This is a genomic window from uncultured Kordia sp. (assembly GCF_947489565.1).
GTDB lineage: Bacteria > Bacteroidota > Bacteroidia > Flavobacteriales > Flavobacteriaceae > Kordia.
Map to the genome: position 1 here is coordinate 115,344 of NZ_CANLEA010000015.1, position 57,671 is coordinate 173,014.

A 57,671-nucleotide genomic window follows, 5' to 3' on the forward strand; every position below is an offset into this window, starting at 1 on the left:
GATAGTGGTTTAAACTGTAATAATGTTTCTGATGATGGTCTTTTTATCACAACTTGGGAAACTACTACTGCAAACGAATCTATTACAATTCCTACTGCTGGACCAGGATATGGGTATTATATAGATTGGGGAGATGGGCAAATAGACAATTCAGTTACAGGAAATATTTCGCATACATATGCTAGCGCTGGTACACATAGAGTAAGAATAGGTGGTTTATTCCCTAGAATCTATTTTAACGAGACAGGAGATCGATTAAAAATTAAAACCATTGAACAATGGGGAACTATTGCTTGGCGAGATATGTTCAATGCGTTTGATGGATGCGAAAACCTGACGTACAATGCAACGGATGCCCCTAACTTATCAAACGTAACTGATTTATCAAGAATGTTTAATAAATGTAAAAATTTCAATGCAACAAATTTGAACAACTGGGATTTGAGCTCTATTAGGTCTGTTACATTTATGTTTAACGAAGCTGAAAAATTTAATGGAGATATCTCCAATTGGGATGTAAGTAATGTCATAGATTTTAGAAATATGTTTTCTTCGGCTCGTGATTTTAATAGAGATATTTCAGGATGGACAATTAACACGAATGAACCTGTAAACATGGGAGGAATGTTTGCTGGAGCAAGCGACTTTAATCAACCCATAGGAAATTGGAATATAAGCCAAGTGACAGATATAGGTTTTATATTTCAAGATGCGCTAAATTTTAATCAAAGTTTAGCCAATTGGGATATTTCAAACGTAACCGATATGGATGGCATGCTTAATAATTCAGATCTATCACTAGAAAATTATGATGCTACATTGATCGGTTGGGCAACTCTAGAAAACGGGGAAACTCAAATTCCTACGGGCATTACTTTTAGCGCGTTTGGACTCTCTTTTTGTCAAGCATACAATGAAAGAAGTATGTTAGAAAATGCACCATACAATTGGATCATTACAGATGCAGGACCTGAATGTTCTGATGTAGCTTTTATCACCACTTGGCAAACCACTAGCGCGAATGAAAGTATCGAAATTCCTACCGATGGCAATGGATATAACTATGTAGTCAACTGGGGAGATGGAACTTTTGATACCAATATTACAGGAAATGCCACGCATACATACGCAACTGCAGGAACGCATACGGTTGAAATTTTTGGAGATTTTCCTAGAATTTATTTTAATAATAGTGGAGATAAAGACAAAATCAAGTCCATAGATCAATGGGGAACAATTCAATGGGTAAGTATGGCTGCTTCATTTCGAGGGGCTAGTAACTTAAGACTTCTTGCTACAGATGTACCAGATTTATCTGGAGTTACAAGCACTGGATCTATGTTTGCTGGTTGTACCTCTTTAGAGAGTCCAGATTTATCTCATTGGGATATGTCTGCTATAAGAATTATGAATCTTATGTTTTTTGGTGCGACTAATTTTAATGGTGATGTTACAGGCTGGGATGTAGGGAATTGTACTGGATTTGCATGGTTTTTTAGAGAAGCTAACGCATTTAATCAAGATATAAGCAACTGGAACATAGGGGAAAATGTAGGTTCGAATGACATATTCATGGATGGTATGTTTGAATCTGCTAGTAATTTTAATCGAAACTTAGCAAGTTGGAATATTTCCAATGTTGTAGATATGACTAATATGCTTGATAATTCTGGATTATCTGTAGATAATTATGATGCTACGTTAATAGGTTGGGCTACTTTAGATGCGGGTGAAACTCAAATTCCTTCTAATATCAATGTAGGAGAAGTTGGTTTACAGTATTGTGCTTCTGTAGTGGAACGTACGAGTTTAAAAAATAGTAATAATTGGTCATTTTTAGATGCAACTTTAGCTTGTCCCGAGGAAGACAAATTTATTATGGTATGGAAGACCACATCTAATAATGAGAGCATTAGATTTCAGTTTACGGGGGCTACGGGTAATAATAATAGTTATACTGTAGATTGGGGTGACGGCACTGTAGATAACGATGTTTCTGGAAATAGACAACATACCTATGCGCAAGCAGGAACTTACGAGGTGAAACTATCGGGAGAATTTAGATTTAGATACAATAACTTGTCTGCCGCTACCTCAACAAGATTAAAACTTTATGAAATTAAACAATGGGGAGCCAATCAATGGACGAGTACTGCCCAAGCCTTTTACGGATGTGAAAATTTGAAAATCACAGCGACTGATGTGCCAGACTTAAGTTTGGTAAGTAATATGGAAGATATGTTTAGAAACTGTAATGCACTAAAAGATTTAGGAGGCAAAATGGGATCTTGGGATGTAAGTAACGTAGATAATTTTTCTTCAATGTTCCAAGGAGCAAATAACTTCGACACACACTTAGGAAATTGGAATCTTAGCAATGCTATGGACATGAGTAATATGCTAAATGGTTCAGGACTTTCCAGCGGTTCGTATGATTTAACGTTAGTGGGTTGGCGAAACAATCCAAATACACCTTCAAACATCAATTTAGGCGCTTCTGGACTCACCTATTGCAATGCTGTAAGCGAACATGATTATTTAGACAATGATTTAAACTGGTCATTGAATGATGCGGGTCTTAATTGCCCTACGGACGAGCCTTTTATCACCAAATGGGAAACAACCACAGCTAACGAAACGATTACAATTCCTATAGAAACGAACATTTTAAACCCAATAATTTATAATTACTATGTAGATTGGGGAGATGGTTCGCCAATAACATTTGAAACAGGAGAAGCAACCCATGCATATGTCACCGCAGGAATCTATGATGTAAAAATTACGGGGGAATTTCCTCAAATACGCTTTGAAAATTCTACTACCAGCAATAGAAACAAAATACTATCTATTGAACAATGGGGAACGATTCAGTGGAGAAACTTCTCAAGAGCTTTTAGAGGTTGTTCCAATATTGTGATAAATGCTACCGATATTCCAGATTTAAGCAGTGTAACAAGTCTGCTTTATATGTTTGAAGGAACAAGTTCTTTGGTTGATAATGGAGGACGTATCAATGACTGGGACACAAGTACTATAACCCAAACAGGTTATATGTTTCAAAATTCTTCGTTTAATGAAGATATAAACAATTGGGATGTAAGCAATGTTACATTTATGGGCTTTATGTTTAGAAATAATACAAACTTTAACCAACCATTAAACGATTGGGAACTATCAGAGAATGTAAGTCTTTTTGAAATGTTCAAGAATGCTACTGCGTTTAATCAAGATCTTGCAAGTTGGGATATTAGTGGCGTAAATAGTATGGGAGGCATGCTAGACAATACAGCCATGTCTATGGAAAATTATGACAATACTTTAATTGGCTGGGCAACTTTAGATGCTGGCGAAACACAAATACCAGCAGATATAAATTTAGGAGCTGTAGGTCTTACCTATTGTAATAGTGAAACCGAAAGAGGACTTCTAACAGGAACTACCTATAATTGGATAATCACGGATGCTGGAAAAGACTGTGATGCTATTTCATTTATTACGACTTGGGAAACCACAACTGCCAATGAAACCATTACGATTCCTACGTTTTCGGGAGATCCGTATGATTACACTGTAGAATGGGGCGATAATACAGCTGATACCAGTGAAACAGGAGATGCGACGCATACCTATACAACTCCGGGAATTCACACAATAAAAATTAGAGGAACGTTTCCAAGAATATTTTTTGATGATGCAGCCGCAGATAAAAACAAAATCTTAACAATTGAACAATGGGGACCAAATCAATGGACAACCATGAGTCGTGCCTTTATGGGATGTACAAATTTAGTCCTAAATGCAGATGACAGTCCAGATTTAAGCAGAGGCGGAACTTCTACAATACGATTACAACAAATGTTTACCAACGCCAGTAATTTGGTTGATTTAAAAGATCAAATTGGAAATTGGGATGTAAGCAACGTGGTGAATATGTGGGCGACTTTTGGCAACTGTACTTTATTTAATGAAGACATTAGTGGTTGGAATGTTTCTGGAGCTACTAGTTTGCTTCAAATGTTTGTAAATAATCCAAACTTCAACCAAGATTTGAGCGGATGGAATACTAGTAACGTTCAAAATTTTTCTGCGATGTTTGCAGGAGCAGCTGTTTTTAATCAGAATATTAGTGGTTGGAATACCAGCAATGCAACAAATATGAATGCTATGTTTATAGATGCAGCTTCCTTTAATCAGGACATTAGTGGTTGGGATGTTTCCTCTGTACAACGAATGGACAAAATGTTTCAAAACGCTACAGCATTCAATCAAAATATCAGCGGTTGGAATGTTTCCTCAGTACAGCGAATGGACAGAATGTTTCAAAATGCCACAGCTTTCAATCAAGATTTGAGTAATTGGGACATCAGCAGTTTAGGAAGTAGTGTGACGTTTACAGAAAGTGCAGAATTTATGTTTTTTGATGCTACGGCATTCAGTACTGAAAATTATGATGCATTGCTTTTAGGTTGGTCTACGGATAGTAGTGGCAATGCTACGGATGGAGATGACGATATTCCTTCAGACATAGTATTCGAAGGTCCTCCAACAACCTATTGTCCGGGAGCAGCAGGAATAGAAATTTTAACCGATATGCCTTATAATTGGACAATCAACGGTGGAACAGAAGACTGTGAAAGCGTTTCTTTTATCACTACATGGCAAGTAGGTGCTAATGAAACCATAGTAATTCCTACGTTTCCTGGAGCTACCTACGATTATAGAGTAGATTGGGGAGATGGAACGGTAGATACCAATCAAACTGGCGATGCTACACATACCTATACTAATGCAGATGTGTATACGGTAAGTATTAGTGGAACATTTCCAAGAATTTATTTTAATAATGACCTTTTAGTAGACAATGTAACGCCTCGTCCAAACGGATCAAAAGATAAGCTGTTAACTATTGAACAATGGGGACCAAACCAATGGACAATTATGCACAGAGCTTTTCAAGGTTGTAGCAATCTCGTATTAAATGCAGATGATACGCCTGATTTTAGCGGAGTGACAACTATGGGCATTCATCAAATGTTTCAAGGCGCTACCAATTTTGAAGATTTAAAAAATCAAATAGGAAATTGGAATGTAAGCAATGTTGTCAATATGTATGCAACCTTTGGAGGATGTGAAGTATTTAATGAAGATATTAGTGGTTGGAATGTTGCTAACGTGAGTAATTTTCTTCAAACATTCGTTGGCGCACTTCGATTTAATCAAAATATTAGTGGTTGGAATACCAGCAGTGCAATTACCATGTCTACCATGTTTGCCAATACGGAGGATTTTAACCAAGATATTAGTGGTTGGAATGTGTCTTCTGTAGAGCAAATGCAATACATGTTTGCCAATACAACTGCCTTCAATCAAGATATAAGCACTTGGGATGTGTCTGCTGTACAACGAATGAACAACATGTTTCAAAACGCAGCAGCATTTAATCAAGACTTGAGTAATTGGGATATTAGTAGTTTAGGAACTAGTGTAACGTTTACGGAAACCGCTGAAAATATGTTTCAAAACGCAACGGCATTCACTTCAGAAAACTATGACGCATTGCTGATTGGTTGGGCAACAGATAGTAGTGGGAATGCAACTGATGGAGACGACGATATTCCGTCAGATATCATCTTTGCCGCAGCACCAGAATATTGTTTAGGTCTGAGTGCAAGGAACATACTTACCAGTACTGCGTACAATTGGGCAATTACGGATGGCGGACAAAATTGTGATTTTACAAATGCTTTTATCACTACTTGGGAAACCACCACAGCGAATGAAAATATTACGATTCCAACTACAGGATCAGGATATAATTATGTTGTAGATTGGGGAGATGGAATTATAGAATCTGGATTTACAGGAAGTGCAACACATGTTTATACAACAGCAGGAATCTACACGGTAAGCGTGATAGGAGACTTTCCAAGAATCTATTTTAATGGAACAGGTGATAAAGACAAAATAAAATCTATTGAACAATGGGGAGCACAAGAATGGACTTCTATGAAAGAGGCTTTTCGTGGTTGTGAGTTTATGGCAATCAATGCAACAGATAGTCCTAACTTGAGCCAAGCTACAGATTTGTCTAGAATGTTTGTGATTTGTAAACAAATCGAAACCGCAGATCTTTCCAATTGGGATACGTCTACCATTACAAATATGTCGGCGATGTTTAACCTTTCTCGTTTTAACGGAAATATTTCAACTTGGGATGTAGGGAATGTAACCAATTTTAAAGGAATGTTTAAAAGTGCAACACGTTTTAATCAGGATATTTCACAATGGAATATTGGTGAATTTGTAACTGGTTTTATTGATATGTCTGAGATGTTTCAATCTGCTCTTAATTTCAATCAATCCTTAAACACTTGGGATGTTAGTAAGGCAGATCGAATGCATTTTATGTTTGATAGAGCATTAAGATATAATCAACCCATGAACAATTGGGATGTATCTAATGTCATCTTTATGAATGAAATGTTTGATGGCGCGCGTAATTTTAATCAAGATTTATCTTCGTGGGATATTAGTACTGTAGATACCTTTGTAAATTTCTTAACAGGCTCAGCAATGTCTCAACAAAATTATGACAATACTTTAATTGGTTGGGCTACTATTGATGCTGGAGAAACGGGCCTACAAACAAATGTACGATTCGATGCGGATGCTACCTATTGTTTAGCATTTGATGCCAGAGAAACACTAACATCAGCGCCATACAATTGGGATATTACGGATGGTGGACAATCCTGCGGAATCTTTCTTGCGGCAAAAGTGTATTTACAAGGAGCCGCTTTAAACCCAAACATGGGAGAAGAAAATCTCATGAGAGATGATTTACGTATAGCAAGTCTAATACCAACGACTTCACCATATGGAGACGGATTAACCTGTGATACAAGTGTTTTCAATACGACTGGAGCAAATGCTATTGTAGACTGGATTTGGATAGAATTAAGAGATAAAAATGATAATACATCCGTTTTACACAGTCAATCAGCATTGTTACAAAGAGATGGAGATATTGTAGCTACTGATGGAGTTTCGGTACTGTCTTTCAATGCTGGTACAGATAACTATTTTATAGCTGTAAAACACCGAAATCACTTAGGAATCATGACATCAACAGCGCTATTAATCAATACAACTTCTGCTGATTTTAGCAATGCAAGCAGTCAAATTACCTTTGGAAACAATGCGCAAACGACTTCTGGAATGCCAAGTGGAGTAGTGGCGATGTGGTCTGGAAATACGAATAATGATGCGGTTGTACAATACTCAGGAACCACACCAGATACACCTTCTGTTTTATCGGAAATACTAAACGATCCCGGAAACTTTTTGAATTTCCCAACGTATGCCGTAAGCGGATACAATGTAAATGATATCAATATGAATGGAAGTACACAATATTCAGGGACAAGTCCGGATACGCCGCTCATCTTACAAAATGTATTGGCACATCCTGGAAACTTCTTGAACTTTAGTACGTATCAAATCACGGAACAGTTGCCAGAAAACTAACAATCAAATAAAAAGTAATTTTTAAAACCTGTTTATATTTAATGTGAGTTTGATAAATCTATATTTATCCAATTGATTTTAAGAGAATTACACAAAATGTCAAATCGAGCATTATTGTAAATACCGAGCGTAGCTCACGAGATTAAATTGAAATGTATGTTTTTCTAGTGTTCTCGACTGCGCTCGAACTAACAAGCTGTTTAATATTAATGATTCTTACTTTGAACTCACATTAAATATAAACAGGTTTTATAGTTATTTAGAAAACACTATTTCTTTATTTGTATGTTTGCAATCTATGAAATACTCCTGCTTTCTTTTGGTATTACTTTTTACCACTTTTTCTTTTTCACAAGAAATAGATACTACACTGGTACAACTAGAAGAAAAGTTAGCAAATTCAACTTCAGAGACAGAAAAGATAAAAGCAATGCTTGTGCTGGGCGAATATGAATTGGATCATAATTTTAGCAGAGCAGAATATATCATTACAGAAGCTTTTGATCTATCACAAAAAAATAAAAACGCTGTTACAGATCATTACAAAGCTTTAATTCAAATTCAATTAGGAGTCTTAAAACGAAGAAAAAGTGAACATGCAGCAGCCATCAAACATTACCTAACTGCGTTGGACTTTTTTGAAAGAGAAAAAGATACGGCAAACATGGCCGATGTGTATCATAATATAGGAACCGTTCATAAATTTCAAAAAGATTTTACGGCTTCGTTTTCTAATTATGACAAATCTTTACAACTCAATAGATCCATCAATAATAAAGAAGGAATTGCATTAGCATTACTCATGAAAGGAAGCAATTATAGAGCGCTAAAAAAGCTAGATTCTGCCGAAATTTATTATAAAAAATGCAAAGATATATTTGTAGCTATCAATGATAGCAAAGGTCTACAACAAGTCAATAATTTCTTGGTGTTACTCTATCTAAGAATGAATAAGGTAGAAGAAGCTTTGCAACTGAATCAAAGTAATATTGCGATAGCTAAAAAGAACAATGAAAAGTTAAACTTGGTGACCAATTATATAAAGGCATCAGACATTTACTATAAAGAGAAAGAATATCGAATTGCAGGAAAATATATAGATTCAGCTTTAAAACTGTCTAAAAAAGAAGGATTCAAGGACAGAATTGCATTTGCGTATGGCAAGAAAAGCAGGTTATGGTATAAACTAGAAAACTATAAATCGGCTTATTTTTCACACCGAAAATACAAAAGCTATTCAGATTCATTATTTAATATAGATAATACGAAGAAGATTCAGGAATTAGAATTAAAGTTTAAATTTCAACAAGAAAAACGAGAAGTACAGTTATTGGCCGATAACGAATCTGCGAAGAAAAAAATATATCTTATTCTATTTATCATCACACTTATATTGAGTGCTATTATTGCTTTTTTAGTCAAAAGAGATTTTAAATACAAAAAACGGCTGCTTGAATTAGAGAATAAAACTTTATTGCGAGAAAAAGAACAAATCACAAAAGCCTTCAATCAATTACAAAATAGTACAAATGCTGAAGAACGTATCAAAGCAAAGCAAGAAATACTAAAACTAAAAATTCTTACCGACGACGATTGGTTACATTTCAGAGATAAATTTGAATTGCTACATCCTAACTTTTTCAATCTTTTAAAAGACAGTAATTTCCAATTCACAAAGTCAGAAATCCGATTCTTAATACTGAAAAAATTAGACTTAGAAACCAAAGAAATTGCAAATATGACAGGAGTTTCTAACGATAGTGTATTAAAGACACAATACAGACTTCGCAAGAAACTTGACATTGCTAAAACCATTGAAATCATCAGTTTTCTTGAGCATTCTACTCAAAACTAAAGACTTACAAAAAACTGTCCAGTTTTTGTCTAGTTGCCAATATTAAAGATACGCGCTGTTTTTCGTAGTGTTGTAGACATGAAAAAAATATACTGTATTCTTTTTATAATTACATTGATCTTAGGTGTTATCATTGTGCTCTTTCTAAAGTATAAAAAACGACTACTTGAATTAGAAAACAAAGTCTTATTACAAGAAAAAGAACAAATAAAAACGGCGCTACATGAGCTCAAAAATGGTCCTAGTGATGAAGAACGCATCAAAGCAAAACAAGAAATTATAAAGCTCAAAATTTTAATTGATGATGATTGGATTCGGTTTAGAGATAAATTTGAATTGCTCTATCCTAATTTTTTAAATACGTTGACGGCTTCAGAGTATCATTTTACAAAATCTGAAAAACGATTCCTAATGCTTAAAAAATTAAATCTTGAAACCAAAGAAATTGCGAACATGGTTGGTGTTTCCAATGATAGCGTTTTAAAAACGCAATACAGACTTCGAAAAAAACTGGCTATTGATAAAACTACCGATATTATTAACTTTTTAGAGTAAACAATCATTTTTACACATAAATACTGAAAAATGATGTTCTATAATCAATTAGATTAGGTAATTTTAAACCATGAAAAATGTCTTATTTGTTTTTATGCTGTGTATTTCTTTTACAGCTACTTCTCAAGAAATAGATACTACACTTGTACGATTACAAGAAAAACTGCATAACGCTCCATCAGATTCTATAAAGGTAGAAACATTACTAGACTTAGGAAAATATCAATTTGGACGTGATAATTATAGTGCCGAAGATTACTTGCTAAAAGCCATTGATTTTATAGAAAACGAAGCGTATTCCTCCAATCATCAGTTGGCTGTAGCGTATAGAGTTTTAGGTGCTGTAGAACGAAGAAAGGGAAATTATAAGAACACATTTACCAATTACTATAAAGCATTACGATTATCGTCAGAGCCAGAGCATGTGGCAACTGTTCATCACAATTTGGGTACAGCAAAACTTTTTCAATATGAATTTCCAGCAGCTATAGTTGAGTTTCGCAAAGCAATTTCTATTTGGGAAGGCGTACATAATTATGCAGATGCAGCTGGAAGTTATCATGAAATAGGCGGCGTATATCGTTCTATGCAACAAATGGATTCCGCCAGATTTTATTATGATAAAGCTTTAAAACTATTTGCCATAGGATACAAAGACGATACCCTAAAATATATAAATAGATATTATGGAATCCAGAAAAGTCTTGGATTGGTATTATTGAAAGAAAAAAAATATGACAGTGCGCTTTCTAAATTCAAAGAAGCAAGAAACCATTTTTCGAAACCCAATCATGATAAGAGTCGATTAATTATAATTAACAATAGTATCTCAGAAACATATTACCGTAAAGGCAACTATAAAGAAGCAATTCGTTATGCAAACGAAGCCCTTTCTATAAGTATGTCAGAAGGTTTAAAACATCGTATTGCTGCGGCTTTAAGAAGACGAAGCAGATTACACAAAAAAATGGGCAATCTCAATGCTGCCCTAGACGATTATGTATTGTATAAAAAATATTCGGACTCACTGATAAATGCAGAAACGATAAAGAAGATTCAAGCACAGGAATTAAAGTATGTATTTGAAAAAGAAAAATTGGCCGATAGTATAACATTTGCACAAGAAAAAAGAAAAATTGAATTGGTTGCAGACAATGAATCTTCCAAGAAAAAAATATATTTTGCGCTTTTAATCATCACACTGATTCTCAGTTCTATAATTGCATTTTTAGTAAAAAGAGATTTCAAATACAAAAAACGTGTCCTAGAATTAGAGAATAAAGCATTAGTACGAGAAAAAGAACAAATTACGAATGCTTTTAATAAACTTAAAAATAGTACCAATGCCGAAGAACGCATCAAAGCAAAGCAAGAGATCTTAAAACTAAAAATTCTGACCGATGATGATTGGGTACATTTTAGAGACAAATTTGAATTACTTTTTCCTGATTTTCTAACGGATATAAAAGACGCTAATTTTCAATTCACAAAGTCTGAAATTCGTTTTTTAATTCTAAAAAAACTAGGCTTAGAAACCAAAGAAATTGCAAATATGACGGGAGTTTCCAATGATAGTGTATTAAAAACACAATACAGACTTCGAAAAAAACTGTCACTTGATAAAAATATTGACATAATTCACTTTTTAGAGCAATCCGCTGAAAACTAAATATTTATTAAAAACTGTCCAGTTTTTGTCTAGCAACATGTAACTGTAATCACTTGTTTTACCCGTAGGTTTATACTGTTTTAATCTAAACTTACTATGAAACAAAAATACCTACTACTATTTACCTTATTCATCTCGTTGCATTTTCAAGCCCAAGAATGTAATTCATTAATGAAACCTGTTTCGATGCAGGAAAGAACAAACGAAGCCACATTGATTGTGGAAGGAAAAGTGATCAGCAGCGAAAGCTATTGGGATACGCCGCATCAAAATATATATACCATTCATGAAATTTCGGTATATAAAAATGCCAAAGGAACAACCGCAAGGACAATTTTTATTGAAACACAAGGCGGACAAGTTGACAATCAACTTCAAGAAGTTTCTAGTACAGCAAACTTAAAAAATGGATATGAAGGTGTGTTTTTTCTAAAAAACTCCAATCATACATTTAACATTCAGCAGACTACGTATACAATGGTTGCTGCTGCGCAAGGATATATAAAATATGATCGTGCAACCAATAAAGCATTCGGTGTATTTGATAGGTATCAGTCTATTACAAACGATTTATATCCTACACTAGAACAAGCTACCAAAAAACGAATGGCAATCATTCAAGAAAGACCAACAACTCCAATCATGAATGTATTGATGGTAGCGCCAACAATATCAAGTTTTGCGCCTACAACGATAACCGCAGGAACAAAATCTACGCTTACTATAAACGGAACAGATTTCGGAACTGCTGCAGGACAGGTATTATTTTCAAGAGCCAATGACGGAGGCGCTACGCATGTTGCCGCGCTGGATTCTCAGATAATTATGTGGAGTGATGAATCAATCGTAGTTGAGGTTCCTCATACTGCTGGAACTGGAACGATTCAGGTCATGAATGCTGATGGAACAACAACAAGTACAGACACACTTACAATACCGTACAGTCATACCAATGCGATTTCAACTTCAAACGTGGCATATCCAACTACGATAGAAACGACTAATGGAAGTTTTGCTTTTACATATCATGATGATTTTAATACAAGTGCCGCAAAACCATACTTTGAAGAAGCTTTTGACTTATGGAATTGTGAAAGCGGAATCAATTTTGAATTTGGAGCCACGACAGCAGTGGACGTCGTAGCAGATGATGGAATTAATATTGTACGTTTTGATAATGGTAGTGAATTGCCAACAGGCGTTCTTGGGCAAGTCGTGACAAGATCCACAAATATATGCACAGGTACAGGAAATGCGTTTGCCAGAGAAATGGACATTACTTGGAATGACGATATTTATTTTTACTATGGAGATGGAATCCCAAATCCGTCGCAATACGATTTTAAATCGGTGGCTTTACACGAATTAGGACACACACACCAACTAGCCCATGTAATCAACACAGATAATATTATGCATTATAATTTAGGACCTGGCGTGTCTAAATTTGTATTATTTGCAGATGATATTGATGCGGCTAACTATACAATGAGTGTCTTTTCGGCGCCACAACAATGCAGTCGTATGACAGATAATAACAAATGTATTTATGTGCCAGATGATAATTTTGAAGCTTATTTAGAAAGCAATGGCATGGGAAATGGAATTGCGAATGATGATACTGTGACCAAAACGAACATTGCTGGAGTCATCACGTTGGATGTGTCCAACTTAAACATTTCAGACTTAACAGGGATTCAAAGTTTTACAAGTCTACAATCGTTAAACTGTAGTAATAATCTATTCACGAGTGTTGACCTCAGTAAAAACAGTCTCTTAGAAACACTACACATTGAAGATGGCGTACTCAATGACTTAGATATTTCTCAAAACAACGCGTTGATCAATCTGTATTGTCAAAATAATAATTTATCAGATTTAAACCTTATTCATAACGGAGCGCTCGTAAATTTAGATTGTTCTGAAAATAACTTAACGCTGCTAAATGTTACTCAAAATACAAATCTACTTGAACTAAATTGTAGTAATAACGGCATAAGTTCTATAAATCTTACTCAAAATACAGTCTTAGAACATCTAAACTTTTCTCAAAACAATTTGCCAAACTTAGATGTAACCCAATGTCCAAATTTAGCATATTTAATTGCCGATAATAATGATCTCACAAGTGTAAACATCACTGTAAACACAGCTTTAAAAGAACTTTCTATTCCGGACAATCAAATAACAACATTAGATTTAGTTCCGAATACAATATTAGAAAAAGTAAATGCTAACAATAATAATTTAGACTTTCTAAATATTGCAAATGGGAATAATGCAATTATTGAGTTTACGGCTACTGGAAATCCAGCTTTGACCTGTATCAATGTAGACGATGAAACGGAAAGTTATATGTCTACTTGGCTAAAAGACACGGAGGCAGCTTTTAGTGCACATTGCTATGAAACATACATTCCCGATGCTAATTTTGAAAACTATCTGGAAAACAATGGCATGGGAAATGGAATTGCTAATGATATGTACGTGACCACTGCGAACATAGATATAATCATAGATTTAGATGTGAAAAACTTAAGCATTTCCGATTTAACAGGTATTGAAGGATTTAAAGCATTAAGAATTTTAAATGTAAAAACAAATACACTTTCCGCTATCAATCTTTCAAACAATCTCAACTTAACATCTGTGGACGTTTCCAGTAATAACTTGGTAAGTTTAGATCTGACAGCAAATACAAATCTAACAAATATTGATGCGGAATTTAATGACTTAACCAGCATAGACATCACTGGTTTAACAGCGTTGTTGACCTTAGATTATGAAGGAAATAACATTACAAATATTGATGTGACAACAAATATCGCATTGACAGAAATACGAGGAGATGACAACACAATTGGCACCATTGATCTTTCCAATAATCCAGCATTAAAAACACTGCGGTTAGAAAATGCAGGTTTAAACAGTATCGATCTCAGCAATAATCTTGTAATTAGAACGATTAGAATTGGAAATAATAACCTTACGAGTATTGATGTCTCTGGAAACCCAGAAATCTATTCATTTCATGTGAGCAACAATCAACTAACGTTTTTAGATATCAAAAACGGAAACAACACCAACATTCCTCCAATCTTTTTTAACGCAACTGGGAATCCAAATTTGGAATGTATCAATGTCGATAATGTTGCTTTTTCACAAGGAAATTGGCCTTTTAAAGACAATGCATCTTCTTATGGAGAAAACTGTTATGAGACTACGCATGTGCCAGATGCTAATTTTGAAGACTATTTAGAAAGTAATAATATGGGAAATGGAATTCCTAATGATGGTTTGGTGCTCACTTCAAAAATAGAAACAGTAACAACGCTCAATATTCCGTATCAAAATATTGCCGATCTCACAGGAATAGAAGACTTTACAGCATTGCAATCATTGTATTGTTACAACAACAACCTTACAAGTTTAGATGTATCCCAAAATCTTTTATTAGAAGAATTAGACTGTGTAGAAAATCAAATAACGAGTTTGGATTTGAGTCAAAATACAGCCTTAGAATATGTGTTTTGCCAAACCAATGCCTTGACAAGTTTAAATGCTGCAAATGGCGCGAATCTGAATATTGTAAATTTTGAGATTTACGAAAATCCAAATCTAACCTGCGTAGTCGTGGATGATGCTAGCTATTCTACAGGTTTTTGGACGAATAAAGATGATCACACTGTTTATAATGATGTCAGTTGTGCTATTGAAATTTCACCAAAAGTATTTTTACAAGGAGCCGCTTTAAATCCAAATACAGGAGAAGAAACGTTGATGCGTGATGATTTAAGAGTAGCAGGAATGTTGCCAACCACAAGTCCGTATAGTGATAACGCAACCTGTGATGCTACTATTTTTAATACTACAGGAGCTGATGCAATTGTCGATTGGGTTTTTGTAGAACTCAGAGATACAACCATCAATACAGCAATCAAAGCACGTCAATCTGCATTGCTGCAACGTGATGGTGATGTCGTAGCTGTAGACGGAATTTCGAATCTGAATTTCAACGTTCCATCAGGGAATTACTATGTGGCACTAAAGCACAGAAATCACTTGGGAATCATGACAATGAATACAATTGTTTTAACTGCTGTGACCACTTCCGTAGATTTTACAAACACTAGCAATCCAATTACATTCGGAAGTAATTCACAAACGACCTTTGAAATGCCAAGTGGAATCGTTGCTATGTGGACAGGAAACACAAATGCAGATATTGCAATTCAATACCTAGGAGGAACTGCTGATACGCCAACTATTTTGGCAACCGCGCTGAATGATGCTGGAAACTTCCTAAACTTACCTACCTATAGTGTTGTTGGATATAAAATAGACGATGCCAATATGGACGGAAACAGTCAATACTCAGGAACAAATCCAGATACGCCTTTCATCCTTCAAAATGTATTGGCGCATCCTGGAAATCTCCTAAACTTTAGCACGTATCAAATCATAGAACAATTGCCAGAAAACTTTAATAACTAAAATATTCCCAATTGTAAATTCCTGAAAAATGGAATCTAACTATGAATATAAACAAGACGAACCTTATTGTGTTAATCCGTTGAAAATTAAATATATGCTAAAAACTGTCCAGTTTTTGTCCAGTGTTATTTGCACATTATTAGTGGATTTACCTGTAGGTTTGTCTTGTTCAAAAAACAAATCTGCAATGAAACAAAAATCCCTTCTTATTCTTTTAGCGACTTTTATTAGTCATATTGCTATTGCACAAACAACCACGATTCCCGATGCTAATTTTGAAGCTTTTTTGGAAGCCAACGGTATGGGGAATGGAATTGCAAACGATCAGTTAGTAACGACTGCCAATATCGAAAACGTAACCGTTCTAAGTTTTAATGTACAGAATAGACCTGCTGGTGAAAACGTTTCAAATACTTCTAACATCAGCGATTTAACAGGAATTGAAGATTTCACCGCATTAGAAGAACTCAATTGCAATGCATTACAATTGGTACATTTAGATTTAACGAGCAACCTAAATTTAAAAAGGGTATATGCTAACGACAATGTATTACAAACCATTGATGTTACCGGACTTGCCGCACTGGAAATATTAGAATGTGATCGCAATGCGCTTGAAAGTCTTTCTTTAAATACAAATCCAGCAATATCTCGTGTATTGGCGAGCTACAATTCATTTCGAGCAATACACATAAAAAACGGAAACAATGTTGGGATCGATACTTTTAGAGTACAAAACAACCAATATCCCATATGTATCAATGTAGATAATACGGCGGAAGGTTTTCTTGCAGAGTGGGATCTGGATCCATTATCTGGCTTTGGAACGCATTGTGGAGAAACAAATATTCCAGATCCTGATTTCGAAACTGCGCTAGAAACCAATGGTATGGGAAATGGAATTGCCAATGATAACTATGTAATTACAGCAAATATTGAAAACGTAACGACATTAGATCTTATTGGAGATATCTTAGATCTCACAGGAATTGAAGATTTTACTTCATTAATAAATTTGAATTGTGCAGGTACAGACATTACTACCGTAAATCTAAGTGCGCTTACACAGTTAGAAACATTGAATTGTGAAAATACCAATTTAGTGAGCTTAGATCTCACAGCAAATACCAACCTAACAACGTTAAATGCTTCTGGTACCAATATTTCCGAACTAGACCTTTCTCAAAATTCAGCATTAACCGTGCTAAGAGTAAGTTCAAATCCTAATTTAACAGCGCTAAATATAAAAAACGGGAACAACACAAATATTACAGAGATTTTTACGGGCGGTACCGAGTCCAATCTATCTTGTATTTTAGTAGATGATCCTGCATATTCACGGGAGAACTGGGTTGTTGCAAACTATACTTTATTTAGTGATATCGATTGCAGAGTAACAACAGTTCCTAATCCTCGTTTTCAAGAAAAGTTACAACTTAAACCTGAAGTAGCCAATTCGTTTGTTAACGACATATTCCTAACGCATAAAATTGAAACGATTACAACCTTAGATATCAGTAATACATCAAGTATTGATGATATGACAGGTATTGAAGATTTTTTGGGTTTGCAAGAATTAGACTGCTCTAATACGAGCATTACAAGTTTAAATATTGAAACACTTACTGCCTTAACCAAACTATATTGCCATGACAATATACTAACAAGTTTAGATGTTAGTCAGAATGTATTACTAACAGAGTTACGTTGTTTTAATACCAATATAACAAGCTTAGATGTAAGTCAAAATGTAGTATTAACGGAGTTATCTTGTGGAGACACCAATTTAACTAACTTAGATCTCACAGCGAATACCAACCTAACAGCATTGTATGCTTCTGGAATCAATGTTGCCGCATTAGACCTTTCTCAAAATTCAGCATTAACCATCCTAAGAGTAGATACGAACCCAAATTTAGTGTCTCTAAATATAAAAAACGGAAACAACATCAATATTACCGACATTATTGTTGGTGATGCATCATCCAATTTGGCTTGTATATTAGTGGATGATCCTGTATACTCACGGGAGAACTGGAGTTTTGTAAATCCTATATTATTTAGCGATGTAGATTGTGCACTAACAGAAATTCTCGACAATAATTTTGTAGAAAGATTACAACTAATTCCAGAATTAGACGGTGCAATCGTTGGTTCTAATATATTAAATCATAGAGCAGCAACTATTACGGCTATAGATGTAAGTGATTCCAATAGTGTTGATGATTTAACAGGTATTGAAGCCTTTACTGGATTGCAAGAATTAGATTGCGCTAACACAAGTATCACAAGTTTAGATCTAAGCCAAAATACAGCCTTAACCAAACTATATTGCCATGACAATGCACTAACAAGCTTAGATGTAAGTCAGAATGTATTGCTAACGGAATTATATTGTTTCGACAGTGACATCGAAAACTTAGATGTAAGTCAAAATCCAGTATTAACAAAGTTACATTGTTACAATAATGACATCGTCAACTTAAATGTAAGTCAAAATCCAGTATTAACAGAGTTGCATTGTTACAGCAATGACATTGTTACCTTAGATCTAAGTCAAAGTGTATTACTAACGGAATTGCATTGTAGCATTAATAATATGGTAAACTTAGATGTGAGTCAAAACGTATTACTAACGGAATTATATTGCAATGACAATATATTAACAGAGTTAGATGTACGCTCAAATACGCAATTGATAGAATTTGATTGCTCGTCCAATCAATTAACACGTGTAAACCTAAAAAGCGGAAACAATGGAGCGTTGACCACTAGTAAATTAGATGTAAATCCAAACTTAACTTGTATCAAAGTAGATGATCCAACAGCATCTTATTTAGCTGATATTTGGGTAAAAGATGCGCAAAGTAGTTATGATCTTACTTGTGGCGAAACGTACATTCCTGATGACAATTTTGAAAACTATTTGGAAACCCATGATGCTTCCGGAAATGAAGTTCCTGCAGGCGATCCTACAAGTATGGGAAATGGTGTTGAAAATGATAATTATGTAACAACAACAGCGATCAATACGGTAACTCAATTATATGTTGGCGGAAGAGGAATTGCAGATTTTACTGGAATTCAAGATTTTGTGGAATTAACGCGATTACGTATTGAGAGTAATACAAATACTACGATTGATGTTTCAAACCTTACGAATTTAGAACGTTTTACAGCACATAGTAATGGAAACCTTAGCTCTGTGAATCTAACAGGATTGACGAATTTAGATTACATCAGAATCAATAATACAAGTTTGACCAGTCTGGATGTAAGTACCAATACCGCTTTAGAAGTATTATGGGCATTCACAATACCAACGCTAACAGATGTTATTGATCTTTCTAACAATACATTGCTTCGTCAAGTATTAGTTCATAATTCAGGAACTACGGGAGAACTCGACCTAAGTAATCTTACGAACCTCACGTATTTAGATTGTAGAAATAATGATTTCTCAACAGTCAATATGAAAAATGGAAATAATGCGAATGTCACCTTTTTTAATGCGACCAATAACCCAAACTTAAGTTGTATTCAAGTAGATGATAGAGTCTATTCCACAAATCAATGGAGTGATATTGATGCACAATCATTTTTTACTACAGATTGTCGCCAGACAAATATCCCCGATGCAAATTTTGAAAACTATTTAGAAACCCATGATGCAGCTGGAAATGCAGTTCTTGTAGGCGATCCAACAAGTATGGGAAATGGTATTGCAAACGATAATTCTGTATCTACTATTCATATAGAAAACGTAACGAATCTAAATGTTCCTAATGAAGGAATTGTAAGTCTTGTTGGAATTGAAGATTTTACAGCGCTTACAAACTTAAATTGTTCTCGCAATCAAATTCAGAATTTAGATGTTACTGCAAATACTGCCTTAATTGATCTCAATTGTTTTGATAATCAACTTACAAGTCTAGATATCACTCAAAATGTACTATTAAATACCTTAGCTGTTAATGATAATCAATTAACGAGTCTCGATCTTACAAATAATACTGCAATAGCTTATTTATATCTTGAAGACAATCAAATTTCAAATTTAGACTTATCTCAAAATGTGCAATTGAGCTATTTTGTGGTAGGAAACAATCAATTGACGAGTCTCGATTTTTCTCAAAATACCCTAATTACAACGATTGGCTGTCAAGACAATATGCTGACGAACATAAATTTGAGTCAGAATACGATGCTAATAGACTTAGATTGTAGTAACAATCAATTGGCAAGTTTGGATGTAACAACAAATACAGCATTACAATCATTGAATGCAGTCAATAATCAATTGACTACTCTAGATCTTACGCATAACACCAATCTAGAGCATTTTATAGGCAACGATAATCAATTAGAAACACTAGACCTTTCCTTAAATACATTGCTTAAAACTGTAGAAGTTACAGACAATGCCTTAACAACGATCAATCTAAAAAATGGAAATACGACAAGCATAACTAACTTTAAGTCAACAAACAATCCGAATTTAAGTTGTGTTTCAGTAGATGATGTCACGCATGCCAATACCTATTGGGTAGCGAAAGATGCACACACATTCTTTAATGAAGACTGTAGGCAAACCTATGTACCCGACGATAATTTTGAAAACTATCTAGAAACTCATGATGCTAGCGGAAATACAGTAAGCATTGGAGATGAAACGAGTATGGGGAATGGAATTGACAACGACGATTATGTAAATACAGATGATATAGAAAATGTAACGAGCTTACAAATCTACAATCAAAACATAGCAGACCTTACGGGAATTGAAGATTTCACAACTTTAAACAATCTTAATTTTAGCGATAATCAAGTCACAACTGTTGATTTAACGAATAATACGGGGTTGACATTTTTAGTCTTTAGTAACAATCAGATTACCACAATAGACTTAAGTCAACATACGGCTTTGACAGCAATTATAGCGCAAGGCAATTTACTAGAACATATCGACTTTTCTACGAATACTGCATTGGGAGCAATTGAAGTGCAAAACAATCAATTAACAAGTTTGAATGTTCAAAATGGAAATACTATAAATATCAGCTATTTTGATGTGACCAACAATCCAAATCTAACTTGTATCAATGTCGATGATGAAAACGCTTCATATCTAAGTACTCCAGATTGGCTAAAAGACACAACAGCTTCCTATGGCGAACATTGTGATGAAACCTATGTGCCCGATGCTAATTTTGAAGCCTATTTAGAAAATCTTAATTATGGTAACGGAATAGACAATGACAATTATGTAACCACAGCCAATATAGTAGACGTAACTTCATTGAACATATTTTTGGGGCCATTTCCTTCCAACGATGATTTGATTGCGGATATGACAGGAATTGAAGATTTTACCGCACTTAAAACACTCATTGTTCGTAAAGGTTTATTTGAAAGCATCGATGTGAGTCAAAACCTACTCTTAGAAACCTTGGTGTTTTTAGATGGAGCATTGACGAGTTTGGATGTCACTCAAAATACTGCGCTGATGACTTTATCATGTAGCAACAATAACTTATCAACATTAGATGTAACTCAAAACATACATCTTATCGAATTGGATTTAGATAGAAACAATTTAACAGCGCTTGATGTAACTCAAAATCCAGACCTTTACTATATAGATTGTTCAAGAAATCAGTTAACGAGTCTGGATATTACTCAAAATCCAATTCTACAAGGCTTAGAATGTTTTGAAAATCAAATCACAAGCTTAGATTTTAGTCAACATCCAGTATTTAACTATTTATTCGCTCATGACAATCAACTCACAAGTTTAAATATTGCAAATGGATACAATACGAGTATGACGCAATTTGAAGTGTATGGGAATCCAAATCTAACTTGTATTAAAGTGGACGATGCCGCAGCAGCTACCGCAGGAATGGGTAATTACAGCAGTTGGCAAAAAGATGCACAAGCTAGTTATAATGATGTAAGTTGTGATATTATTCTAATTGCTCCAAAAGTATATTTGCAAGGCGCTGCTTTAAATCCAATTACAGGAGAAGAAACGCTGATGCGTGATGATTTACGAACTGCTTCTCTCATACCAACAACAAGTCCGTACAGTGATAACGCAACCTGTGATGCCGCTGTTTTCAATACTACAGGAACGGATGCTATTGTCGATTGGATTTGGGTAGAATTGCGCGATGCTACCGATAATACTTTGATAATAGATGCACAATCAGCATTGCTACAACGTGATGGAGATGTGGTAACTGTAGATGGAATTTCTGAACTCGGTTTTAATCAAAATGTGGGTGACTATCATATCGTGATAAAACATAGAAACCATTTAGGTGTTATGACGTTCAATACGGTTGCGCTAACGACTGCTGTCACTTCCGTAGATTTTACAAATGAGAGCAGCCAAATTACCTATGGAATCAATGCACAAACGACCTTTGGAATGCCAACGAATTTTGTTGGGATGTGGACAGGAAATGCAAATGAAGATACATTTGTTCAATATTCAGGAACAGATCCAGATGTGACTAAAATTTTAGCTTCCGTATTAAATGATGCTGGAAACTTCTTAAACTTTCCAACCTATGCCGTTAGTGGTTACGATACCAACGATGCCAATATGGATGGAAGTACACAATATTCAGGAACCAATCCAGATACACCTTTCATTCTACAAAATGTATTGGCGCATCCTGGAAACTTTCTAAATTTTAGTACCTATCAAATCATAGAACAATTACCAGAAAGCCTTACTAACTAAATATTACCAAGTATAGATTCCTGAAAAACGCAACCTACCTACAATTATTGAGAAGACGAACCTTATTGTGTTAATTATCTGATAATTAAATATTTACTAAAAACTGTCCAGTTTTTGTCCAGTACTATTTACTAATTATTCGTGGTTTTACATGTAGGTTTGTCTTGTTCAAAAAACAAATCTGCAATGAAACAAAAATTACTTCTTATTCTCTTATTGATCTGTATCAGTCATACCGCTTTTGCGCAAACAACTTCAGTTCCCGATCCTATTTTTGAAAACTTTTTGGAAAGCAATGGCATGGGAAATGGAATTGCAAATGATCAGTTAGTAACGACTGCCAATATTGTAAACAGAACCAACTTAAACGTTGAAGACTTAAATATTAGTGATCTTACAGGAATTGAAGATTTTACAAGTTTAACCGAACTGTTAGCGTCTGGAAATGCGTTGCAAAGCCTAGATTTAAGTAATTTAACCAACTTAAATTTTGTTACGTTACACGATAATCAATTAGCAAGTTTAGATATTTCTAATAATGCTAATCTAGGTTCATTAACCGCTTGGAATAATGGACTTACCACGATAAATATTACTGGTTGTGTTGGACTTGTTGAATTGTATTTAGAAGACAATTTATTGACAGATTTAGATCTCTCACTATTTCCAAACCTTAACGCTATAAACGTTACCAATAATCAGTTAACAACGCTGAATATTAAAAATGGTACAAATAATAGCAGACTGAACTATTCTTCAGCTGTAAGCACAACAGGGAACCCTAATTTAGAATGTATTACGGTAGACGATGCAGCGTATTCAGCATCCATTTGGATGAATATCGACGCAACAACCTCTTTTAGTACAGATTGCGATGCAACAACCTACGTGCCGAATGATATTTTTGAAGATTATTTAGAAACGCATGACGCCAATGGAAATATAGTTCCGCTAAATGATCCAGCGAGTATGGGAAATGGTATTGCAAACGACAATTATGTAAAAACACCAAGAATTGAAAACGTAACAACATTAAATATTTTTTCACTCAATATCAATGATCTTACTGGAATTGATGGTTTTGCAGCATTACAAACCTTAAATTGTTACTTAAATCAATTAACCGCATTAGATCTTACTAATAATTTGAATTTAATAGAATTACAGGCAAGTAATAATTCGTTAGCACAATTAAATATAAGTAACAATACCGCCTTACAAACCTTAAATGTCGATAACAACACGATTGATGAATTAGATCTCTCTAACAATACATCGTTAATATCTGTAACTGTTTCTAGTAATGATATGATAGTATTAGATCTGAATAATGGTAATAATGGGGCCATTACTACATTGCTTGCTACAGAAAATCCCAATTTATCATGTATTAATGTAGACAATCCAGCTATTGCAAATACGTATACAGGTTGGAGCAAAGATGCCACCACTAGTTATGAAGAAGACTGTAATAAAACCTACGTTCCTGATGCTAACTTTGAAAACTACTTAGAAACACACGATGCAGCCGGAAACACAGTTGCTGTAGGAGCTTCTACAAGCATGGGAAATGGTACTGCCAATGATGGAATTGTATATACCACAAGAATCGAAAATGTAACCGAATTATCTATGGCTTTTAAAGGGATTAATGATCTCACAGGAATTGAAGATTTTACAGCCTTACAAATTTTAGACTTTCCATTAAATAACATCACAAGCCTTGATCTTTCAAGCAATCTGCTATTACTTTCATTAAATGCAGTAAGCAATAATCTTCAATCTTTAGATGTATCTAACAATACATTACTTGGAAGTCTAGTGGTAAGTAATAATAATATTCAATCTTTAGACCTATCTAACAATAGTGGACTGGTGTCTATAGTAGTATCAAATAATGCGCTTACGTTTTTGAATATTCAAAATGGAAGCAACATAAACTTCACTGAGTTTATCGCAACTCAAAATCCAGATTTAACCTGTATCAATGTAGATGATGAAAACGCATTCTACTTAACTGATTTTCATTGGACTAAAGATAGTACAGCAAGTTATAGTATTCATTGTGATGAAACCTATATTCCTGATGCTATTTTTGAAAACTACCTAGAAACGCATGATGCCAATGGAAATATAGTTGCACTCAATGACCCAACAAGTATGGGAAATGGTATTGCCAATGATAACTATGTATTGACGAACCGTATTTCAGAGGTACTTAGTTTAACTGTAAAAGAATTAAGTATTGCTGATCTCACAGGAATAGAAGACTTCACTGCGTTAGAATTTTTAGACTGTAGTACTAATAATTTAACTGCGCTAGATATTAGTCAAAATATAGCCTTGACGAATTTAAAATGTGAGAATAATACTTTAACCACTATAGATCTTAGTGCGAATGTAAATCTAAAATATTTGAGAATTTACTTCAATGACTTAACCGCTTTAGATGTACAATCGAATACAGATCTAATAGAAATCTATGCCAATGCGAATGATTTAACAGCACTAAATGTGGATACTTGTGTGCTCCTAGAAGTGTTAGATATAAACAATAACGATTTAGAAGAACTAAGCATCGTAAATGGCAATAATATAGCGATTACACAATTTGATGCTAGAACCAATCCAAACTTAACCTGTATCAATGTAGATGATGAAACGGCTTCCTATTTATCAAACACTAGCATTTGGAACAAAGATACTACTGCTATTTATGGTATTCATTGTGATGAAACTTTCATTGCTGATGCCAATTTTGAAAACTACCTAGAAACGCATGATGCCAATGGAAATACGGTTCCACTCAATGATCCAACAAGTATGGGGAACGGAATTGCCAATGATAACTATGTAACCACAGCAAACATAAATACGGTAACGTCTTTAGATATAAACAGCCAAAATATTTCCGATGCAACAGGAATTGAAGGCTTTTCTGCCTTAGAAACGTTTGCCTGCTACTCTAACAACCTAATCGCATTAGATGTGAGTGCAAACACAGCTTTAAAAGATTTAGTATGTCACTCGAATAACTTAACGGCACTAGATGTTAGTATAAATGTGAATTTAGAAACCTTAATTGCTTATGGCAATGCGATTACTTCACTACACCTAGAAACCTGTGTCGTATTACAACAATGCACAGTATCAAATAACAACTTAGATACACTAAATGTAGCCAACGGAAACAATGATCACATGGCTTTTGACGCTACAGGAAATCCAAACCTTAGCTGTATCAATGTTGATAATGCTGCTGCAGATTACTTAATGTATTGGTTGAAAGATGCAATAGCTTCCTTTGACGAACATTGCTATGAAACCTACATTCCCGATGCTAATTTTGAAAACTATTTGGAAACAAACAACCTAGGAAATGGTATCGCAAATGATAACTACGTATTCACCAGCAACATTTCGGGAGTACAAGTATTAAATATTGGTAATTTAAACATTGCTGATCTTACAGGGATTGAAGCATTTGTAGCTTTACAAAGCTTGTCTTGTTATCGAAATGACTTAACTGCATTAGACCTTAGTGCAAATACCGCATTGACAAGCTTACGATGTTACAACAATCAACTCACTACATTAGATTTAAGTAATAATACAGCCTTAGAAGTCTTAGATGCAAATACGAACAATATTTCAAGTATAAATATCGAATTAAATACTGCTTTAAAAAACATAAACTTAGATGGCAATGATTTAACAACACTAAATTTAAACAATAGTGTCGTATTAGAACAACTAACCGTAGATCGTAACCATTTAGAAGAGTTGAATGTCCAAAATGGAAATAATGGCAATATCATGTCCTTTTCGGCTTCTGGAAATCCAAATTTAACCTGTATCAATGTAGACAATCCTGCAGAACCGTATTTATCTTCTTGGGATATAAACGTAGATGGTTCCACGTCTTTTGGGCAATATTGTTATGACACGTATGTGCCTGATAATAATTTTGAAAACTACTTAGAAACGCATGATGCTTCTGGTAATACAGTAGCACTTGGCGATCCTTCAAGTATGGGAAATGGTATTGCAAATGATGATCATGTAACTACGGCAAAAATAAACACTGTAACTTCTTTAAATGTTGCTAGTAAAAGTATCTCGAATCTAACAGGAATCGAAGATTTTATTGCTTTAGAAGAATTGTATTGTAACAGTAACAACATAATGGCATTAGACCTAAGTGCAAATACAGCCTTAAAAAGATTGGAATGCAATATCAATAGTTTAACTGCATTAGATTTGAGCGCAAATACGAATTTAGAACATATAAACACTGATACAAACCCAATTTCAGCTTTAGATTTGAGTACGAATGTAGCACTCACATTTTTAACATGTCAAAACAATCAACTTACGAGTTTAGACCTTACTAACAACACCTTACTAACAAGTGTTTTTGCAGGGAACAACACGCTTTCAACAGTGACTTTTGGTTCGAATACTGTTTTAGAAACGCTAAGTTTAAACGATAACAATTTAACAACAATAAGCGTATCTCAACTCACAGGATTAGAAAGTTTATTTCTAGCAAATAATAGCATCACTAGCATCAATCTAATCAGCAATCCAAATCTATTAAGTGTTTCGGTAGAAAGTAATGCACTAACGGAATTAGATATAAGAAATGGCGCAAATGGTCAAATAACAATAGTAACAGCGCAAAACAATCCAAATCTAACCTGTATCAATGTAGATGACATTTCTGAGCCAAGATTAAATGATTGGATTATAGATACGGACGTTACCTCATTTGCCGAACATTGTAACGAAACATACATTCCGGGTATTAATTTTGAAGTCTATTTAGAAACACATGACGCTGACGGAAATATAGTGCCAGTAAACGATCCTTCAAGTATGGGGAATGGAATCCAATTGGATGGTTATGTAAAAACCGATCGTATTATAAATGTAACAAGCTTAAATATAAGCTTTTTCAATATTGTTGATGTCACTGGTATCGAAGCCTTTACAGCTTTAGAATCATTTATCTGCAACCTTAATTCCATCACTACATTAAATTTGAGTGCAAATACTGCATTGACACATCTAAACTGTAGTACCAATCAATTAACAGCATTAGATATTAGTGCAAATGTAAATTTAGAAGTATTACAAGCATCTCAAAACAATATAGGATCCATAGATTTACAACATAATACAGCACTCAAAGAAATCTATCTCCAAGGAGCAAGTCTAACATCACTAAACTTAGATCCGTGTGTGGCATTAGAAATTGTAGACGTAACCTTTAATGGTTTAACGGAGTTGAGCATACAAAATGGAAACAATGGAAACATTACAGACTTCAATGCAAATGCAAATCCACCATTGAGTTGTATTAGTGTAGATGATGAAACTGCTGACTATTTAACCTTACTTCCTTGGAGAAAAGACAATACCGCAATTTTTAGCGAACATTGTGGAGAAACCTACATTCCTGATGCTAATTTTGAAAACTACTTAGAAACGCATGATGCCAATGGTAATGTAGTTTCTCTAGGTGATCCGATGAGTATGGGGAACGGAATTGCCAATGATCAATATGTATTGACTAGTAGTATTTCGGAAGTTACTAGTTTGAATATAAGCCAACAAAATATAGCTGATGTCACAGGAATCGAACGTTTTGCACAACTAGAAACTTTTATGTGTTTTGATAATGACATCATAACACTAGATGTAAGTGCAAACACTGCTTTGGAAACATTAATATGTTTTAGAAATAATATAACGACCTTAGATGTTAGCGGAAACACGGCATTAATCACATTAGTCTGTTACTTTAATGAATTAACAACTCTTGATGTAAGCACCAATGTAAACTTAGAAATTATTGAAGCTGGAAATAACCAACTAACGACCGTAGATGTAAGCTCCAATACAGCTTTAAAACAAATTGCAATATATGACAACAGCCTAACAACATTAAGTGTTGATGCCTGTATCGTACTAGAAAGATTAGATCTAGAAAATAATGACTTAACCGAATTAAGAGTTGTAAATGGTAATAATGGAGCGATTACTGATTTTGATACTAGAGGAAATCCAAATTTAACCTGTATCACTGTAGATGATGTGACAGATCCAGCTTTAAATGATTGGTTGATAAACCTAGATGGTTCCACATCTTTTGGCGAACATTGTAACGAAACGCAAGTGCCAGATGCTATTTTTGAAAACTACTTGGAAACGCACGATGCAGATGGAAATACCGTGGCTATTGGCGATCCAACAAGTATGGGGAACGGAATTGCAAATGATGGATATGTGCGTACACAAAGCATTCAATCGGTGACAACGTTAGGAGTTTCCAATCTCGATATAGTAGACTTAACAGGAATTGAAGATTTCACAGCATTAGTAGATTTAAACTGTAGTAGAAACCTATTAACAAGCATAGATGTAAGTCAAAACGTATTACTAACGGATCTAATTTGTAGCAGAAACCAGTTAACAAGCTTAGATGTTTCTCAAAACATATTACTAACAGATCTATTTATTGCAGACAATCAAATTACAAGCATAGATTTATCTCAAAATACACTACTAGACTTTGTATCTGCATCAGAGAATCAACTAACGAGTTTAGATCTTTCTAACAATCCACTGATGGAGGAATTAGAGTGTTCAGAAAACTTATTAACGACCCTAAATATAAATCAATGTACTGTTTTAGGAGACTTGATCTGTAATGATAACAATCTGCAAAACATAGATTTAACAACGAATACAGGATTGGTATATTTTGAAGCAAATAATAATGATTTGACAAGTTTAGATATTTCTCAAAATACAAACTTGGATTATTTCTCAGTGAATGATAATCTACTCACAAGCCTAAATCTATCCGAAAACACAAATTTGCAGGCATTCTCAGTAGAAGATAATCAAATAACAAGTCTGGATTTATCTTTAAATGTCAACTTAGAAGAAGTCATCTGTCGTAGCAACGCGCTTACCAGTTTGAATCTTAAAAATGGAAACAATACAAACATTGATTTGGTTTTTATCAATAACAATCCAAATTTAACCTGTGTACTCGTAGATGATGCTTCGTACACATTCCCTTTTCAAATTAAAGATTTCCAAACGATGTATAATGAAGTAACTTGTGGAATTCAGGTGTCACCAAAAGTAATCTTGCAAGGTGCTGCTTTAAACCCAATTACAGGAGAAGAGACCTTGATGCGTGACGATTTACGAGCAACTTCAATACTACCAACTACAAGTCCTTACGGAGATAACAGAACCTGTAATAGTACTGTTTTTGATGTGACAGGAGCTGATGCTATTGTCGATTGGATTTGGATAGAATTACGCGATGAAACTGATAATACGCTGATACTAGAAGAAAAATCAGCATTGCTACAACGCGATGGAGATGTAGTAAGCGTAGACGGTGTTTCTGCTGTAGATTTTAATGAAGCTTCCGCCGGAAATTACTATGTAACACTAAAACATCGCAATCACTTAGGAATCATGACTTCCACGACAATTGCACTGGCGAAAACGGAAACTACCGTAGATTTTACAGATGCAAACGACCAAATTACCTACGGAAGCAATGCACAAACAACCTTTGGAATGCAAACCGATGTGGTGGCGATGTGGACAGGAAATGTAAATGCGGATACAATCGTTCAATACCTAGGAGGAACATCTGATACGCCTACAATTTTAGCTACAGTATTGAATGATGCAGGAAACTTTTTAAACTTCCCAACCTATATCGTGAGTGGATACACTACAAATGATGTCAACATGGACGGAAACACACAATATTCAGGAACAAATCCTGATACACCTTTCATTCTTCAAAATGTATTGGCGCATCCTGGAAACTTCCTAAACTTTAGCACCTATCAAATTACGGAGCAATTGCCTGAAAATTAACTATTTATTGAAAATTGTCTAGTTTTTGTCCAGTAACAATTAACTAATATGCATTGTTATACATGTAAATTTGAATTGTTTTTAACAGAAACATACAATGAAACAAAATACTTGTTTTTTCAAACAATTTAACTGATTTAAATGATGCCAACATGGGACGGAAATACACAATATTCTGGAACAAATCCTGATACGCCTTTCATCTTACAAAATGAATTGGCACATCCTAGCATTTCTTAAACTTTAGTACCTATCAAATCATAGAACAATTACCAGAAAATTAAATATATAAACACTATTCAATTACTATTATGAACAAAATTACCTTACCTACACTACTTGTCTTAGTCCTTTGTTTTTTCTCTGGACACATAAAAGCGCAAGATGGCTATACCTATACATTAATCGATAACGGAAGTTATAGTTTCACTATTTCGGCAGTACCAAACACAAGTGCTTCAAATTTTAATACTTCTGTACAGAGTTACGGATTTACAATTCTTTTGCCAGATGGTATTACGGCGAGTATCACTTCTTCACTTGGAAGTAGTGCAGGAGCAACATTCTTTAATGGAAGTGATGTTGGACAACCAACGGTAGATGGATACCTAATCACAGAAACATTAGGAAGCCCGATGTCATTACCCGCGCCTTCTAATGGAACACTCAGTCCAATAGTTACCTTTCAGTTAGCTGGATCGCCAACATCAGGAATGCTTGTCATCTTAGCAAATGATTCTCCTTTAGCAAGTGCAGTAACGCCATTAAAATCATTTATGCAAGCAGATATGATTGATGATGCAATGACATCATTTACGAATGTAGTAGATCCAAATGCTTCAGGATTATCGGGAGCTACCACTTTTGATTTTTCTACCTTAAGCACAGCAACTGCGGAATTAATAGGTGTTTCCGTATATCCAAATCCTACAACAGATAAAATCCATATCACAGGTGTTTCAGACATTACAGCTGTTGAAATCACCAACTTAAATGGTCAATTGGTACTAAATCCAACAACAAATCTAGAAACTATAGATATAAGTCGTTTACAAACAGGTGTATACTTTGTAAAAGTCCAAACAAAAAATGCTCAAAAAACAATAAAAGTTATAAAAAAATAAAGTTGTTAGTTTAGCTTTATATGGTAGTAATTAGATAACCTTGGCAACTAATTACGTAAAAGCGCCGTCTTTATTGATGGCGTTTTTTATTCCTATTTTGGAAACTTTGAACAATTACCAGCAACTTGAAAAACTAAAATTCATAGTATTCATCTTCTATAGTAACACCTAAAATAATAGGAAGATGTGTTGCAATATGTAGCGTGATTTCATCACCAACAATAATCAACGGATAAACGTATTCACTCACCAAAACTGTTTTGTAGGCTGTCTTTACAGTATACTTTACATGATTTCCTTTGCTGTTGGAAATGGTTGTGAATACTTTATCGGTTACGAGTGTAGCAACCAAATTCTTTCTGCCTTCATTGATCGATTTTTTGAAGTTGAAAAATAAAGTAATGAGTTTATACAATTGATACGCCGCTATAATCGGCAATGGAAAAATATACAAGGCTAAAAATGGCAAACCATTATAAACAAGTCCGAATATTGGCAAACCTACAATTACAAACAATGCGATTCGTCTACGTAGTTTTTTATCATAAAACACACGGATTACATCTTTGTTTTTTCGTGTCAATGGTGCTTGTCTAATTTTTGAATTTGGAACATCAACAGGATCAAATCGAACGATAGGTTCTGTAGTGATAGGTGTTGCATTTTCAAGGATTTCATAAAACAATACCGTATGCGATGTTGGTGCAACTTCAAAATAAATAGTATCACCAACTTTTATATTCATATACATTGTATATTCTATTTTATGTTCTTTTCCATCTACAATCATATAATAATAGCGCGATGTGCTGGTTTTACTCGTTTTAGAACCGCGACTTCCATAACCGCCTCTTCTGGAAGTACTTTGTTTGATATTTAGTTTTTTATCTTCAATAATACCTTCAAAACAATCTTTAACACCTGCATTTAAATCTTTTACAAAAGTTAAAACCATATAGCCTAAAACACCAAGAAAGAAGATTCCAAAAATACCAAAGATGATCATTGGGATTAACTTAAAATCATCCGTATGCTGAAAAGAATCACGAAGTACAAAGAAGTAAATAGCTGAAAAAATTGCAATGGCAAACAATACAAAACCAAATGTGCGCCATATTTTTAGTTTTAGTTTTTTGCGATCTTCTGAAGTGAGTGTTTTTTGCATAAAGAATGATAGAAAGTTAGGTGTTGATAATACCTTTCAAAAATTGAATTTTTTCAAAGAAATTACAATACGAAGAATTGCGTATTTTTTATCCAAAGTGATTTCAGTTTTTAAGATCAGAAAAAAGTATTTTCTGCTGTTGACTATCGTTTTAAGGTAAAATGACCTGTATAAATACTTCCAATCGTAGATCTTTCAACTCTAAACCAATAATCGCCCGAAGGCATTCGCTTTCCATTATAATTTCCATCCCAACCTTTAGATTCTGGATTTAAAGTGGTAAGTCGTTTTCCATATCGATCAAAGATGTAAATTTTGAGTGAAGGATCGCTAGCAGAAGCTACAATTTGCCAATTGTCATTAAAACCATCATTATTCGGCGTAAAGAATCGCGGATAGTTTAGAAGAAATACAGGTTCTGTAACGATTCCACAATTGTTTTTGTCACGCACGTACATAGTGTATTCTCCAGCAGGTAAAAATTCAAAAAGATTTGAATCTGTATAATTAATTCCATCCAAGGAATATTCATAATTGCCCAAACCTTGTACGGCAACCGCAATGGTATTTTGGTTATTAGTCCAATCAGTAATACTCACATCAATGGCCGTTGCTGGTCCCGATTCTATAACGGTAAATGTTTTGGTACTACTACAATTCTGTGGTTCGCCAAAAACAGTAAAACTATTCCCAATTTCTACAGTATACGTTCCAGCGGTATCTACAATGATGGTTTCTGTAGTTTCTCCGTTAGACCAATTGTAAAAATCGGCAGCAATACCAGCGGGTAATACTACAGTTCCGTCTGTACATAAAAATAAGGTTCTATCTTCGTCTGCAATAGGTCTTTCCAATGCAGTAACAGCAAAGTCTACAATATCAAAACAACTGGCATTAGCAGTATCTTCAACACGTACATAAATTTGCTGCGGATTGGTAGTATTTGTAAATATGCTACTAATGGGTGACATATTCATCATCGCATCTTCTTCACTCAAATGATATGTAATACCATAAGTTCCCGTAAGACCTTCTAAAATAGGATCATTTTGTGTAGTTAAATTAAAAGTAGCTGTATTTGGATCGTCCAAAAAACTACATTCAAACAAACCATCTACTTCATTGGCAATAATAGCAGGAGTAATGGTAATTTCAAAATCGGTTGTATCATAACAAGTAGCATTTCCTGCGGCTTCAATGCGCACAACAATTCGTTGCGGATTGTCTATGGTTGAAAAATTAGTAGGCAAAGCACTAATATCATTATCTGCGTCTTGCAGAGTGAGATGATAGGTAATGATAAAATCATCAGCATTTTGACTCTGTAATATCTCATTATCAAATTGATTGAGATTAATGACTTCAAAACCATCATTGCTTTGATCGTCACAAATATCAATACTGGCAACAGGATTTGCAACAGGCAACGGATTTACTATCAGCGTGAAACTTGTGGTATCATGACATCCGGCTTGCCCCAAATTAAAAACACGGACAAATATTTCTTGATTGTTTGTCGTATTATCAAATGATAAAGGCAATCGGTTTTCATCAGTATCTGCATTTTCTTGTGAAGCGTAAAAGGCAACACCAAAAGTTAGATCGGATTGTCCGTCCAAAGCTTCATCAATTTTCGTTGATAAATCAAAAGTTTCGGTTTGATTGTTCGAAATATCATCACACAATAAATAATCGGAAACGGCACTTGCTGTCGGAACTTCGTAAATGGTAATTTCTCGTGTAGTATCTCGTATTTCACCATTTACATTGATGGAAACATTTACGGTATAGGTTCCTGTATTTTGATACGTATGCACAGGATTTAAGTCTGTTGAGGTTGTACCATCACCAAAATCCCATGTAACAGAAGTAACGTCTTCGGATGTGTTTAGTGTAAAAATAGTTTCTTCACCCAAACAAATATTTTCAAATTGAATACTGCCTACAAAGAAAGATTGAATAAAGGTTGGAAGTCCAAATCGCCCCAATCGACCTTGTAAATCAATACCTCTGTTTTGATACATTGCACCTGTGCCAACGACATTCGGATTTTCAATAACATCCAAAAAAGCAACGCCACCATTGGCTACGTATAATTTTTCATCAACGGCCAATTGAATGGCTCCCAAAATGTCTGGTCCTTGGTATAGAATGACATCCGAATTAATAATATCTGCCTGATTTCCTGAAGTAATGTCAAATTGATGAATTTTACTTTCAACAGTAGGATTGAAATTAAGATCAGAGACATATAATAGTTCTGTATTTGGTGAAAACTCAACGCCATACGTACCATTCTGTTGACCTCCATAAAATATATTATCGAGTCGTATTGGATTGGAAATCGAACCATTAGCATCATTAAAATCAAAAATTTCCACAAAAGTATTAGAGGACCATTGTGCAATGGCTAGTTTTTCTCCGTTGGAAGAAGCTTTCATATAACCAATTGTTTCCGTGGTATCTCCATCATGATTAGAACCAATATCTTGTGTAATTGGAGTCGTATTTACTCCTGAAGCAGTTACTTGATACACCAAAAAAGTATTGCTATTCCATGCGTGACTCAACACCCAATAATCGGTACCGTTTGCATGTTGAACCGCTGTAATTTTCTCTGCAGTTGATGGCCAAAGTTGTTCATTTTTTAAACTCGTAACATCTCCATCTCCGTTGTTTAGTGTCAAATCGAATTCAGAATAACGAAGACCGTTCAAACCAGCTTCATTATCTACGGTAAAGATGTAATAAATATTTGGATCGCCAGGTTTCGGAACAATAATGGCTGATTGCGAACTTGAACTATCGCCCGTTAATCCTGTTCCATTTGGAGTTATTTGATGATTTTTATCCCAAACAGATCTTCCATCGGTATAGAAAAGTAATTGTCCAGTTTGACTAGAAATGGTCGCAACTCCTTCGTTGGTTTCCAAAGCTCCATCTAGCAATGCAGTAGGAGGCGAGGTTGTAAAATCTAAGCCCGCATTAGAGCCAAAATACCAGTTTACACCTTCGCCTTGTCCGAATGCGACATTCAAACAAAAAAATAACGCACCAAATGCTAATTTGTAATATTTCTTCATACAATTTTATAGATACTTAACACTATTTCAATTTTAAAAGACTGGGTTCTTTTACGATATAGTTTTCATGTTGTAACATTCAAAAGAATATGGCTAGGCGTTACCATATTTTTTCTAGGTGTAATGAAAAAATCATTCTCTGTTACAGGTGTTTCCAACTAGAGATGGGGAGATTTTTATCTAAATATACAAAATACTGATATATGGAAATAGTTTTTTTCTCAAAGATCGTATAGAAAGTGTAGAATTGTTGTTTTTATAACCTTTTGTAAATGAAATGCTTTAGGTATTTACTCCGACTTTCGACTTTTTACTTTCGACGTTTCCTTGAATTGATCTAACACAGAATAGTACTGCGTGATCAAACGAACGTACACATAGGCAGTATCTGCTTGTGCTTTGAAACGTAATTGTAAGTTCTTAATATCATTTTTAAAAACAGTAGAATCCCTTTTATACGTAGCTTCATCTCCAAAAATTTCTAACATAATTCCTTTTTGGTAACGTTTATTATACGACCAAACAATCCAATTGTCTTCGATTTCAACTTTGGAGAATCTCTTTGGTTTTTCAGCTTGCCATTTGCTAAGAATCATGACCAAACTGTCTTTTTTCATTTTCAAAATAGTTCGGTTGGCTTCAAAAGCGACATCTTTATTCAGTTCAATTTTACTTTTTTTGATGCTGTAACTCCAAATAATCCAAGTACCAATGGCGAAAGCAATCAAAAATACCACTCCTAACAACTTGTATATCGGTTTTGTATGTTTAGAACGCGTTCTCATAAATCGTAATACAGTTTAAAAGATTCTGATTTTATAATTAAGTCAAAGAGTTTTCTTTGTTTTTTCTGGTACTCTGAATTTTTTACACCGTTAATTGTCAATAACATAGTGTACAATTTTGGCTCGGTTTCATAGTTAGGCAAGGTCAAATCAACATCACTAATTACAATGACGAGCGATTTATCGTTGACTTCGTTTCGTTTGCTATTATGCGTTCCAGTTTTAGCATAGACATAAAAAGTAACATCTTCTTCCGTTTTTGTATTGTAGGCTTTGAAAGTATTTTTGTATTTAAATACACCTTGTGCGGTTCCTTTTTTAGGAACATTGTGCATGGTTTCAAAAATATTTTTCTTTACAAAATCTTTGTACGCTTCATCTGTCCAATCGTTTACAGCAAAATTCATTTTTGAATATGTGCTGTCTTTTTGTTCTTGAACTGCTGCTTTTACATCAGAATTTAGTTTGAACAGCCGAACTATATTCTCCAACATTCCTAATTGTGTCAACTCAAACGGACTTCCTCCTTTAGCAGGATTGATAATATTATTTCGTAAATCTTCTCCTGGAATATTGGTGGAGTTTTTTATAAACGATTGCTTTTCAGGGAAAACCCATTGGTAATTAAAATTACTATTTCGAATGGCTTTGCTGAATAATTCTTCTGTTTTATGAAAGGTATTGATTTTATTTTCACTGTTAAATACGACAAAAGAAGAATCGATACTAGTATTCATTTTGTCATGAGATGTGTCGAAATTAAAATTGAATATCAATCCTGAACGCAATACATAATCCGTATTCGACTCTTGCGGAAGCTTATCGTAAAAATCTTCTGAAAGTACATAATTACGTCCATCAATAGTAAATCTAGGGAAGCGTTCGCGCATTTCAATCGTATCTGAATCTGGACGTAAAATATCTTTTCGATAGTTTTTTAATCGCTTATTGGAATAACTTCCCAACAACATCATCATTCCGTTATACGCGTTTTTCGATTTTAAAATATAGGTTTTATTGTCAATTTCACCTTTAAATTCTCCTCGAGCTTCCAACCAAGGTGCGACTAAACGTTTATTTCCGAAATATTTTACTTGCTCGCCTTTGAGTGTCTTCTTTTTTGGAGCAGAATAAATTTCATCACTGTACATATTGTTCAGTTTAATGGCGTCCCAATTAATTTTTTGCTGCGAAGTAACGGCACTATACACTATTGGTTTTATCGTAGAACCAAATCCTCCAGAAGCATTCATTTTACGGATATTTCGCGTACCGAGTGTTAAATCTTCTTGGCGTGTATTAAAGTAGATTTCTTCGTAAATCTGATTTAATTTTCTATGATCGTTCGGATTAATTTTATAGTTTTCTTTTCCTCGGTTATAATCAAACATAGCGCGTACATGTCCTTCTCCATCCATAACCGTTAAGAAGAAATCGTTGTGAATTTCTTTATTAATTGCTAAATCGTATAAATCTTGTTGCAATTGAAAATCAAACGTAGAGCGTTTGCCTTCTTTAGGCGGTGTTTTTTCGTAATTTTTTTCTAATAACTTGGAATAATTATATGCCCAAATCATTCCTTTACCTAACGGATAGAAAAAGCGTTGCTTTCCGTTATAATTATAATTTAATGCCAGATAATTTTCTGAATTATAAGTCAAGCGCAATGGCCTATAATCTTCAATTTTAAAAATATCGCCATTGTTCAAGATAAAATCTGGGAAATTAGAATTGTTTCTGGCTTTTTTATAGATGCGTGTTCTGTTTGATAAATCAATTTCCTTTGTTTTAACAGCATTGCTAATTTTGGCGACAATCGCATCATCTTCACTAAACAACCATTTACTTGGCACACGATACAGTTTGATCATTTTCGATTTTGCAAAGGAAGTTCCAAACAACTTTCGATCTAATGGAATTGATTCATAATCTTTCGTACGACGGTTTATCAATTGTCCACGTTTAAAAATAGAATCTCGTTTTTTCTGTTGTACAGGTTGCAAATAATATTGATTTGGAGTTTCCATCGCTAGTAAATCACCACGCCAATCTTGATTATCTTTCGAGCTTTCAAAAATTGGTTTGATACGGTAATAACTACTATTTACCACAAATTCAAACTGATCTGAATAGCGTTTTTTACGAATGTGTAAAATATGCTCTAAGTTTTTCGCTTCGTTCATGTCAAAACTTTTGAGAGCCGATTTTAAATAGTTGGCATCTCGTACTTCTTTGACATAATTGTTCACCATCGTATCAATTTTCTTAAAACGTGCATCTTCAGTATCTCCTAAATACGCATCTAAAATTTGAGGAACATCTTTGTAATTTAAAGAGCGCAATCCTTCCGAACGTTTGTATTCTTTTTGAATGCTTCTAAAATCTGAATTCATGATATCCACAAAACCTTTCAAGCGTTCTACAGGTTGTGTAGCTTCATGGGTAATCATATCCGGATCGTTCATTGCACGCAACGTACTGAACACTTTTATGCCAATAATAAATACCAAGATTCCAGACAATACAAACGCAGGAACACGAAGTTGTGCAGGTGCTTTTTCCTGTACATGATCTATGTTTTTATAATTAAGATGATATATGAGGTAACCAATCAATACAAAAGGAATCACGATGGCAGCTTTTCCTGTAAGTGTTAAGAAAGGAAAATCTTGTCCAATAAATATGACACTATTGATACAGACCAAATACATGATAATACTCAGAATAAGGAACAAGGAAACGGCGCCTAATGTTTTAAAATAATGAATTGGGTCGGTATGTTTCTTTGGATAATAATAGTAACCTACAACAAGTAATAAAGCAAGAAAATGCGCAATGAGCAATATTGGTAACCAAATATTATGTTCAAAGATCAAATAGCGCAATACGACAAATTCTCGCGTTTGCACCGTTAAACTCACACCTCTAGAATTGTACTGCGTGCGAATGTTTGGAAAATGATAACCTGCTTTGTTTTTGACACGTTCATACAAATGGTTGTTGGCAAACCAATGACTTTCAGAAGCCCACAAAATACGTCTTGCTTTGGTAGAATTGAAATCGGTATCCAACAGCATTTCTCCAGGCGTTGTATAAATAATTTTTCCTCTAGCAGCAATTCTTCCATTACTTGCATTTTTTAAAATTGGAATTTGCGGAATGATATAATGCGCAAAGAACACACAGAAAAATACAAATAGATAAAATCCTGTGAGTATGGCGTACTTTTTTCGTTTTTTTCGTTTCTGTTTGAGTAAGAAATAGGTGTTTTTAATCAAAAAGTAAAAAGAACCTACAGCGAGCGCAATCAAACAAAATCCTGCATCAAAGAAAAAGTAGAGAAAAACATAAATTCCAAAGTTTATCACACGCTTACCCAACATCATCCAAATAGAATCTTCCGAATCTTCAGGAATTTTACTATCAATATAAATAAAGGTAAACAACGGAAGTAGGATAGAAGCTAAGATAAATACAAAGCTAATAGCAACTTTCGCAATGAATAAAAAGACAACGACCGCAGCCCAAATTCCGACAAGAATTCCGAGTTTAAAATACAGTGGCTTTAGATTGATTTTATGAATGATTTCTTCCAGCTTGTGTGCAAAAGGAATGGGTATTTCTTGGATTTTGATATAGAAATACGCAAATCGAAATACTAAGAATCCTATCAAAGCAATGACTGTCCAATTGAAAGAATCCATGTTTTGAAGTTCCTGAAATTCAAAGAACGTAATGTCTTCCAATGGTGGAAACGCGTACATTCGCCATAATAAATAAATCCTAACAGTCAAGAAAACCGCAATGACCCAATAGATGGCATATTCAATTTTTAAAGTATTGAGTAGTTTAGCTTCTGCTGTTGCTTTTTTCCCAGAAAAACCAATACTATTTCTCCATTTATGAATTAAAAAGTAAAAGAATATCGCCGCAATGATCAGAATGAAAAATGGCAACCAATACCAATTGGTCAATGTGTTGTTATTATAATTTTTGATTTGCACTATATAATCAACCGCTTTGGTATTTGTTTTTAGAGCAAAAGATTCATTTTCTTTAATTTTTTCGAGCTCAAGATCGCCCGAATTGTTGTCTATTTTTATTGCATTTAACTGTGTTTGTCCATCTTCAATGGCATATTTTATAGATGCATTGATATGATGTTGATTGTCAAACGTGCTTCTTCCTTCAAAATTAATGACACCACTATATTCACGCGAACTTTTAATGATATCATCCACAGAAGTGGAAATTAACAATTCGGCAGTTTTGATGGAATCGTTAAAATATAATGGATAACGAACAGGTGATTTATGTCTGAGTAACGAACGATTTTCTTGATATTTTAGCTGAAGCTTCGCACTTTTATTTTGTCCAATACCAATATAGAAATAGCTTTTGTTTTTGAGTGTAATTTTTTGTGCATTTATTTCAGGATCAAAGTTTTGAGATCCTAAAGTTGCATTGCTTTTTGTCGCTAATTTTCCTGGATATAAATGTAATAGTGCAGGTGTGTGCTTGCTTGGATTGTTATAAATTTTACTTCGAACAATATACGTTTCCTCCAAGGTTTCAATCTCGGTGTCAGACAATTCAATATCAAAACATTCCTCTACCATATCTAAAACTGGATAGCCAATATTGAGTTTAGAACGTTTTATAGTGTCTATGACTTTAATACCTTCCTTTATATTTTCATCAAATTCGAAAATGAAATAATGTTCTTTTTTATCATTTACATAATAAGAACACGCTAGTTTTCGATTGCTAGAAAACGGAATGTCTAGTGTTTCTTTCGGATTCCAAACAGGAAGTGATGTATTCGCAATTTTATAATTAGTTCCTGCATCATTTATAGAAACTAATAACGGTTTTCCTAAATCTTTATAGGTAATTTCAAAAGGTGTTTCTGTATTTGTGGAGTCTACTTTGATTGTGAATTCTCCTTGTTCTTCATCGAATAAAGCAGTTGCAGGTTTGTCTGCGTTCATCAAATTCAATTCATGCGTATTGGAAAAATCATATCCCAAATGTTCAATTGCGTGTGTTTCTACATTTTTGTAAAATTCGGTATCGCTCGATCGAATATAACGCGCCAAAACCCATACACTAACAACCATAAGAGTTGTAAGTGAGAACAAGACTATCTTTTTTCCGTTGTTTTGCGATGATGAAATGAGCAAGCTTACAACAAGAACTACGATACTAATGAGTAAATAGAAACTGAGCATGGGACTTCTCTTTTTTTAGTGTAAACCTTTTAATTCTTCGTTGATGTCAATACCATCAATCAAATGTTCAACTTCTTTGACGCCGTTTTTGTGTAAAAATGCAACAATCGTATTGATGTAACTCGTAGCTGCATTAGGATCAAAATTTTCTTTAGGAATTTCGCTGAGTGATTCTCTACGCAAAATTCGTCTAATATTCCCTTCCGTTTTTACATCAGCACTCCAATTATCATTGACAAATTTGGCTAAATCCATCGCGTTAAACGCAATAAATGCCAAACGTTTTGTCAATTCTGCATTGTCAAAATCTCTTGCTTTGTTTTGGAATTCTTTGATATGCGGATCGTATAAATTGGCAAAATACTTCTCGGCTAGTTTATTGTTATTATCTGTTGTTTTCTTTGAAGTTTCTAATGCTTCATACGTTTGTTGTGCTTGTGCTTTGATGTTTGAAATTTCAGTTTCAGCTGCTTTTTGGGTAGTTGCCACACGTTCTGCAGCCGTTTTTTCGGTAGCTTTAATCTTTTCAGCGGAAGCTTTCTCTATCGTGTCAATTTGTTGCGCAGCATCTTGCTTTAGCTTGTGCGTTTCTTTTTTGAACTGTGTCAATAATTCGGTTAGCACATCTTCTTTATGGTTCGTAATCAGTTGATATAAATCTTGAATGTGCGCTAATTTATGAACCGTATTCGTCTCCTTCTGAATTTGTTGTTGTTTAGCCGCAACTTTCTCTATTACGTTGTTCCAAGGAGCGTTTTTTCCAGTATATGTTTTATACCAAGTCGCTACATATGGTAACAATTCAGGAACAGAATTTGCCGTTTTAGCACCTTTACTCAATGTGGCATCCGTATTGGTGATAAAGTTGATTATAGAATCAATACTATCCTTTGGATATTTGTCTTTCAGTTTGGATAAAACATCTATTTCGTTGGTGAATTTTTTCTCTTGTGCTAGCACTTTCAAGGCTTCAATAAAACTTTTTGAAGTGTCAAATTGTTCATATTTCAAACCAATTTCTAACAAGTCTGGAAGTCCTTTGATCGCATTTTTATGACTCTTCAAGAACTTTTTCAGCTCACTTTTAGTTTCTACAGCTGTAAAATCATTCCAGAGTTCAGCATTTTCTTTTTGTGAAGCAAGTTTGTTTATTTGTCTTGGATATACTTCTTCTAATGTGTTGAGAAATACACTTTCTTCTTTGTCTTTTGCGAAGATGAGTTTTGAGAATTCTTCTTTGTGTCGAATTAAAAACGCTAAATCTTTTTGAATAGTAGCAGTCCACGGAAGCTTTGAAACTTCTTGCAACGAGTTGATATTTTTTAGTTTATGTTGAACAATCTCTTCATCAGATTTTGTGTTCGCTACGATGGTATCTTGCTGCACATTTACAACAGTTTCAGTTTCAACTTCAACTTCAAGTTCATCTTCAATTTCGTTTTCAAGTTCAGTCTCAACTTCAACTTCAACTTCAACTTCATCTTCATCTTCATCTTCATCCTTCTTCCGAGAAAATACTTGTGGTAATTGTTCTCGAATAAGTAAAAATAGAGATGTCAAAATACCTAAACCTAACAATATGTTTGTACTTAATGCATTTCCTGTAGAAGTAAGTTTGCTTGTAGTTTCTAGAGAAATTGTATTTGCTTCAAGCGTTACAGCATTGTGATTGGTTTCATCGAGCTGAAAAGCGATGGTTTCTATAAAGAAATCGAATACATCTTCGGCTTTGTTTACGGCTACAAATTGTTTCCATCTTGATGTTCGAATTGGCAAGTCCAAGGCTTTTGCGAAGGTAGTTTTCTTATATTTTGTTTGTGTCCAATTAGAAATAGAAGCATCTGTTTTTTGTAAGTTAGTGAGAATTGGCGTTAAAGCTTTTTTGACCGTTTGTTCAACAGTTGGAGCTATTTTTCCGATGTTGGCAACACTAATAGCATCTCCAGCACGAATTGGAATTACAATCGTTTCTTCATCAGTTACTAGCGTAAGTTCATCATTGTTTTTAGTGAATGTAAAACTTTTTGAGGTCGCATTCTTGAATTTTTCTTTGTACGCTTTTATTTGATTTGTAGAATCGTTTATATGATTGATTCTTGTTGTTTTATGATTAAAATCAAAGAAATCAGAAGTACTACTATATTTGTTTCCATCTTTTACAATCGTATACAACAGTTTGTCTTTTTGTTCAGATTTCAGATACTCAATTGTACTCCACAAAAAGAAATGAATAGATTTTGTAGTATTAGCACCAACTTGCGCGCCATTTTGAGTTACTTTTTGCTTACGAAGCGTTTTAAATTTGTCTGTAAAAGCAGCATTCCAACCAAGTAATGCAGGAAAGTCTGCAGAAGCATATTTACTTTCAGTCCATTTGGAATTCGGGTTTAAAGCAACATTTCCCATGTTTGATTTTATCAATATCGCAAAATCATTGTCTTTATAATCCGAAAAATTGAAGTTATACGTATCTGTATCGTCCAACGTTAATATCATAGGTTGCGAAGCCGTTCCAGTATGATCAAGCAATTGCACAAAAACCGTTTTCCCTTGTCTTTTAAAATACAGCAAATTTGTAGTGTCGTTGACTTTGGTTTGTAAATCAGCAACTTCTGTTTGCAACTCATTGTAGGGTTGCAGATTGAGTGTTTTTACCACATCTTCATTAGAAATGGTTTGTGCTGTAGCAGGCGCAAATTGCTTTACTACTTTTTCAGACGATCCTGTAAATACAAACAACAGAATAAAAAGCAGCAAAACTAGAGCGTAGAGTATGGAGTTTATCGTTTTTTTAGTCATCATCAATTTTATACTTGGTTGTTAATTTAGTCACCTAAAAGATCGCTAGAACTTTTTTTATTATTGGTATCTGTGCTTTCTTTTTTTGGTGTTGCCAGAAAACTTTCAGTGGTTTCTTTTTCTTCTTTTTTAGGAATGTCTGGCGTTATGCTAACTTCTTCTTTTGGTTTTGTAATTGTTTTGTTGATTCCTAAATATGATATTTCTTTGATAAATCGGTTATACATATCAGGATTTGCCTTCATAGATTGTCCTGGGCCAAAAAGTGTATCATTTAAAAAGTTTCTGTAATCATTATTTCGTTCTGCTTGTGCAGGATAATACATTTTTGCATTACTTCCGAGTAAAAAGGCAAAGTCAGATTGCATTCCTAAGTAATAGATACTTGTTATTTCATCATCAGAATGGTCTCTGTTTTGACTTCTACTAGGAGAATAGCTATAGTTAAATCGACGTAATTGATTTTCTTCAATAGCTACACCTGAAAATAACGAATTGTTTTCTGATTCATTGTCGAACGTAATTAATAAATTACTATTCGAGTTCACAGAAAAGTTGGTAATACGCTTTAAGTTTACGGCCTTTTTCTTTAAATCTTTAGAGCTCATAAAATCTGGAAAAATAACCGATTTATGATCTTTTACTTTTCCTAACCAGTTTTTAATCGACGTATATTTTACACGTTTCTCAAGTGTTGCTTGTAATTGCGACCGGAATAAGTCAAATTTCATTCCGCGACCGCTTAGTACAATATATTTTATACCTGTGAGAAATGCACCTTGATTTCCTTCTACTAAATTTTCGACCAAGGTTTCCACCAAATTGAGCGATTGTGCTTCTATAAAATCTTTCGGTCTTTCCACTGTAAAAACCCACGCATTGTCTTTGTCTAATTGATCAAAACTGTTTCGAAGTACTTCAATGGCAAGTCGATCATCAGCATTGTCAATATGTTTGAGAAACTGTTGGAAAAATGGTGCTTCTTCAATATTCTTGTGGTATTCAATAGAATAATTCATTTTCAAACGTTCATAGAATTCTTCCAGTACCAACGCTTGTACCATATCTACGCGTTGAATGAACGCACTATATTTTTCGGGACTTCCATATTTTTCAGAAAAAAGGCTACCGACAGCTTTTAGAAAAATGTTTGTCAAATACTGTCCTGCGCCCGCCATTCCGCCACGATCAATACACGTGTAAGATTCGCTTCCTTGAAATTCTAAAATAGAATAATCTATTGTTCCTCTTCCGGCATCAATAATTAAAAAACGATCATTGATGTCAATATCTTCTCGTTTGTTGTTTACACGTAATGAGTTGTTTCGCAAATAGCCAATCAAAGAGGCATCACTTTCCGAAATGGCAAATGCTTCTATTACAATGGGTGTTTCGAGTGTTCGAGTTGCATCGCGATCTGTGAAAAAGTGTGCTATAAATTCTTTATTGAATTTTTTATTGAGACTTCTTAATATATTATTCACACGATCTTGATCGTATACATTGGGCATTAACAATAATAAACGCATGAACAAGGCATTTTTCCCTTTTTTCATTTCGCGTGTTCCAATTCCGATCAATATTTGATAAATATAAGAGATCAGTTCCACCAAATTGTCTTCACTTTTGGTACCACCAGTCATACCTTTTCCATCCAACTCAATGTTCGTTGCGGCAGAAGGATCGAGATAGGCAAGTTTTAAATTGCCAATCATGGTTAAATTGTCTTGAATCTTTTCTATATACGCTTCTTTTTCATTAAAAACATTTGCTGTTCCTGTATAGGTGCTTTCATGGGTTTTCCAGTCCCACAACATTGGGTTGTTGGCTTTGTTGTAATTGGCAATACGCGTAGGATCTAAAAAGCTACGATCAGATAATAATGCCATTACGCAAGATGGATCATCATAACTTGAAGATAAAGTTCCTTTTCTTTTATAAATGATTTTTCCTGTTTTGTATAAATCTTCGTCTGTTTTGTCACGTTGAATATAATCAGTTTTATGATCGCCTACATGCAGTTGTGCATAGCCTTTTTTGATTTCGTTGATGATGGAAATATTGGTTGCTACAGGACTAATTCCTGGCGAATGTTTCTCGATAGGCAAATATGCCATTTGAGTAGCTTCCGAACCTAAATCAATATTCAAACTCCCAAATTTATTTTCCTCTTTACTTACAATTAAATAACAGGAACCAAAACGCACTTCTTCACCTGCTTCTTTATAATGAAAATGTACGTGAATTGCGCCCCAATCGGATAAAGTTCGGATGCTATTTCCTGTGAAATTTAGTTTTAAACCTTGCTTTTTTGAATTGTTGGTTTCTCCTGTAAAGTAGGTGCCAATTTCTCCTTGTTCGTCTTCGCCATAATCACCTAAACCAATAGTAACTTCCCAAACAGGCACCGTATCAACTTCGACAAGTTTTTCATTCAACACTCTTGGATTCAATGCCGCTTTTGATGTATGTTCAGGAATAATAGACGTTTTTTCGGGAATACTGAGCAGCAATTTGTGATTGCTATTCACCACAACAAATGCTGGATCGTACCACGATTTTGGATCAATACTTAAGTTGATCGACAATTCTTTATTGGCGACTTTTATCGGTAAAAATCTATTATTCATTATGTATTGGTTTATAAAAATAATCTTGGACATTCGTTTGCAATGTATGTCCTTGACATTTTAGGATATATTGGTCATTATTTTTGGTCACATCAAGTGTGATAGTATCAGGGTTTCCGATATCTAAGTAATTCTCTCCATTGATTGCATATGTTGTTCTATCTGTTAAATGCATTCCATATACCGAAGCATGTGGATTCCAAATCAATTGGATAGAATACGGTTCAATGGTAACATCACTTGGACGTTCTATCTTTATTCGCAATGTGTTTTTTTCTACAGCTTCCTTGTCGTAAGTTACCGAATTATAAAGTACTAATTGTGTTTTTGACGTATTAGTTTCTTTTGAGCAAAGCGACAAATTCACTGGGAAAAACGGATAATCAACTGCTAACAATGCATCAGTATCACTATCTTTTTTATAGTATACTTTTAGTGTTGCTTTTTGGTGTTGCTGTTTCAATTCTTTTTCTAAAGCAGTAGCTTCATGATTGATGAGTTTTTCTAAATCATCAGTTTCGTTCAGTTTTATTTTATATTGTTTTACGATTTGAATTGGTAAAAACGTTTTTAGACTGTATGATTGAATCAGATTTACATACAAAAGACTAGTGTTTCCATCTTGAATTTTGTTACACAACAATATATAATTTGTTGTTGTTGAAATGTCATTTTTTAGATACAAATTGCTAATCATGCGCTCATTCTGCATATCAACGGCTGTGTTAAACATATTTTGATCAATAACCGCAGCTCGGATACTATACTCATTTTGAGAAGGATCTTCTTTCATCGTGAAATTTAATTGCGTATCACTTGACGGATATGGAATAAAGTAAATAGCATATGTATCACCATATTTTTTTCGAATTTTAGCATGATAAGCAGTTTCGACACCTTGAATTTGTTTGGTATCTCCTTTTTGAAATTGATATACTTCAATATCATTAATAAACAACAGGTTTTTTTTAGCAATGACTGCAATCCATTTTTTTGTGGATGAAGTATCTACCGCTAATTTTGTATTGTCAATAAAATGATTTTTAAGTCGTACAGAAGAGATAATATTAAACGCTTTCGTAAATCCTGCATATTGTATTTTTTGCTTCTTTTCAAAGCGTTTAAAACCATTTTTAATGATTGTTGTTTCGCCTGAAGGTCCAATAATAATACATTTTGGAAGGTGTAGTTTGTAGATGAATTTACCTATCAAAAACAGCAATATTGCTAAAATAATGGTTCCAATCATATATAAAGAAGAACGGTGCAACGGCGAATTCACGGCATAGATTCCCGAATGACTTTCATGAATGCTTACTTTATGAATGCGTTCTCCGAGCAGATCGTCAGTATACATTTTTTGTCCAACGCCACGAAGAGCAATAGTGTTGTCAAACACACTGTTGAGCGCAACTGGAATTTTTTGAATGCTATCTTTCTTTAAAATGATTGGATATGCAAGTTGTATGAGTTCATCATTCACTAAAATGGAATCTAATTTTATCAAATGATTTTGCGATGTTTCTGAGTTAATTTTTAACTCAATAGTATCACTTTTTTTGGTGTTGATTTCTATAGAAGTGTCTGTTGTTGCGGACTGTAACAAACCTTGTCTCGTTGTATATTGATAGGCAAAGAGTTTGGGTTTTCCAATTTTTTCAATAGGAGGAAAGATCGCTGAAAATTCGCCACGACCTTTACTATTTACATTGAAAGGACTGTAGATTAAAGCACTCAGCGTGCTATCAATTTCTTTTTGTTTGTTAGGAACAAATTTTCGAATCGTTTTATAATCTTGTAACCACTGATCAGTTTGATCGGCATCATCGGTAATGCTACAGAAAATGATTTTATTATAATTGAGAAGCTTCAAATCTTTGAAATCTTCTAGAAAAGAAGCCAATGTTATCGGTTGAATCAACGAAACAAACGAAGTGGCATACGGAAAGTTTTTAGTGTTCCAAATCCCATAAATTCCTTTAAAACGCTCTTCAAAGATTGTTGCATTTTCAAATTGTATAGGAGTTTTTGTTTTGGTTGCTTTCCGAATAAACCGATCGCGGAAATTTTCACGTCTTCGATTTTCTCTTTTTAAGTATGCAGGCACTTGATCTGCTCGAAACGATTTGCCGGGCATCCATACAACGCCACTGTTGTAAAAGATAAATTGGTCTTTAGAAAAATCGATTTCATCATATAATTCAGAAGCTAAGAGCTTTTGAAATACATAGGTTTTATAGCCTAAACCTTTATCGGTCATGGACCTGCTTTTATCTAATGTGAAAATCCACAAATTGCCTAGCGAATCCACATCTTGTGCTTTTAAAACAGAAGTAGATACGCAATACAATAGAAGTAATATTAGTATTCTAAGGGATTTGTACATTAATGTTAGTGATTTTGTAATTTAAAATATAAACTTAATACGGTTTGTGAATTGCTATTAATACTTCATGTAATACGAATCTGTACTAAATATAAGAAAATGTTTTTAATGTTAATTTTATCAAAGAATTCGGGTTCATAGATGCATATTTATAACGTAATTTATTAGGATTATTTTATCTCAAATTTAAAACAATTGCCAGTGATATTTTTGCGGTTTTCCTTATCGTGAAAAAATAGAAATATAGAGATACAGTGTAGTGTGTTGATCTATAGTGATTTGTGGAGTAAAACGAAAAAAGATAGATTTGATATTACAATATTGCAGTAGGAGTGAAGATGCTTTTGATATTGTATTTGAAGTTGACGGAGTTTCATAAAAAAGCTTCCCGTATAGAGAAGCTTTTGTTGCTTTATATTATTTTTCTGTAGAGATTAATTTTTCTTTTTCCATAGATTTTATAATTACTTTGACATAATCATCAGTAATTTCAGCAATATTACTTGGGTCAATAATGGTATATGTTTCATACCAAACAAGTGATTTTTCCTCCCCTTTTTTTAATGTATACATTGCGGTTTCTACGTAAAACACCTTATATTTTTTATAATCATCTTGACTAAAATAATCATCGCGAGAAGCTAAATAACTACCGAGAAAGCGTTGTAAGTTATAATCAAACTTTGGAGAAGCGCCACTTCTTGATTCATTTTCTTGCACACCTTTTACCGAAGAAATTAATACAGTATTGTAGTCAACAGTGAGTAGTTTATGGATTTGAGCTTCAATCTCTTCTTCAGTCTTTGTGGTATCTTGAAATAATTTTTCAAAAACAACGGAACTTTGTATTGCATTGATATTTCGGGCATTTAATGCTTTTACGAGTACAAATTCAAAATTGCTTCGCGCTTCAAAGTCAGGCGTAACACCAACTACCAAAATATTTTTCGGATTAAATTCAGTAAACTCAGGATTTTTCCAACGATCACTACGTTTAATAGCCGAACAGCTCACCATAAAAAATACGATGGATACTAGGTAAAGGATTCTCATAGTTTTCTATTAATTGATCAGTTCTTCTTTCGTTTCTTTCTTCTCTTTTGGCATTGCTGGTTTGGACTTGATAAGTTGCTCATGTTCCAATACTGCAATCGCCATATATACATAATCCGTTACAGATTCTTCCACCGAAGTTGGATCAATAATATCAATGTATCCTTTCCAAAGCAATTCCCTATCTTTTGTAGGACAAATGCAATACATAGAGGTTTCGGAATGATATATTGTATACGAATCGTAGTAATCGGGATTGTAGTAGATATCTTGATATTTTAAATATTCATTGCTAAACTTACGATACGTTTCATCATATGCATGATAGTTTTCTTTGTATTGAATTTTATCTCCTACGCCAATAATTTTAGTCAATAAAATAGTGTCAAATCCATCTTCAATAAGCTTATTTTCAATGGTTTTTAATTCTGATGCGGTCATCTTTTCCGTTCGTAGTGAAGGATCAAAAATGGTTAAACTAGTCACAGCTTCACTTCCGCGTGCTTCCAATTCTTCTTTGAGTTTTAATTCAAATTTTTTGCGAGCTTCCGTATTTGAAGTCAAGCCAACTACCAATACTTTTTGCGGTTCATAACGATCGATATCTGGATTTTTCCAATGATCAACTAATTGTGTCGTAGTGCAGCCTGTAAGAAGCATTGTACTTATGAATAGAATATAAAATGTATGTTTCATAATTGTTTTTTTTTAATGATTTTTATCAAACAAACTGCGGAGTTTATCTTCCTTTTTGATGTCTTTAATAATGCGGAATAATTGTGTTTTTAGTGAGCGATATTCTTTCAAAAAAGAAGCAATCTCTAAAGTTAACTGTCGATGAGTTTCCTTATATTTTTTTTCATCTTCAGGTTGATCAATTGCATCTAACATGATGGTTAATTCCTTTTCATGTGTTACTACAATTTGAATAAGTTGTTTGGTCTTTCGAAACGATCTTGTAATAGCATCAATGATTTCTTTATCGCTCGAAAAAATGTCTAACTCTTGTAATTCTCTTGAAAAAGTAGCGATCAAATGTTCAAAAAAATGATGTTCATCTTTTATAAAGCGTAGTTGCGATAACCAATGCAATGAGTCTGTATGCATATCTTCAGCACTGATCCATTCAATATATTTTGTTGTTGTTTGTGTTGTTTTCATGTTCAATAGGAGTTTTGTACAGTGCGTTTATTTTGAATGATAAAAGTCTCGTACCAAAGCTTTTACTTGATTCACGGTCATACTGTCTACTTTGACAATCTCTTTCACTTTGGCACTTAGTGTTTTGTAATGTTCTTGTAATTCTTTCCCAAATTTTTCGTTGGTTCCTGCGGGACCGAAAATCACTAAAACATCCGCATCTCTAATTTCAAAGGCTATTTCTTTAAAATATTGTTTCATTTGTTGCTTTTCACGCTCCAAATATTTACTATCCTGAACCACATCTTGTGGTCCACCTTTCATGCGCGTTCCCGAACCGCCATGTGGACGAAAATGCTCTATGTTTGAATTGATACTTATTAATGTTTCGTTTTCATTTTGTAAGGTGACAATGAATGCTTTGTTTTTGTCTAACCATATTCCTGTCTTCTTCATAATTTTTCAGTTTTAATTTTTTAAATCGTGCAATACCAATACGGGAACTCTTAAAAAAGTGACTTCTTTTACAAGTGGATTTGTGAATACGCTTCCAAAAAACGAATGCTTTTTATTAATGAAGGCAATCATATCACTTTCTCTACTTTCAATAAAAATGCTCACAGCATCATTGATAGCATGCAATGGCAAAAAGTGAAACGAATAGCTGTTTTCTTGAAAAATTTCTTCTAATAGTTCCTTTTGTTCTTTCTGTTGTGTGTTTAGTTCCTTGTCAGAAATATGTAAAACAGCAATATTGGCGTTGCATTTTTTAGCGATATCGGTTAAGTATTGTAATTCTCTTCGTTTATAGCCTGATACAAAATCGGCGGGAAACACAATTTCTTTCGGAAGTGAGTACGAAGCGTCTTCTGGAATAGCCAATACTGGACAATTTCTAACTTTTTCCATTGCGTAGATGGCCGTACTTCCATATACAGCTTTCGGATTGTTGGTTTCTCCTTTTGTGCCCATGACCACAAGTTCAATATCCTTTTGTTCTATAATGTCTTTCATCGCTTCAATAACATCATTAAAGCTTGCAATGACATGATATGTATGTTTGATGTCTTCGGGTTCACTTACTTTTAAAAGTCCTATGATTTTGTTCAGTTCTTTTTCAGAAGCTGCTTTTGCAGTCTCGTAAGATTCACTTCCTTTCACCATGGTAAACAAGCTTTCTACTAAGTTTTTAGAAGCAGAAAACACATTTAAAAGGTAAAAGTCACATTCGTCATCTATATATAATCGTGTGGCATATTTTAAGGCAAACCACGCATTTTTAGAAAAATCTGTCGGTACTAATATTTTACGTCTCATGATGATTCATTTTTTAGTGTATGTATTAAAAGTAGTAGTCTTAGCAATGAATTACTATGACTTTTGTCAGCTTATTCAGGAATTACCAAAAAAGGAACTTTGAGGTGAAAAGCAATCTTCTTTATGACAGGTTCACGCAAGATGCTGTCAATAAAACTGTGTGAATAATTTACCATAGCGAGCATGTCTATGCCCAACTCTTCTATGAAGTCTTGAATGCTAGTTTCTTTAGTTGCATAATTTGGAATGAGATGAAAACTATGCTCATAATTTTTTAGATATTCATTTAAGGTTGCCAAGTTATTTTCTTGTTTTTTGTTCAGCAATTGATTTTCATTGATGTGAATAATTCTAATTTTCGAACGATGCAAATCCGCCAAATTTTTCAAATAATGCAACTCTTTGGCGTCACAATCACGATTGAAATCGCTTGGAAAAGCAATCTGTTTTGGAACCTCAAATGTATAATTGTTAGGAATCGCCAATACAGGGCAACTTTTTACCTTCTTAAAAATTTTGGTGGTATTGCTGCCAAAAAGAATTTCTTTAGCGCCGGTAGCACCTTTTGTTCCCATGACTACCAAATCAATGTCATATTTTTGAATATAGGTTTCAATAGCATCATCTAAATTTTCAATACTGATGATGGCTTCAAATGTATGATTGGAATTGGAATTCGTGCTTTCTATTTGTGCTTTGAGTTGTAAAACATCTTTTTTTGCATTCTCAATCATGGTGGTTAAAAGTTTATTGGAAAAACTAGAGATGCGAGACGATTTTACATTGGAAGAATTCAATAAGTAGCATGTACATTTTTCATGCTGATATAGCTTTAAAGTATACATGATAGCGCTCAAAGCATTGTCTGAAAAATCGGTGGGTAAAAGTATTTTTGTCATGATGTTTGTATTTGATTAGTGTGTTTAAAATGGATTAGTTTTTACATTTTATTTTCTGATTGTAGCCGGAATAATCAAGAATGGTGTACGTAAATGCAATCCAATTCGCTTGACTTTAGAACCGAAAAATAAATTTTCAAAAAACGATCGTTTGTTATTCATCATTACTAGAAATTGGTTGCGCGATTTTGATTGAAGCTCCGAAATGGCAATTCCAATATCATGATGATTAATTTTATGGAATGTGTGTGGAATATCTTTGAAGTAATTTGCTAATTGTTGTCTATTATTTTCTTTAGCAGGAGGTAATTCATCTTCCACGGTAACATGCATAATATTGATTGTTGACGCATGCAACTCAGCAATATTTTTAATTTCTTCCACGTGTTTTTCTGTAAAATCAATACCATAATCAGAGGGAAATAAAAGCTCATTAGGTACTTTATAGGAATACTTACTCGGAATAACCAACAGTGGACATTTAGTACTTTTTAAAACATGAATTGCATTAGAGCCAAATAGGACTTCTTTTAAGCCAGAAGCTCCTTGTGTTCCCATCACAACCATGTCCATAGAATTTTCTTCGTACAAGAGCTCAATTTCTGAAACCAACATATTAAATGCAGAAATTCGCGAGAAGATATGATTTGGGTTTTGAAATTCAGCTTCTATAGTGTCTTGCACTGTTTTTAAACCAGTTTGCGAGATTTCTTTCATGGCGTCCAACAGTCCAAACTGCGCAACATCTGCTTTCATATATTCCACATGATGAATGATAGGAGTATACGTGTTGAGTAAGATGAAATTGCATTTTTGATCTTTAAATAATTGAAGAGCATACCGAATAGCGTTCAATGAATTCTCAGAAAAATCGGTGGGTAAAAGTATTTTTTTCATTGCTGTACGTATTTAAAATTGTTATTTAAAAGTACAGTGTATTACAGCCAAAAACTATGATATTTATCAGCTCCAAGCGTCTATTTTATACAAAATTATTCATGCAAAACTAAAAAAGGAATATTTCTGTGATAGCTGATATGATCTACATTCGAATGAAATAGAATTTGCTTAAAGTAGTTTAGGTTTTTAGCCACCATAATCATTAGATCAATGGTTTTTCGTGTTATAAAATTTTCGACAGCAGTTTCAATATTTGCATTAGATACAAAGTGAAAACTATACGAACGTCCTTCTAGAAAATCTTCCAAAAGCGCTTTGTTTGCTTGTTGTTGTTGATTTAAATGATTGGTGACTTTATTGATATGTAAAACACGAAGCGAAGTAATTTTTTTATCTAAGAACGAATGAATTGGCGCTAAGGTTTGAATGTCGGAAGCCAAGGTGAAATCGGTTGGAAAAGCAACTTCGTCAAACATTGTATAGGTTGCATTCTCAGGAACAATTAAGAGTTTGCATTTTACTTTTTTGATGACATTTTCGGCATACGTTCCAATAATATTTGTGTGTGCACTACTAGCTCCTTTGGCGCCCATAATAATAATGTCAATCTTTTTATCTGCTACTTGATTTCGAACCGATTGGATAAAAGAATCACATTCAATAAGTGTAAAAAAATGATGGTTTTGATTGCTTGGAAACTTAGTAGAAATTCGTGTTTGTAATTTTTGAAACGCTGCTTTACAATCCGTTGTCGTGATTGTATTGGCTACATGCAGCATATAAAAATTACACGTAGTATCTTTTAAAAACTCAAGCGCATACGCAATGGCATTCCAGGAGTTTTCTGAAAAATCGGTCGGTAATAATATATTTTTCATCTGTAGATCTGACATAATACGGACAAATCTAAACAGTTGCCATTTTTTAAAAAATGATATTGGTCATGTTTGAAGCAAGCTAGTAAAAGCTAGTACATTTCCTGTAGCTGCTGATAATCAACAATTTTGATGTTTCTCCCTTCAATTTCAATGATGCCTTCTTTTTTAAAGCGAGAAAGTGTTCTGATGAGTGTTTCTGTGGCAATTCCGGCAACACTTGCCAAATCGTTTCGTGAAATTTTGATTGGATCTTCCGGATTACGATTGAGTTTTTTTGCAAATTTTAAAATCGTAGTTGCTGTTTTTCGATGTACCGAACTGTATGCCATTTGCAATAACTGATCTTTGATGCCAGAAATATTATCCGTCAATAATTGAATTAATTCTAAGGTTACTTTATGATTTTTATCCAATACATCTACCAATTCACTTTTGGAAAGTCCCACAACTTCAGTAGCTTTTATGGCGGTTGCCGTTTCTTGGTACGGCATATTTTGTGTGAATGATGTATAGCCAAACAAATCGTCATCTTTGTGCAACGCAGTGGTCAATTCTTTTCCTTGCTCGTCAAATTTGTGACATTTTACCACACCGTTGATGATTAGGTAAATATAGTTTGAGCTATGTCCTTCTTCATAAATAACTTCTTCTTTTGCAAAGTTGAAAATGGCACCATTATCATCAAAAAAGTTTTTCAAATCATTCAGATCTCGCAATTGATTGTCATCTTCTTTTTGCACATGACTTTCACGTTCATCTTTTAGAATGGCAGCTTTGGCGATTCGACTTTCAATGGCGCTTGTGAGTTCTTCTTCTTCAAAAGGTTTGGTAATATAATCGTCTGCGCCCAAATCCATTCCTTTTCGAATGTCTTGTCGCTCCGTTTTAGCAGATAAAAAGATAAACGGAATGTATTTCGCGGTAGGTTCTTTAGACAAGGTTTCTAACACACCATAACCGTCCAATTCGGGCATCATAATATCGCAGACAATAATATGAATCGTTTGCGCATTTGCCAAGGCTTTTTCCACACCTATTTTCCCATTAGGCGCCGTAATGACTTCATAATTGGCAAGTTCTAATAACTCAGCAGTATTTTCTCGTAAGATAGTGTCATCTTCAATTAGTAATACTTTTTTCATTGGATAGCTTTGTTTGGGATATTAATTGTGAATGTAGAGCCTATGTTTTCGGTACTTTCAAAGGAAATAGTTCCGTTCAAATTTTCCAAATGATTTTTTACAATGTTGAGACCAATTCCTGTACCTTGAACCAACAGTGCATTTTCTGCTCTAAAATAACGATTGAATATATTTTTTTGTTCTTTTTCAGGAATACCAATACCGTTATCTTTTATGTTAAAAGTTGTGGTCGTTTCATTTTGAGTAATGATAATATCAATAATGGTATTTTCTGAAGAATATTTAATGGCATTATTCACTAAATTTGACAACGCCAATTCGATAATTTTTTCATCTTGATACAGCGAAAAACCATCAATATCATCCGG

25 protein-coding genes (2 of these 25 cut by a window edge) are annotated in these 57,671 nt (G+C 34.1%); 8 read left to right on the top strand and 17 right to left on the bottom strand.

Annotated elements, in window-relative coordinates:
- The 8 genes from Q0845_RS19390 to Q0845_RS19425 all read left to right on the top strand — a co-directional run.
- Nucleotides 1-7,530 carry the 3' portion of a BspA family leucine-rich repeat surface protein gene (locus tag Q0845_RS19390; RefSeq protein WP_298516759.1) on the top strand. The gene continues 867 nt to the left of window position 1, outside the view, so only the last 7,530 of its 8,397 coding nucleotides appear in the window; its start codon lies off the left edge, out of view; the stop codon is at nucleotides 7,528-7,530.
- Between the two features lie 298 nt (nucleotides 7,531-7,828).
- Nucleotides 7,829-9,385: a tetratricopeptide repeat protein gene (locus Q0845_RS19395; RefSeq protein ID WP_298516761.1), complete on the top strand. Its 1,557-nt coding sequence runs from the start codon at nucleotides 7,829-7,831 to the stop codon at nucleotides 9,383-9,385.
- Between the two features lie 78 nt (nucleotides 9,386-9,463).
- The gene (locus Q0845_RS19400) at nucleotides 9,464-9,940 is read left to right on the top strand and encodes a hypothetical protein (RefSeq protein ID WP_298516763.1); all 477 of its coding nucleotides are present in this window, start codon (nucleotides 9,464-9,466) and stop codon (nucleotides 9,938-9,940) included.
- A gap of 70 nt (nucleotides 9,941-10,010) precedes the next feature.
- Nucleotides 10,011-11,609 (top strand): tetratricopeptide repeat protein, encoded by a 1,599-nt coding sequence (locus Q0845_RS19405; protein ID WP_298516765.1) that lies wholly within the window; start codon nucleotides 10,011-10,013, stop codon nucleotides 11,607-11,609.
- Nucleotides 11,610-11,705: 96 nt separating this feature from the next.
- Nucleotides 11,706-16,103: a matrixin family metalloprotease gene (locus Q0845_RS19410; RefSeq protein WP_298516767.1), complete on the top strand. Its 4,398-nt coding sequence runs from the start codon at nucleotides 11,706-11,708 to the stop codon at nucleotides 16,101-16,103.
- Nucleotides 16,104-16,290: 187 nt separating this feature from the next.
- Nucleotides 16,291-22,854, top strand: coding sequence for a hypothetical protein (locus tag Q0845_RS19415; protein WP_298516769.1), 6,564 nt, complete (start codon nucleotides 16,291-16,293; stop codon nucleotides 22,852-22,854).
- Nucleotides 22,855-23,040: 186 nt separating this feature from the next.
- The gene (locus tag Q0845_RS19420; protein ID WP_298516771.1) at nucleotides 23,041-30,771 is read left to right on the top strand and encodes a hypothetical protein; all 7,731 of its coding nucleotides are present in this window, start codon (nucleotides 23,041-23,043) and stop codon (nucleotides 30,769-30,771) included.
- 311 nt (nucleotides 30,772-31,082) lie between these two features.
- Nucleotides 31,083-31,895 carry a T9SS type A sorting domain-containing protein gene (locus Q0845_RS19425; RefSeq protein WP_298516773.1) on the top strand — a complete coding sequence of 271 codons (813 nt, stop codon included), beginning with the start codon at nucleotides 31,083-31,085 and terminating at the stop codon, nucleotides 31,893-31,895.
- A 133-nt stretch (nucleotides 31,896-32,028) separates the two neighbouring features.
- On the opposite strand, the gene Q0845_RS19430 is transcribed toward Q0845_RS19425, so the two are convergent.
- From Q0845_RS19430 to Q0845_RS19510, 17 genes are all read right to left on the bottom strand, one after another.
- Complete coding sequence (locus Q0845_RS19430) at nucleotides 32,029-33,060, bottom strand: hypothetical protein (RefSeq protein WP_298516775.1); 1,032 nt, start codon at nucleotides 33,058-33,060, stop codon at nucleotides 32,029-32,031.
- Nucleotides 33,061-33,203: 143 nt separating this feature from the next.
- A complete protein-coding gene (locus tag Q0845_RS19435; protein ID WP_298516777.1) occupies nucleotides 33,204-36,143 on the bottom strand; it encodes a T9SS type B sorting domain-containing protein in 2,940 nt (979 codons plus the stop codon).
- Nucleotides 36,144-36,433: 290 nt separating this feature from the next.
- Nucleotides 36,434-36,928 (bottom strand): hypothetical protein, encoded by a 495-nt coding sequence (locus Q0845_RS19440; protein WP_298516779.1) that lies wholly within the window; start codon nucleotides 36,926-36,928, stop codon nucleotides 36,434-36,436.
- On the bottom strand, nucleotides 36,925-42,159 hold the full coding sequence (locus Q0845_RS19445) for a hypothetical protein (RefSeq protein ID WP_298516781.1): 5,235 nt from the start codon (nucleotides 42,157-42,159) through the stop codon (nucleotides 36,925-36,927). Before Q0845_RS19445 ends, Q0845_RS19440 begins: the two co-directional genes overlap by 4 nt.
- A 15-nt stretch (nucleotides 42,160-42,174) precedes the next feature.
- Entirely contained in the window at nucleotides 42,175-44,961 is a 2,787-nt protein-coding gene (locus Q0845_RS19450; protein ID WP_298516783.1) for a hypothetical protein, read from the bottom strand.
- A gap of 23 nt (nucleotides 44,962-44,984) precedes the next feature.
- Nucleotides 44,985-47,588 (bottom strand): hypothetical protein, encoded by a 2,604-nt coding sequence (locus tag Q0845_RS19455; protein WP_298516785.1) that lies wholly within the window; start codon nucleotides 47,586-47,588, stop codon nucleotides 44,985-44,987.
- Complete coding sequence (locus Q0845_RS19460) at nucleotides 47,581-49,848, bottom strand: hypothetical protein (RefSeq protein WP_298516787.1); 2,268 nt, start codon at nucleotides 49,846-49,848, stop codon at nucleotides 47,581-47,583. Before Q0845_RS19460 ends, Q0845_RS19455 begins: the two co-directional genes overlap by 8 nt.
- A 543-nt stretch (nucleotides 49,849-50,391) precedes the next feature.
- Complete coding sequence (locus Q0845_RS19465; RefSeq protein WP_298516789.1) at nucleotides 50,392-51,027, bottom strand: hypothetical protein; 636 nt, start codon at nucleotides 51,025-51,027, stop codon at nucleotides 50,392-50,394.
- 9 nt (nucleotides 51,028-51,036) lie between these two features.
- On the bottom strand, nucleotides 51,037-51,723 hold the full coding sequence (locus tag Q0845_RS19470) for a hypothetical protein (protein ID WP_298516791.1): 687 nt from the start codon (nucleotides 51,721-51,723) through the stop codon (nucleotides 51,037-51,039).
- 12 nt (nucleotides 51,724-51,735) lie between these two features.
- Nucleotides 51,736-52,188, bottom strand: a complete 453-nt coding sequence (locus Q0845_RS19475; protein WP_298516793.1) for a hypothetical protein — start codon at nucleotides 52,186-52,188, stop codon at nucleotides 51,736-51,738.
- Between the two features lie 27 nt (nucleotides 52,189-52,215).
- Nucleotides 52,216-52,623, bottom strand: coding sequence for a hypothetical protein (locus Q0845_RS19480; protein ID WP_298516795.1), 408 nt, complete (start codon nucleotides 52,621-52,623; stop codon nucleotides 52,216-52,218).
- Nucleotides 52,624-52,635: 12 nt separating this feature from the next.
- Nucleotides 52,636-53,484 carry a universal stress protein gene (locus tag Q0845_RS19485; protein WP_298516797.1) on the bottom strand — a complete coding sequence of 283 codons (849 nt, stop codon included), beginning with the start codon at nucleotides 53,482-53,484 and terminating at the stop codon, nucleotides 52,636-52,638.
- A 71-nt stretch (nucleotides 53,485-53,555) separates the two neighbouring features.
- Nucleotides 53,556-54,383 (bottom strand): universal stress protein, encoded by an 828-nt coding sequence (locus Q0845_RS19490; protein ID WP_298516798.1) that lies wholly within the window; start codon nucleotides 54,381-54,383, stop codon nucleotides 53,556-53,558.
- A gap of 48 nt (nucleotides 54,384-54,431) precedes the next feature.
- Entirely contained in the window at nucleotides 54,432-55,280 is an 849-nt protein-coding gene (locus Q0845_RS19495; protein ID WP_298516800.1) for a universal stress protein, read from the bottom strand.
- A 95-nt stretch (nucleotides 55,281-55,375) separates the two neighbouring features.
- Complete coding sequence (locus tag Q0845_RS19500; RefSeq protein WP_298516803.1) at nucleotides 55,376-56,161, bottom strand: universal stress protein; 786 nt, start codon at nucleotides 56,159-56,161, stop codon at nucleotides 55,376-55,378.
- A gap of 89 nt (nucleotides 56,162-56,250) precedes the next feature.
- Complete coding sequence (locus Q0845_RS19505; RefSeq protein ID WP_298516805.1) at nucleotides 56,251-57,303, bottom strand: response regulator; 1,053 nt, start codon at nucleotides 57,301-57,303, stop codon at nucleotides 56,251-56,253.
- Nucleotides 57,300-57,671: the 3' end of a PAS domain-containing sensor histidine kinase gene (locus tag Q0845_RS19510; protein WP_298516807.1), read on the bottom strand. It continues 852 nt past the right edge of the window; the window shows 372 of its 1,224 coding nt (coding positions 853-1,224); its start codon lies beyond the right edge, outside the window; the stop codon is at nucleotides 57,300-57,302. Before Q0845_RS19510 ends, Q0845_RS19505 begins: the two co-directional genes overlap by 4 nt.

Coding starts and splice junctions, on each gene's coding strand:
- Q0845_RS19445 (WP_298516781.1), bottom strand. CDS start 42,159: ATGCTCAGTTTCTATTTACTCATTAGTATCGTAGTTCTTGTTGTAAGC.
- Q0845_RS19395 (WP_298516761.1), top strand. CDS start 7,829: ATGAAATACTCCTGCTTTCTTTTGGTATTACTTTTTACCACTTTTTCT.
- Q0845_RS19490 (WP_298516798.1), bottom strand. CDS start 54,383: ATGACAAAAATACTTTTACCCACCGATTTTTCAGACAATGCTTTGAGC.
- Q0845_RS19440 (WP_298516779.1), bottom strand. CDS start 36,928: ATGAGAACGCGTTCTAAACATACAAAACCGATATACAAGTTGTTAGGA.
- Q0845_RS19480 (WP_298516795.1), bottom strand. CDS start 52,623: ATGAAGAAGACAGGAATATGGTTAGACAAAAACAAAGCATTCATTGTC.
- Q0845_RS19455 (WP_298516785.1), bottom strand. CDS start 47,588: ATGAATAATAGATTTTTACCGATAAAAGTCGCCAATAAAGAATTGTCG.
- Q0845_RS19410 (WP_298516767.1), top strand. CDS start 11,706: ATGAAACAAAAATACCTACTACTATTTACCTTATTCATCTCGTTGCAT.
- Q0845_RS19500 (WP_298516803.1), bottom strand. CDS start 56,161: ATGAAAAATATATTATTACCGACCGATTTTTCAGAAAACTCCTGGAAT.
- Q0845_RS19420 (WP_298516771.1), top strand. CDS start 23,041: ATGAAACAAAAATTACTTCTTATTCTCTTATTGATCTGTATCAGTCAT.
- Q0845_RS19460 (WP_298516787.1), bottom strand. CDS start 49,848: ATGACCGATAAAGGTTTAGGCTATAAAACCTATGTATTTCAAAAGCTC.
- Q0845_RS19470 (WP_298516791.1), bottom strand. CDS start 51,723: ATGAAACATACATTTTATATTCTATTCATAAGTACAATGCTTCTTACA.
- Q0845_RS19405 (WP_298516765.1), top strand. CDS start 10,011: ATGAAAAATGTCTTATTTGTTTTTATGCTGTGTATTTCTTTTACAGCT.
- Q0845_RS19505 (WP_298516805.1), bottom strand. CDS start 57,303: ATGAAAAAAGTATTACTAATTGAAGATGACACTATCTTACGAGAAAAT.
- Q0845_RS19495 (WP_298516800.1), bottom strand. CDS start 55,280: ATGAAAAAAATACTTTTACCCACCGATTTTTCTGAGAATTCATTGAAC.
- Q0845_RS19450 (WP_298516783.1), bottom strand. CDS start 44,961: ATGATGACTAAAAAAACGATAAACTCCATACTCTACGCTCTAGTTTTG.
- Q0845_RS19485 (WP_298516797.1), bottom strand. CDS start 53,484: ATGAGACGTAAAATATTAGTACCGACAGATTTTTCTAAAAATGCGTGG.
- Q0845_RS19400 (WP_298516763.1), top strand. CDS start 9,464: ATGAAAAAAATATACTGTATTCTTTTTATAATTACATTGATCTTAGGT.
- Q0845_RS19435 (WP_298516777.1), bottom strand. CDS start 36,143: ATGAAGAAATATTACAAATTAGCATTTGGTGCGTTATTTTTTTGTTTG.
- Q0845_RS19415 (WP_298516769.1), top strand. CDS start 16,291: ATGAAACAAAAATCCCTTCTTATTCTTTTAGCGACTTTTATTAGTCAT.
- Q0845_RS19430 (WP_298516775.1), bottom strand. CDS start 33,060: ATGCAAAAAACACTCACTTCAGAAGATCGCAAAAAACTAAAACTAAAA.
- Q0845_RS19465 (WP_298516789.1), bottom strand. CDS start 51,027: ATGAGAATCCTTTACCTAGTATCCATCGTATTTTTTATGGTGAGCTGT.
- Q0845_RS19475 (WP_298516793.1), bottom strand. CDS start 52,188: ATGAAAACAACACAAACAACAACAAAATATATTGAATGGATCAGTGCT.
- Q0845_RS19425 (WP_298516773.1), top strand. CDS start 31,083: ATGAACAAAATTACCTTACCTACACTACTTGTCTTAGTCCTTTGTTTT.